Source organism: Streptomyces sp. NPDC046909, assembly GCF_040644695.1.
Classification (GTDB): Bacteria; Actinomycetota; Actinomycetes; order Streptomycetales; family Streptomycetaceae; genus Streptomyces.
Map to the genome: position 1 here is coordinate 173,014 of NZ_JBEYXC010000006.1, position 55,022 is coordinate 228,035.

The window sequence follows — 55,022 nt, forward strand, 5'->3', positions numbered from 1 at the left end:
TAGATGTTGAAGTACAGCGGATACGTCACGCCGAGTGCGACCAGCGCGATCTTCGGGGTCTCCTCGATGCCGAACCAGACGATGAACAGCGGGATCAGGCCCACCCACGGGATCGCCCGGAACATGCCCATCGAGGAGTCGATGACGTCCTCGCCGAGCCGGAACAGTCCGGCCAGCAGGGACAGGGTGAGGGCGACGGTGGCGCCGATCAGGAACCCGGTGGCGGCGCGGCGGCCCGACGCGGCGATGGCGCTGGGGAGTTCACCGTTCTTGGTGAGCTCGACCGCCTGCTTGAGCACGTCGACGGGGGAGGCCAGGACGGACTCCGGGAGGAGTCCGGTGGCCGAGGTCAGGAACCACAGGAGCACCAGGCCCACGGGGCCCGCGGCCCGGCGTACGGAACGCGGGACGGAGAGGCCGCTGCCCTTCTTGGCCGCTGTGCCTCGGATGGTGACACGGGTGGGCGTCTGCTTGGTCAGGACCGCCGCGTCGAGCGAGGTCGTCATGGCTGGTCTCCCTTCGCGGCCGGGCGGGACGGGTCCGAGGACCAGGCGGACCAGGAGCCCGGGAAGAGGACGGCTTCGAAGCCGGCGATCTCCAGCGCGGCGATCTGGTGGGCGGCGGTGACGCCGGAGCCGCAGTAGACGCCGATCCGCTTCGCCGACCCGGCGCCCTTCTCCTCGAACCGTTTGCGCAGCACATCGGCCGGAAGGAACGTCCCGTCCGCCGCGAGGTTCTCGCCGGTCGGCGCCGACACCGCCCCCGGGATGTGGCCCGCCCGGGGATCGACGGGCTCCACCTCGCCCCGGTACCGCTCGGCGGCCCGCGCGTCCAACAGCAGCCCGGAGGCGGCGAGTTCGGCGGCGCCGTCGGCGTCCGTGATCCCGAGTCCGCCGTCCGTCAGGACGATGTCCCCGGGCTCCGGCTCGGGAGGGAGCCCCGGCTCCAGCGGCAGCCCGGCCGCGCGCCAGGCGCCGAGCGCCCCGTCGAGCAGCGTCACCTCGGTGACACCGGCGTGGCGCAGCAGCCACCAGGCCCGAGCGGCGGCGGTGTTGCCCAAGTCGTCGTGGACGACGACCGGTTGGCCCTCATGGATACCCCACCTGCGGGCCGCGGCTTGCAGATCGTCGAGCGACGGCAGTGGATGCCGACCGCCTTCCGCGCTCGGCGGTGCGGCCAACTCGCGGTCCAGGTCGACGTAGACCGCACCGGGGATGTGCCCCTCGGCGTAGTGCTCGCGGCCGTGCGGATCGCCCAGCGCCCAGCGGACGTCGAGCACGACCGGCGGACGGTCCGAGTCCAGCAGGTCACGCAGCTCGCTCACCGTGGTCGTGACGCTCATGCCGGCTCCTCCGCGATCACGGGCAGCGACGGGGACAGCCGCAGCCGCTCCAGGAAGAGCACGACCGTGGCGGCGGCCGTGCGGTGCAGGGCGTCGTTGAGGACGTCGTGGCGGCCGCCGTCGAAGGTGACCAGCCGTACGTCCGAGCCGGCGTAGGCCTCGCGCGCCGCCTCCAGCGGGCTCACCGTGTCGTCGGTCCCGTGCAGGGCCAGCACCGGGACGTTCACCTGGTCGAGGCGCAGGGCGGGCAGGGCCGGGGCCGAGTTCAGCGCGCCGCGCCGGAAGTCCGGGTCGGCGGTGAGGCGGCCCTGGTGGGTGGGGCAGGCGGTGCGGGCCTCGATCTCCTCCTCCCAACTCCCGGACGTCCAGGGGGAGGTGGGCAGGCCCACGAGGATCAGCGCGTCGGCGTCCTCGGCCAGGTGGGCCGCGTACCGGGCGCCGGTGTCCGAGCCGACCAGCACCTTCGGGCCGGGCAGCGACTCGTCGGCGAGGAGCTTGGCCGCCTCGTCGAGCACCGACGGATCGGCGGCCGGATCGCCGAGGGCACGGACCCGGTAGGCGTCGAAGGCGAGCCGGCGGCCGAACCGCTCGTACACACCACCGTGCTCACCGCGCCCGGCCAGCACGATCAACGTGCCGCGCGCGGCCAGACCTTCGGGTTCGTCCCAGGAGAAGGAAGAGGGCATGAGGGGGTAACTCCCGTTTCAGGGCAGCGGAAAGCCAGGGAAAAGGACAAGCCGGAACGGCTGTCACGTGTCAGTCAGATTGAAGCCGCGGACGACCCGGAGCGAGGGGCGGCAGAGGTCAGCGACAGCGCGCGCTGCACGCCACGCCGAAGTCGATGACTCGGCGCTGCGTCAGAAGGGCAGCGGAAGCGGTCGTGTGCAGCATGCGCCCATCATGACCGCCGGTGAGCGACCGCGTCCAACGATGATTCCGCATCGAAACCGATCAGGGATCGCGATCGATCGCGTCGAGCGGTTACTGTCGCGGCATGTCCCGAACCGTCCTCGACATCGTGGCCCTGCGCAGCCTGACCGCGGTGGCCGACTGCGGCGGCTTCCACCGTGCCGCGCAGGCCCTCTCCCTCAGCCAGTCCGCGGTCAGCCAGCATGTCCGCAGGCTGGAGAAGGCGTTGGGGCGCCCGGTGGTCGAACGGGAGGGACGCGGCACCCGGTTCACCACCGAGGGGCGGCTGCTGCTGGAACAGGCGCGCCGGATCCTCGCCGTCCACGACGAGGCCGTACGCACCCTGCTCGGCCCGGACGGCGACACCGTCACCGTGGGCTCCACCGAGCACGCCGCCGACCAGTTCCTGCCCCGGCTCACCGCCGCCGTCCAGCAGGTGCGCCCCGGCTGCCGGGTCCGCTTCCGCATCGACCGTTCCGCCCGTCTCGTCGAGGCCGTGGAACGCGGCAGCGTCGATGTCGCGGTGTACGTCACCGAGGCCGCCGCCACCGAGGGCACTCCGGTCGGCGGACTCCCGCTGACCTGGCACGCGGTCCCCGGCTGGGAGCCGCCGGTCGCGCCCGCTCCCGTCCCGCTGGTCGCCATCGAGGACCCGTGCGCGATCCGCCGCCGGGCCATCGCGACCCTCGCCGCGCACGGCGTGCCCGCCTCGGTCGTGGGTGACGCCGGCTATCTCGCGGGCGTCCTGGACATCGCCCGCACCGGCCAGGGCGTCGCGCTCCTCGCCGCGGTCGGCCCCGCCCCCGACGGACTGACCCCGTACGGGGGGCTGCCCTCGGTGCCCCCGATCCCGATGAGCGCCCTGGCCCGCCCGGGCGCGGACCCGGCGACGGCGGAGGCCGCCTTCAGCGCCGTACGGGAGTTGCTGCGGCAGTGATGCCGTAGTCCCGCATCCCGCCTTCAAGGAGCGAGAACGCCTCGGTGGCGAGCCGGCGTACGTCGGCGGCGAGCGAGGCGGGGTCGTCGTCCGCCAGGATCCGGTGGCGTACGAGCTCGATCAGGGCGCGGTGCACGCCGAACAGCGCGTCCGCCACCACCCGGGCGCCGATGTCCCCGCCGAGCGTCTCGGCGAGCGCGTCGGCGCAGGTGGCGAGGGCGCGCTGCTCTCGGGCCCGCAGGGCGGGGCTGTCGGCGATCAGCCGGTTGACCGCGCGGAGCTGGACGAGCGCGTCGGCGTCCCCCGCCTCGACCAGGGCGAGCAGCCCGCCGGATTCCAGAAGGCGCCTCCGGAAGGCGGCCAGCGCGGACTCGCCGGGCGGACGGGTGCGCACGGCCTCGACGAGTCCCTCCCCGAACGCCTCGAAGCGGGAGGAGAAGAGGTCCTCCTTGGCCGGGAAGTAGTTGAAGACCGTGGCCTCGGAGACCTGCGCGGCACGGGCGACCTCGACGACCGTGACCCGGTCGAAGCCACGCTCGGTGAACAGCCGCCACGCGGTCTCGGCGATCCGCTCGCGCGTCTGCCGCTTCTTCAGCTCCCGGAGGCTCAAAACCCACTCCTGTATGGGGCGACCCTAAATTTAGAGCTACCCTAGCATTCTGCGATCGTCCGACAGGCCATGACCAGGGGGTCATCCATGGCGGCACAGACAGCAGTACTCGACAAGCAGTGGCTGGAGCGGTTCCGCAAGGGCCTGGAGAACCACGAGTTCACGGTGGAGGATCCGCGGGTGCGCGAGTACGGCGGCGCCGCGGTCGTCGTCGGGGTCCTCGCCCAGGAGACCAGCCTCAACGGAGAGGACAAGTCCGGGCGCTTCCGTGTCACGCTCGTCGCGGTGCGACCGGCGGACCGCTGGCAGCTCGCGCACCTGCACATCGGCGTCCTCCAGGAGGTGATGAGCCGATGACGTCGCGTACCTACCTCAAGCCACCCTGGATGCAGCGCAACATCGGCAACCGCCTTGCCCCGATCTTCGGCAGGTCGGTCGTGTCGCGGCTGTCGGTGCGCGGACGCCGGAGCGGACAGTGGCGGACGGTGCCCGTCGCGGTCCTGGAGTACGAGGGTGAGCGCTACCTCGTCTCCTACCGCGGCCTCAGTGACTGGGCCCTCAATCTGCGGGCGGCGCCCGAGGGGAGGCTGACCGTCCGGGGGCGTACCGAGGAGATCGAGGTGGACGAGGTCCCCGAGGCCGAGCGCCCGGCCCTGATGGCGGCCTACCGCGACAAGTACGGCGGGATGCCGACGGTCTCCGGGGTGCTCACCGCGCTTCCAGACCCCGCCGACCACCCCGTCTTCCTTATCCGCGCCAAGAAGTGACGGACGGGATCCGCGCCGGCAAGGGGGACGCTCAGTCGCCCAGCATCCGCTCCAGCGCGTCCCGCTGCACCGGCAGCACCTCCGCGTGCAGCTCGCGCCCCTTGCGGGTGAGCGTCACCCACACCCCGCGCCGGTCCTCCACGCACACCGAGCGCTCCACGAGGCCGTCCTTCTCCAGCCGGCCGATGAGCCGGGAGAGCGCGCTTTGACTGAGATGGACCCGGCCGACCAGGTTCTGCACCCGGCACAGATCGCCCTCCGCGGGCGCCTCGGCGGCGAGGAGGTCGAGCACCTCGAAGTCGCTCGCGCCCAGCCCGTGCGGGTGCAGCACCCGGTCGATCTCGCACATCGTGCGGGCGTGGACCGAGAGGATGTCCCGCCACTGTTCTTCGAGCCGGGCGCCGGCCGCGTTCACTGCCATACCTGAATGTTAATGCGCGTGCATCGACATCCGGTCGTCGGGAGCGGATGCTCAGCTGTCCTGGGTGATTCCGACCAGATTGCCGTCCGCGTCCTTCACGGAGGCGATCAGCTTGCCGCCACCGACGTCCGTGACGTCCTGGAGCAGCTCGGCACCCGCGTCGAGCAGCGCGGCGAGACGGGCCCGGATGTCGGTGACGTGCCAGTAGGGGACCGGCCCGGTCATGCCCCGGGAGTGGCCGTTCGGGTCGAGGCCCACGTCCTGGCCGGCGTCCTTGAAGCCGACGTAGTAGGGCTCGTCCGCGTACGGCTCGGTCTCCAGCAGCGCGCTGAACAGGGCCTTTGCCCGGGCGATGTCCTTGACGGGGTAGATGATGGTCTTCAGTCCGGCGGTCATCGGGGTCTCCTCCGTGGGTTCCGGTGTCGGTGGTTTCACCGTAGGCCGGGGGAGCGGGGCGGGGCTTCTCCGATCCTGACCACTCGCTGCGCGGCCACCGGGTCGGCGTACGGCGAAGGGCGCACCGCCGGCCGGTGGCCGAGCGGGGCGCCCCTGAGAAGAGCCGTCTCGTTACGTCGACTCGCGCTTGACCAGCTCCGTCGGGAGGATCACCGCGGCCGGGTCCTCGCCGCCTATCTGGGCCAGGAGCACGCGGACCATCTCGGTGCTGATGCGGTCCCAGGGCTGGCGGATGGTGGTGAGTTCGGGCCGGGCGGCCAGCGCGGCGGGGGAGTCGTCGAAACCGCCGACCGCGACGTCCTGCGGCACCCGCCGTCCCGCTCGCTCCAGTGCCGACAGCACACCCTGCGCCATCAGGTCGGAGGCGACGAACACCGCGTCCATGTCCGGGGACTGCGCGAGCAGCCGCTCGGCGCCGGCCTCACCGCTGGCGCGGCTGTAGTCACCGGAGACGACGAGCTGCTCGTCGTATGCGATGCCCGCCTCGAAGAGCACCTCCCGGTAACCCGCGAGCCGCTCCACACCACCCGGGGTGTCCAGCGGACCGGTCACCACACCGACCCGGCGGCGGCCCAGCGACAGCAGATGGCGCACCATGTCCCGGGCGCCGTCCCGGTCGTCGGCCGCCACGTAACTCACCTTGGAGCCAAGGCCGATCGGTTTGCCGCACGCGACGAGCGGCACACCCGCCTCGCGCAGTTCCTCGGCGACCGGATCCCCGGAGTGGCTGGAGACCAGCAGCACCCCGTCGACATGGCCGGCGGTGATGTACCGCGTTATGCGCCGCCGTTCGTCCTGGGTGCCCGCCAGCATCAGCAGCAGCGGGATGTCGTGCGCGGCCAGCGCCTGGGTGCAGCCCCGCAGCAGGACATTGAAGTTGGGGTCCTCGAAGAACCGCTCCTGAGGCTCCGTCAGCAGGAAGCCGATGGAGTCCGAACGGCCGGTGATCAGTGAGCGGGCGTGCCGGTTGACGACGTAACCCGTCTTCTTGATCGCGGCGTTGACCGCGTCCTGGGCCGCCGGGCTGACGTAGTGCCCGCCGTTGAGGACCCGTGAGACCGTGCCGCGCGAGACTCCGGCCTCACGCGCCACGTCGTGGATCGTCGGCGGTTTCCGTCGGCCCCCCGTATTGCTCATGGTCATGACTTTACGGCTCCGGAGAGCAGATCGAGGCTCCAGAACCGCTGGATGACCAGGAAGAGCGCGATCAGCGGGAACACCGCGAGGAAGGCGCCGGTGATCACCAGGGTGTACAGGGCCGGGGTGTTGGCGCCCTGTTCGAGGAGTGTGTACAGACCGAGCGTGATCGGGAACTTCTCGTCGTCGCTCAGCATGATGTACGGGAGAAGGAAGTTGTTCCAGATCGCCACGAACTGGAAGAGGAACACCGTCACCATGCCGGGCACCATCATCGGCAGCGCGACCCGGGTGAAGATCCGCCACTCGCTCGCGCCGTCCATCCGGCCGGCCTCCACCACGTCGGCGGGCACGGCGGCCTGGGCGTAGATACGGGCGAGGTAGACGCCGTACGGCGAGAGGATCTGCGGGAGCAGCACCGACAGGTAGGAGTCCGTGAGGTCCGCCTGGGCCAGCAGCAGGTACTGCGGGACGGCGAGGATGATCGGCGGCATCAGCACGCCCGCGAGCAGGATGTTGAACATCGTCTCGCGGCCGCGGAAGCGGTAGATCGCCAGCGCGTAACCGCTGAACGCCGACACGATCGTCGACAGCAGGGCGCCCACACCGGCGTAGAAGGCCGAGTTGCCCATCCACTCCCAGTAGACGCCGTCGCGGTAGGCGTTGAGGTCCTTGAGGTTGTCGGCGAAGCCCGTGCCCGGCAGGAAGGTGAAGGTGGAGAACAGCTCCGTGCCGGACTTGGTGGACGCGACCACCACCCACGCCACCGGAAGCAGCGTGTACAGGGCGCCGATCAGCAGCGTCACCGTCGGGACGAGCCCGAAGCGGCGGCGGCGCGGCGGGCCCTGGGCGGTGCCCGGCGTGGTGCCCGCGGCCGGGCCGGTCTTGCGGACGGCAAGAGTACTCATCGTGCTGCCTCCTGCTTCTGGCGACGGTTCGCGGCCCGCAGGAACCCGAAGGACAGCAGCAGTGTGGCGAGCGCGATGATCACGGCCTGGGCGGCCGCCGCGTAGATGTCGTTGGTGCCGAACGCGTCCCGGTACACCTTCATCAACGGGCTCCACGTCGTGGACACCGAGTTGGTGAGCGGCTTGAGGGTGGTCGGCTCGTTGTACACCTGGAGCGTGGCGATGATCGAGAAGAAGAAGGTCAGCACCAGCGAGGGCGCCACCATCGGGATCTTGATCCTCAGGGCGATCTGCGTCGGGGTCGCGCCGTCCAGCTTCGCCGCCTCGTACACCTCGACCGGGATGGCCTGGAGCGAGGTGTAGATGACGATCATGTTGAAGCCGGTGCCGCCCCAGACCGCGATGTTCGACAGGGCGAGATACAGCGGACCGCCGTCCAGCAGGTCCGGCTGCGGCAGGCCCAGCTTCTCCAGCACGTAGTAGAAGGGGCTGACGTCCGGCAGGTACAGGAAGCCCCACAGCATGGCCGCCACGACGCCGGGGATGGCGTACGGCAGGAAGATCGCGAGCCGGGTGAACGAGGTGAAGCGCACCTTGTCCGAGTCGAGCATCAGCGCGAACAGCAGGGCGAGGCCCAGCATCACCGGGACGACGATGCAGCCGTACCCGAGGACCCGCAGCGCGCCGTGGATCAGCTCGCTGTCGGTGAGGGCGTCGGTGTAGTTCGACAGGCCGGCCCAGACCTCCTCGCGGGCGCCCTTGCCCAGGCCGAGCCCGGAGACGTGCACCTTGCGGAAACTGAGCCAGACCGCGTACCCGATGGGCAGCGCGAAGAAGAGCGAGAAGAGGACGGTGGCGGGGATGAGGAAGGCGTACGGGGCCCCCTTGACCCCGTACGACTTCCGGCGTGCGCTCGTCACTCGGAGACCCCGAAGCCCTGCTTCTTGAGGTCGGCGACGGTGGCGTCCTGCATCTTGTCCAGGGCGGCGCCGAAGTCCGACTTGTTCTTGGCGGCGGCGCCGAACGCGTCGTTGAAGGCCGTGTAGGCGACGTTCACGTTCGGGCCCCAGGCGGAGGGCGCCGTGGTCTTCGCGATCTCGGCGGCCTTGGTGTAGAAGTCCGCCTGGTTCGAGAAGTAGTCGGGCGAGGTGGCGAAGGCACCCGAGGTCTGGGCGTTGGTGGCGGCCGGGTAGATGCCGCTCTCCTTGGCCAGTGCCGTCAGGGCCGCGTCGTCCGTGTTCAGCCAGGCGGCGAACTTGGCGGCGGCCTCCTGGTGCTTGGAGTCCGTGGTGACGGCGGTGGAGGAGCCGCCCCAGCTGCCGGTCTTGTTCTCGCCCGCGGTCCACTGGGGGAGCGGGGCCATGGCCCACTTGCCCTTGGTGTCCGGCGCGGCCGTGGTCAGCGTGCCCGGCGCCCACACGGCGGAGACCCAGGCGATTTGCTTGCCGGTGTTGAGCGCCTTGTTCCAGGCCGGGGTGTACATCGGCTGGTTGTCGACGGCGCCCTCCTTGACGAGGCCGCCCCAGAAGTCGGCGACCTTCTTGGTGGCCGCGTCGTTGATGCCGACCTTCCACTTGTCGCCGGAGGTGGTCCACCACTGGGCGCCGGCCTGCTGGGCCAGGCCCGCGAAGAGGCCGGAGTCGTTGGCGGAGAAGGTGGTGAGGTCCGTTTCGGGGGACTTCTTCTTCAGCGCGCGGGCCGTCTCGGCGAACTCGTCCCAGGTGGTGGGGACGGTCAGGCCGTACTTCTTGAAGAGGTCCTCGCGGTAGTAGAACATCATCGGGCCGATGTCCTGCGGGACCGCGTAGACGGCGTCGGTGCCCAGCGAGGTCTGCTGCCAGACACCCTCGGCGAACTTGCTCTTCGCGTCGCCCACCTTGTCCGCGATGTCGGCGAGGGCGTCATTGCTGACCAGCGTAGGCAGCGCCTGGTACTCGGCCTGGACCAGGTCGGGCGCCTTGCCGGCCTTGTGCGCGGTCAGGATCTTGGTGACCAGCGTGTCGCCGGAGGCCTGCTTCTTCACCGTGACGGTGATCTGGTCCTTCTTGCCCTGGCCCTTGTTCCAGAGGTCGACGACCTTGTCCATGCCCGGCGTCCAGGTCCAGTACGTGAGCGAGACGGGACCGGAATCGGCCTCGCTGTCCCCGTCGGACGAGCCGCAAGCGGCGAGTGCGGTGGCGCCGAGGGCAACGGCGATGGTGGAAGCTGCCACTCGACTGAGCCTGCTGCGCTTCGTGATGGGCATGGATCTCTCCCCTGACCTGGGCCCCCGCCTGCTGCGGAAGGCCTGCCATGCGTCTGTGAGCGTTCACAGTAGAGAAACATCCCGGACACTTGTCAATGGTTGTTGCCGTGCGGTTATCTTGGCCTCGCACCGCTGATCGGCTGTGTGCACGTTCCCAACCGATCCACCACAACGGGAGAAATCCATGCCGGAAGCCACCCCCACGGGCCTCACCAGGCTCGCCTTCGGCGGGGACTACAACCCCGAGCAGTGGCCGGAAAGCGTCTGGCAGGAAGACGTCCGGCTGATGCGCGAGGCCGGCGTCACCATGGTGAGTGTCGGGATCTTCTCCTGGGCACTCCTGGAGCCTTCATCCGGAGTGTACGATTTCGGTTGGCTCGACCGTCTGTTCGACCTCTTGCACGAGAACGGCATCCGCGTCGACCTCGGCACCCCCACCGTGGTGCCGCCGGTCTGGTTCTACCGGGCCCACCCCGACGCGCTGCCCGTCTCGCAGGAGGGCGTGCGCTACGAGTTCGGCTCACGCGGCGCCATCTGTCACAGCAACGCCGACTACCGCGCCGCCGCCGCCAACATCACCACCCGGCTCGCCGAGCGCTACGGCGACCACCCGGCACTGGCGATGTGGCACGTGCACAACGAGTACGGCGTCCCTGTGTCCCAGTGCTACTGCGACTCCTGCGCCGCCCACTTCCGGCGCTGGCTGGAGTCGGAGTACGAGACGGTCGAAGGCGTCAACGAGGCCTGGGGCACCGCCTTCTGGGGCCAGCGCTACGCGGCCTTCGACGACATCAACCCGCCCCGCCTGACCCCCACGGTCGGCAACCCCGGCCAGGCGCTGGACTACAAGCGGTTCGCCGACGCCACCATGCGCGAGAACTTCGTCATGGAGCGGGACATCCTGCACCGCCTGGCGCCCGGGATCCCGGTGACGACCAACTTCATGACCGCCCTCAGCCAGTGCGACTCCGTCGACTACTGGGCCTGGGGCCGCGAGGTCGACATCGTCACCAACGACCACTACCTGATCACCGACGGCCGCCGCACCCATGTGAACCTGGCGATGGCCGCCGACCTCACCCGCTCGGTCGGCGGGGGAGCGCCCTGGATCCTCCTGGAGCACTCCACCTCGGGCGTCAACTGGCAGGCCCGCAACCCCGCGAAGGCCCCCGGCCAGATGGCCCGCAACTCCCTCGCCCACGTGGCCCGCGGCTCCGAGGGCGCCATGTTCTTCCAGTGGCGGCAGTCCCGGCGCGGCGCCGAGAAGTTCCACTCGGCGATGCTCCCGCACGGCGGCACCGACACGCGCGTGTGGCGCGAGGTCGTCGAACTCGGCGCGTCCCTCGACTCGTTGAGCACGATCCGCGGCACCCGTACCGAGGCCGACGTGGCCGTGCTGTGGGACTGGCACTCGTGGTGGGCGCAGAACCTCGCCTGGCGCCCCAGCGAGGACCACGACCCGCGCGAGCGCGCCGACGCGTTCTACGAGGCGCTGTACGACCGGCACCTCACGGTCGACTTCGCGCACCCCGAGAGCGACCTGTCGAAGTACCCCCTTGTCGTCGTGCCCGCCCTCTACCTGATGACCGAGGCGGCCGGGAACAACCTCAAGGAGTACGTGGAGAACGGCGGCACCGTCGTCGTCTCCTTCTTCTCCGGGATCGTCGACGAGCACGACGCCGTGCACGAGGGCGCCTACCCGGGCGCGCTGCGGGACGTACTCGGCCTGACCGTCGAGGAGTTCTCGCCGCTGCTCCAGGGCGAGAACGTGCGCATCACCGGCCCCGACGGCTCCGAGCTCAACGGCGACGTGTGGACCGAGTTCGTCGTCCCGCGCGGCGCCGAGACCGTGTGGACCTACGCCGACGGTCTGACCGCGGGCCACCCGGCGGTCACCCGGCACCGGCTCGGCGAGGGCACCGCGTGGTACGTCTCCACGCGCCTCGGCGCTGAGGGTCTGGACGCGCTGCTCGGCTGGGCGATCGAGGACGCGCAGGTCGCGCCGCGTGTCGACCTGCCGCGTGATGTCGAGGTCGTCCGCCGGACCGGCGAGTCCGGCACCTTCCTCTTCGCCATCAACCACACCGCCGGTGACGCCAAGGTGGCGCTGGAGACCGCCGGCACCGAGTTGCTGACCGGCGAGCGAGCCGCGGGGCACCTCGAACTCCCCGCGGGCGCCGTGCGGGTCGTACGACTCGACGGCTGAGCCGAGGCCCCGCGTGCGGGGCCCACCCGACTCCCCTCCGCCCGTGCGAGCCGCGAGCCGCGGGTGGAGGGGCTCCTTCGTCGTCCCCGGCGAAGGCACCCCCAACCCATTTGTCGAAGGGACGACGGACGAAGATGTTCCATCCCAGACGCACCCTGCGAGCCCTGCTCCTTCCGCTCATCGCGGGGCTCTCCCTGACCGCCCTGCCCGCGCAGACCGCCCAGGCGGCCAGCACGCTCACCAACGGCGGTTTCGAATCGGACGGCGCCGGCTCGGCTGCCCCCACCGGCTGGTCCGAGTACGGCACGACCGCCGCCTCGTACACCGAGTCCGGTGGCCACAGCGGCAGTTACCGCCTCAGCCACTACTCGTCCGCCGCCTACAAGGTGGAGACGTACCAGTACCTGTCCGGGCTGACCAACGGGAACTACACCCTCACCGCCTGGGTCCGCTCCGGCGGCGGCCAGAACTCCGCGTACATCTCCCTGAAGAACTGCGGCAGTTCCGAGCAGCGCACCGACCTGCCGGTCTCCGCCAGCGGCTGGATACGCATCGTCACCTCCATCGCGGTGACGAACAACCAGTGCACGATCAGCATCAACTCCGATGCCAACGCGGGCAACTGGATCAACGTCGACGACCTGACCTTCGCGTCGGGCTCGACGAGCACGTCCATCAAGGGCTCCGACGTCTCCTCGCTCGCCAAGAGCGAGGCCAAGGGCGGCACCTACAAGACCAGTTCGGGCACGACCGGCGACGCGCTCGCGATCCTCAAGTCCGCCGGACAGAACTACGCGCGCGTCAAGGTCTGGGTCAACGCGGCCGACGGCTACAACGGCAAGACGCAGGTCCTGGCGATGGCCAAGCGCATCAAGGCGCAGGGCATGAAGCTGCTGGTCGACTTCCACTACTCCGACACGTGGGCCGACCCGGGTGCGCAGACCGTGCCGTCCGCATGGTCCGGCCACACCTACAGTCAGTTGAAGACGGACGTCTACAACCACACGTACGACGTCCTCAACGCGCTGAAGGCGCAGGGCACCACGGCCGACATGGTCCAGGTCGGCAACGAGATCAACGCCGGCATGCTGTGGTCGGCGGGCTCCACCGACAACTGGTCCCAGCTCGCCGGTCTGCTCAACTCCGGCTACAGCGCGGTGAAGGCGGTCAGCTCCTCGACCCAGGTGGCGCTGCACCTCGCCAAGGGCGGTGACCTGACGGGCACCCGCTGGTGGTTCGACAACGCGGTCGCGAACGGCGTGAACTTCGACGTCATCGGCCTGTCCTACTACGGCTACTGGCACGGTTCGCTCGCCGACTTCCAGACGACCCTGGACGACGCGGCCTCCCGCTACAGCAAGCCGGTGTTCGTCGCCGAGACGGCGTACCCCTTCCGTCTGGACAGCGACGACTCCTACGAGAACATCATCGACCTCTCCAGCGAGCTGGTCTCCGGCTACCCCGCCACCACGGCCGGCCAGACCCGCTGGATGAACGACGTCGCGAGCATCGTGGAGGCCGTCCCGAACGGCCGCGGCCTCGGCGTCTTCTACTGGGAGTCGACCTGGACCGCGGTCACCGGCAACGGCTGGGACCCGACCGACTCGTCCTCCGGCAACGGCTGGGAGAACCAGGCCCTGTTCGACTACGACAACAAGGCGCAGCCGGCGATGGCGTGGTTCAGCCACCGCTAGTCCGGTAGTCCCGCCTGTGCCGAGGGGCCCGGCCGCGTTCGCGCGGCCGGGCCCCTCGTGCGTCGTACGGGGTCAGGCGAAGGAGATGGCCCCGGTGAGCGGGGCGAAGGCGAGTGGATCCGCCGCGGCGCGGTGGTCACCGGCTGGCGGTCACTCGGCCCTCAGCTCCGGGAACAGGGCACGGGTCCGGTCCGGATCGGGCGTGACGAAGACGGCCTCCGCAGTGACCACGGTGTCCTCCTCGGTGCTGATCGAGCCCTCCAGGAATATCTTGCGGCCCTCGGTGCCGGTGACCCGGGCATGCACCCGCAGGGGTGTCTCCAGCGGCACGGGTCGCCGATACCGCACCTGAAGCGAGACCGTCATGCCGGGGAGCCCGGCCCCGGCACAGGCCCACCCCATCACCTCGTCCAGCAGCATCGCGCTCATGCCGCCGTGCCCATAGCCGGGCGGACCCTCGTGGGCGATGCCCAGGGTGCAGCGGCCGATCATCCCGCCGTCGCCGGGTGTCACCCGCATCGGCGGGGCGAGCGGGCTGCCGGGCCCGGTGACGGGGCTGTACATCCGGACCCCGCCGGGGAACTCGTCGACGGCCGGGATCTCCGCCCGTACGCGTCGGTGACCGGTCAACTGCCCGGTGAGCAACCGGACTTCGTCGGTGACGAGGCGCAGCACGTCGGGCGGGGTCTCGGTGCGCACGACGGCGTCCACCAAGGCCCGTAGCTCATCGCCGAGTTCGGTGATCGCGGCGCGCTGGTCGTCCAGTCGCTCTCCTGCCGGTGGTGCGGGAACGGGGTGGGTGGGGGTTGCGGTGGGTGTCGCGTTCATCGGGTTTCTCGGTCGGGGCGTGCTCAGGCGTCGGTGCGCACGAAGACGGGCTTGAGGTGCTTCTCGGGGAGGGCGTCCGGGAGTTGCTCCCAGTCGAAGACGTCGGAGACGACGCGTGCCGGGTCCACGTTCCCTGAGCGGGCGAGGGCGAGGGCGTCGGGGATGTGGTTGCGGACGTTGTCGCGGGCGATGCGCAGGGTGACGCCGGTGAGGTACATGTCGAGCAGGGGCAGTTCGCCGGGGCGGAAGTGGTTGCCCGCGGACTCGCACATTCCTTCCGGGGCCAGGGACTTGACGGCGAGGGCGAGCTGGTCGACGCGGCCGGTGGCCTCGACGGCGAGGTCGAAGCCGTGCCGGACGGGCTCGATCGCCTCGGCCGTGCGGGCGCCGTAGCTCTCGGCGAGCGCGCGGTGCTCCGGGTCGGGATCGACGTAGAGGACGTCGGAGGCCCCCAGCGCGCGGGCGATGTCGCAGACGTACAGGCCGATGCTGCCGCGCGCGACCACCAGCACACGGGCGCCTGGCCTCGCCTTGAGGTGGGGTGCGACCAGGCGCCAGGACAGGGACCAGTTGTCGCTGGCCGAGGCCATGGCGACGGGGTCCAGATCGCCGGGCAGGGGCACGAGCATGGCGTCCGCCCAGGGGACGCGGACCAGGTCGGAGAAGAGGCCGCCCCAGTCGCCGCCGATCGGGGCGCCGTACATGGCCATGTGCGGTACGGCCGAGCAGTGGGCGGTGAGACCGGCCCGACAGCTGTCGCAGGAACCGCAGTTGATGGACCACGGGACGACCACCAGATCGCCGGGGGACATCGACGTCACCGCGTCCCCGGTCTCGACGACCCGGGCCACGCACTCGTGCCCGAGGGCGAACGGCGGGTCGATGAAGCCGTGCCCGGCGAGGATCGCGGAGTCGACGTCACACGAAGTGGCGGCCACCGGAGCGACGATCGCCTCCTGGCCGGACCGGAGCTTGGGGTCGGGCGCCTCCCGCCATTCGACGGTGCGCCGGGCGACGTAGGTCAGTTCACGCATCGGCCCGCTGCCCCTTCGCGAGCGCCACCAGGTCGGCGTAGCGGATGACGGAGCCGCCCGCGCCCCAGGTGCCGTCGGCCTGCTCGTGCACCAGCACCCACACCCGCAGGGCGTCGTCGTCGGTGAGCCCGGCGGCGTCGAGCACCGTCTTGGTGGCGTCCTGGACCAGCCCGGCCTTGCGCCGCTCGGACACCGCGCCCTGCGGGACCGTCACCTCCACGAGGAACCGGGGTGCGTCGTCCTCGGCGGTGGTCTGCGCGCCCTCGGGCAGCTCGACGAGGTAGCTCCACGCCTGGGCGCGGAAGAACGCGGTGTCGGGCGCCCCTTCCCAGCGCAGCAGGACGGCGGCCAGGTCGCGCTGGACGGTCTTGCGGCCCTCCTCGGTGAGGGAGCCGGACGGGGCGGTGAGCCGGATCATCGGCATGCGGAACTCCTCGGGCGGTCGAGATGCATGATCTATGACGAGTGTTATAACGCAAGCTCACGCTAGACTATGACGAGCGTTATATCCAGAGTGGTTCAGAGCGGCTCAGGGTGATTCGGAGCGGTTCGGAGTGGTTCAGCGTGTTCGAGAGGGGAGTGCGGCCTTGGCCAAACCCAGCGCGCCGTCGCGTGAGCGCATCGTGGCCGGTGCGGCCGATCTGATCAGCAGGCGTGGTCTCAACGCCGCGAGCATCAGGGAGCTGGCCAAACACGCCAAGGCGCCGCTCGGCTCGACCTACCACTACTTCCCCGAGGGCAAGCAGCAGGTCGCGACCGAGGCGGTGCGGTACGCGGGCGGAGCGGTCGCGCGCGTGCTGCGCAAGGAACTGGAGGCGGGCCCGGTCGCCGGACTGCGCGCCTTCCTCGCCCTGTGGCGCGGCATCGTCGTCGACAGCGACTTCCGCGCCGGGTGCCCCGTGCTGGCCGTCGCCGTGGAGGAGCCGCCGGTCGACGAGGCCTCGCCGGCGCTGGCGGCCGCCGCCGAGGCGTTCGAGGACTGGGAGCGGCTGCTCGCCGACGCGCTGCGGGCGGAGGGGGTCTCGCCGGAGCAGGCGGCGGGGCTGGCGACTCTCGCCGTGGCCGCCGTGGAAGGCGCGACCGCCATGTGCCGGGCCCGGCGCAGCGCCGAACCCCTCGACCGGGTCGGAGAGCAGCTGGAAGCGGCGATCGAGGGCGCGCTGGGCCGTACGGCCTGAGGTCTCAGACGGTCGCCCGGCACCGGCACCGGCTCTGTCGCCGCCGCTGGCCATGTGCGATCGTCCGCAGAAGTACACAGACGTTCTCCGCATGTCCGTTCGGTATCGGACAAGCCATGTGAAGTCCGTACACGGTGGCCTCAACTGCGGGACAGTGGGAACACGCGGTACGAGGAGGTCGACCGGAGGGGGACGACAATGCTGAGGACTCCTGTCAGTGAGCGACGGCTGGACATCCTGGAGTGGCTGAAGGATCCGGTCGCGCACTTCCCGTCGCACCGTCGCGGGGACCTCACCGAGGACGGCGTCACCGCGGAGGCCGTGGCCGCCAAGCTCGGGGTATGCCGCCAGGTCGCCGACACCCACCTCGAACTCCTCGCGGACATCGGCCTGTTGCGCGCCAAGCGGATCCGGCGGCACACGTACTACCGGCGTGACGAAGTCCGCATAGCCGAAGTGGCGCGGATGTTCGAGAAGGGCTGGTAAGAACTTCCGGGGTCGTTGACGGACCCTCAGGCGACGAAGGGCGGATGTCTCCGTGGAGCGTGCACAGGTGCTGGTCCCGCGCAGATACGTCGCGATCGGCGCCCGAGGACCGGAGGACGTCGTCGCCGACAGCCGGGGCCGTGTCCTGACCGGGGTGGAGGACGGCCGCATCCTCCGCCTCGACGGACTGGCCGACCCGGCCGCGGCCCGTGTCGAGGTCCTCGCCGAGACCGGTGGCCGCCCGCTCGGCCTCGAACTCCTCGCCGACGACACCCTGTTGGTGTGCGACGCCGAACTCGGGCTGCTGCGCGTCGACTTGACCACCGGAGTCGTCCGCATCCTCGCCGACTCGGTGGCGGGGGAGCGGCTGCGGTTCTGCAGCAACACGGTCGCCCTCTCCGACGGCAGCGTGTACTTCACCGTCTCCAGCCGCCGTTACCCCCTCGACCAGTGGATCGGCGACCTCGTCGAACACACCGGTACGGGCCGCCTGTTGCGCCTCGCCCCCGGCAGCGAGACACCCGAAGTCCTCCTGGACGGACTCCAGTTCGCCAACGGCCTCGCCCCGAGCGGCGACGAGTCCTTCCTGGTCGTGGCCGAGACCGGCGCGTACCGCCTCACCCGCCATTGGCTCACCGGCCCGAAGGCGGGCCGCTCCGAGCCCTTCGTCGAGAACCTCCCCGGCATGCCCGACAACATCTGGCGCGCCCGCCCCGACGGACCGATCTGGGTGTCCCTGGCCGGCCCCCGCGTCCCCCCGCTCGACCTCCTGCACCGCGCCGCCCCCGCCGTCCGCCGTGCCGCCGCCCAGGCGGCCGTGCACGCGCCCTTCCGCCCCACCGGCACGATCGGCGTCCTGGCTGTCGACGACCACGGCGCCACCGTCCACCACCTCGCCCGCCGCCGCTCCGGCTTCCGCATGGTCACCAGCGTCTGCGAGGCCGCCGGTCACCTGGTCCTGGGGAGCCTGTGGGAGCGGGGCGTGGCCCTGTGCGAGCCGCCCGCCCCCAAGTGACCCCGGCGTTACCCTGTTGACGGCCGTGATCAGGCCGTCCAGGCAGGAGACGTACGACCATGACAGCCCCGGAGACCGACACCCTCCGCGTCACCACCCCCCGGCGGTCGGTCCTGCGCGGCCAAGGCCCTGTCGTCGCCGTGGTCGCGCTCGGCGGCGCTCTCGGGGCCACCGCCCGTTACGCGCTCTCCCTCTGGTGGCCCCTCCAGCCCGGCGGATTCCCCTGGGCGACCTTCTGGACCAACGTCGTCGGCTGCGCGGTCATAGGCGTGTTCATGGTGCTCATCACCGACGCGTGGGCCGCCCACCGCCTGGTCCGCCCCTTCTTCGGCACCGGCGTCCTCGGCGGCTTCACCACCTTCTCGACCTACGCCGTCGACATCCAGAAACTCATCGACTCCGGCCACCCCGGCACGGGCCTGGCCTATCTCGCCGCGACCCTGTTCGCGGCCCTCACCGCGGTGTGGCTCGCCGCCACGGCGACCCGCCGCGCCCTGAAGCGGAGGCGGCCATGACGAGGCTGACCGGCGGCGCCCTGCGGGTGACCGTGTTCATCGGCGAGAACGACACCTGGCATCACAAGCCCCTGTACAGCGAGATCGTGCACCGCGCCCACCGGGCGGGCCTCGCCGGCGCCAGCGTCTTCCGGGGCGTCGAGGGCTTCGGCGCCTCCTCCCGGATCCACACCTCCCGGCTGCTGTCCCTGAGCGAGGACCTGCCGGTCGCGATCATCATCGTCGACACCGAGGAGCGCGTACGGGCGTTCCTGCCGCAGCTCGACGAACTCGTCACCGAAGGCCTGGTCATCCTCGACGACTGCGAGGTCATCAGGTACGTCGGCCGCGACGGGAAATCCGGCGAATCGGACACGAAAGGTAAGAGCTCGTTGTGAACTGGCTGCTGGTCGTCACGGGCGCCATGGTCGGCGCCCCGCTCCGCTATCTCACCGACCGCGCGATCCAGTCCCGCCACGACTCGGTCTTCCCCTGGGGCACCTTCGCCGTCAACGTCACCGGGTGTCTCATCCTCGGCCTGCTGACCGGCGCCGCCGGTTCCCACCACCTCCAGCTCCTGCTGGGCACCGGACTGTGCGGCGCCCTGACCACGTACTCGACCTTCTCGTACGAGACCCTGCGGCTGACCGAGACAGGAGCCGGGCTGTACGCCCTCGCCAATGTCGGCGCGAGCCTGGTCGCCGGTCTGGGGGCGGCGTTCGTGGGCGTGGAGCTTGCCCAGGCGGTGTAGAACTGTGCCCGCCGTGTCCCGCCCGCCCCGCCGGAAGAACTGGAACCCATGAGCGCCATCAGCGTCGGTCAGGCCGTCGTCCTCGGAGCCGTCGAGGGGGTGACCGAGTTCCTGCCCGTCTCCTCCACCGGCCATCTGAAGATCGCCGAGGGGCTCATGAACATCCCCGTCGACGACGACGCCGTCGTCGGATTCTCGGCCGTCATCCAGGTCGGCGCGATCGCCGCCGTGCTCGTGTACTTCTTCAAGGACATCGTGCGGATCGTCTCCGCGTGGGGGCGTGGACTGCGTGACAAGGAGGAGCGGTACCACCACGACTACAAGTTCGCCTGGTGGGTGATCTACGCGACCATCCCGATCGTCGCCGTGGGCCTCGCCGCGAAGCCCCTCATCGAGGGCCCGCTCGCTTCCCTGTGGGTGGTCGCGGGCTCCCTGATCGTCGGCAGCGGTGTGATGTGGGCGGCGGACCAGATGGGCCGGCACAAGCGAGGGGAGGACGACACCACGCTCAAGGACGCGATGCTCGTGGGCAGCTCCCAGATCCTCGCCCTGCTCTTCCCCGGCTTCTCCCGCTCCGGTGCCACCATGTCGACGGCGCTGATGCTCGACCTCGACCGCGTCGCCGCCACCCGTCTGTCGTTCTTCCTCGGCATCCCCGCCCTGACCGGCGCCGGCATCTACGAACTCAAGGACGCCCTCGGCAGCGGCGCGGGCGTGGCCCCGCTGGCCGTCGGCACGGCCGTGTCCTTCGTCGTGGCCTACGCCTCCATCGCCTGGCTGCTGAAGTTCGTGGCCAAGCACTCCTTCAACGCGTTCGTGATCTACCGGATCGTCGTGGGCGTGCTGCTGTTCGGCTTGCTGGCCACGGGCGCGCTGAGCGGCTGACCCGGCCCGCCGGGGGTGTGAGGCGGCTTTCATGTCTCACACCCCGTGAAAATCTCCATTCGCATGCCTTGACAGGGGCCTCCCGCCGCCCGGAGTATCTCTCCCGTGAACCTGTCAGACAGCCGGACAGCCGGACAGCCCCCGCGTCGGGTCAGCGCCATGGAAGCGGTGCTGGCCTACCTGCGAGGCGCCATCGAGAGTGGGGAGTACGCCATCGGCGAGAAGCTCCCCTCCGAGGCCGAGCTCTGCCGCACCCTGGAGGTCAGCCGGCCCGTCCTGCGCGAGGCCCTCAGGGCGCTCCAGACCATGGGCCTGACCGTCTCCAAGACCGGCAAGGGCACCTTCGTCGTCGCCAACGCGGTGGAGGACCCCACCTTCGGCGACTACGCGGCCAGCGACCTGCTGGAAGTCCGCCGCCACGTCGAGATCCCCGTCGCCGGGTACGCGGCCCTGCGCCGCACCCCGGAGAACCTCGACCACCTGGCCCATCTCCTGGACCGCATGGAGCGGGAGACGGACACCACCGCGTGGGTCGCGATGGACACCCTCTTCCATCTCGCCGTGGCCGAGGCCGCCCAGAACCCGGTGTTCCGCCGGGTCATCGAGGAGATCCGTGACGCACTGGCGCGTCAGTCGGCGTTCCTCAACGAACTGGGCGGCCGCCGGGAGCAGTCCAACCGGGAGCACCGGGAGATCGTCGAGGCGCTGATCGACGGTTCCGAACTCGACGCGGTGGAGGCCATGTCCCACCACCTCGACCGCGTCGAGACCACCCTCACCGACATCGTGCGTTCCCCGGGCCATGGTGGCCATGGCAACAGTCATGATCATGGCAAGGCCCCGGGCACGGACACCCCCACGGAAGGCGAACCCCAGGCGTGAGCGAGCAGAGCCTGCACGACGGCGTGCAGAAACGTTCCGGCCATGTCGACGCCGGAGACGAGGGCTACAGCAAGTCGCTGAAGTCCCGGCACGTCAACATGATCGCCATCGGCGGCGCCATCGGCACCGGCCTCTTCCTCGGCGCGGGCGGCCGCCTCGCCGACGCCGGCCCCTCGTTGTTCCTCGCCTACGCGGTCTGCGGCGTCTTCGCCTTCCTGGTGGTCCGCGCCCTCGGCGAGCTCGTCCTGTACCGCCCGTCCTCCGGCGCCTTCGTGTCGTACGCCCGGGAGTTCCTCGGCGAGAAGGGCGCGTACGTAGCGGGCTGGATGTACTTCCTCAACTGGGCCACCACCGGCATCGCCGACATCACCGCGGTGGCCGTCTACACCCACTACTGGGGCATGTTCTCCGACATCCCGCAGTGGGTGATCGCGCTCATCGCGCTCGCCGTCGTCCTCACCGTGAACCTCATCTCGGTGAAGATGTTCGGCGAGCTGGAGTTCTGGTTCGCCATCATCAAGGTGGGCGCGCTCGTGGCGTTCATGCTGATCGGCATCTTCCTGCTGGCCACCCAGCACGAGGTCGGCGACACCACCCCGGGCCCGGCCCTGATCACCGACAACGGCGGCATCTTCCCCAACGGCCTGCTGCCCATGCTGCTGATCCTCCAGGGCGTCGTCTTCGCCTACGCCTCGGTGGAGCTGGTGGGCGTCGCGGCCGGTGAGACCGAGAACCCCGAGAAGATCCTGCCGAAGGCGATCAACTCGATCATGTGGCGCGTCGGCCTCTTCTACGTCGGCTCGGTCGTCCTGCTCTCCATGCTGCTGCCCTGGAACAAGTACACCGGCGGCCAGAGCCCCTTCGTGACCGTCCTCTCCAACATCGGCATTCCGGCGGCCGGCGGCGTCATGAACCTCGTCGTCCTCACCGCGGCCATGTCCTCGCTCAACTCCGGCCTGTACTCCACCGGCCGCATCCTGCGCTCCATGGCCAAGTCCGGCTCCGCGCCGAAGTTCACCGGCGTCATGAGCCGCAGCCAGGTCCCGTACGGCGGCATTCTGCTCACGAGCGGTATCTGTGTCCTCGGCGTCGGCCTCAACTTCGTGGTCCCCGCCGACGCGTTCGAGATCGTGCTCAACTTCGCCGCGATCGGGATCCTGTCCACCTGGGGCATGATCATGATCTGTCACCTGGTCTTCTGGCAGAAGACCGAGAAGGGCGAACTGACCCGCCCCGGTTACCGCCTCCCGGGCTCCCCCTGGACCGAACTCGTGACGCTGGCCTTCCTCGCCTCCGTCCTGGTCCTCATGTACGCCGACGGCGGCGTCGGACGCACCACCGTGCTGTGTCTGCCGCTGATCGTGGGGGCGCTCGTCGGCGGCTGGTACGCCGTCCGCGGCCGGGTCGCCCGCGCCGCCGCCTCATCCTCGACCGAATCCACCGCCGCCGACGCGTGATCCGCGTGGCGCACCTCTAGAAACAGGACGTGATGTACAGCAGTCCCGTCGCGGACCCACCCCTGATCCGCGAGCCCCTCCACGCTCCCGTCGCCCACCTCATACGCGGCGGGGTCGTGGAGGGCATCCACTACGGTTCCGTCGTCGTGCTCGGTTCGGACGGACGGGTCCAGTTCCAGCTCGGTGACATCGAGGCGGCGTTCTATCCGCGCTCTGCGCTGAAGCCGGTGCAGGCGGTCGCCATGGTGCGGGCGGGGCTGCCGCTCGACGGGGAACTGCTCTCGCTGGCTGCCGCGAGCCATTCCGGCGAGGAACGGCACCTCGCCGGGACGCGGCGGATTCTCGAACTGGCCGGGGTCTCCGAGGACGCCCTGCGCAACGTTCCCGACATGCCGTTCGACCCTGCCGTGCGGGACGAGTGGGTGCGGGCGGGACGTGGGCCCTCGCGGCTCGCCCAGAACTGCTCCGGCAAGCACGCGGCGATGCTCTACACATGCGTGCTGAACGGGTGGCCGCTCGAGGGGTACCTCGATCCGTCGCACCCGCTTCAGCAGGCGATCGCCGAGATCGTCGAGGACCTCACGGGGCAGCGGATCGCGCGGGTGACCGTGGACGGGTGCGGGGCGCCCTTGTTCTCCGTGTCCTTGAACGGGCTCGCCCGTGCCGTCTCGCGGATCGCCTCCGCGGTGCCCGGTACGCCGGAGGCGCGGGTCGCCGAGGCGATGCGTGAGTTTCCGGAGATGGCGTCCGGGGCGAGGCGGGATGTCGCCGCGCTGATGCGGGCCGTGCCGGGGTTGCTGTCCAAGGACGGGTTCGAGGGGGTTCAGGTTGCCGCGCTTCCGGATGGTCGGGCCGTTGCCGTGAAGATCGCGGATGGGGCCAATCGGGCGCGGATTCCTGTGGCCGCGGCTGCGCTTGCTCGGGCGGGCGTCGACGAGGGGTTGCTCGCGGAGTTCGCCGGTGAGGCGTTGCTCGGGGGTGGCGTGCCGGTCGGTGCGGTTCGGCCTGTTCGGTCGCTGGAGCCTGTTGTTGTCTCGGCCTGCGCCTAAGGATGTGCCGCGCTCGATGAATTGCGACTGCGGACCGGTTGTGGCTGGTCGCGCAGTTCCCCGCGCCCCTAACAGCATTCACCTCGCCCCCATCTGAAAGAGGCACCGAAACCCATGACCACCGTCGTCACCCGTCGTGAGCATGATCTGCTTGGTGACCGGGATGTTCCCGTCGACGCCTACTGGGGTGTTCACACCCTGCGTGCCGTCGAGAACTTTCCCATCACCGGGACTCCCATCTCCGCCTATCCCCACCTCATCGACGCTCTTGCCGCCGTGAAGGAGGCCGCCGCTCTCGCCAATGAGGAGCTCGGGCTGCTGGAGCCGCGGAAGGCCGCCGCCATTGTCGAGGCCTGCCGGGAGATCCGGGACGGGAAGCTGCACGATCAGTTCGTGGTCGATGTCATTCAGGGTGGGGCCGGTACCTCGACCAACATGAATGCCAACGAGGTTGTCGCGAACCGGGCGTTGGAGCTGCTGGGGTACGCCAAGGGGGAGTATCAGCACCTGCACCCCAATGAGGACGTCAACTTGGGGCAGTCCACCAATGACGTCTACCCGACCGCGGTCAAGGTGGCGACGGTCTTCGCGGTGCGTGGACTGCTCAAGGCGATGGCTGTACTGCAGGACTCGTTCGGCCGTAAGGCGGTCGAGTTCCGTGATGTGCTCAAGATGGGCCGTACACAGTTGCAGGACGCGGTGCCGATGACGCTCGGTCAAGAGTTCTCGGCGTTCGCCGTCATGATTGACGAGGATCGCAACCGTCTTGACGAGGCCGTGCAGTTGATCCATGAGATCAACCTGGGTGCCACGGCCATCGGGACCGGGCTCAACGCTCCCGTCGGGTATGCCGAGGCGGCTCGTCGTCATCTCGCCGAGATCACCGGGCTGCCGCTGGTCACCGCCGCCAACCTGGTGGAGGCCACGCAGGACTGCGGGGCGTTCGTCCAGATGTCGGGTGTGCTCAAGCGGGTCGCCGTGAAGCTCAGCAAGAGCTGCAATGATCTGCGGCTGCTGTCGTCCGGGCCGCGTGCGGGGCTCGGGGAGATCAACCTGCCGCCTGTACAGGCCGGTTCGTCGATCATGCCGGGCAAGGTGAACCCGGTGATCCCCGAGGTGGTCAACCAGGTCGCCTTCGAAGTCATCGGCAATGACGTGACGATCACGATGGCGGCGGAGGCGGGGCAGCTTCAGCTCAACGCGTTCGAGCCGATCATCCTGCACTCCCTGTCGGAGTCCCTCACGCATCTGCGCGCCGCCTGCCTCACGCTCGCCGAGCGCTGCGTGGACGGCATCACCGCCAACACCGAGGTGCTGCGCGCGACCGTCGAGAACTCCATCGGCCTGGTGACCGCCCTCAACCCGCACATCGGGTACACGGCCGCCACCGACATCGCCAAGGAGGCCCTCGTCACCGGCCGCGGTGTCGCCGAACTCGTCCTGGAGAAGGGGCTGCTGCCCGCCGAGACCCTCGCCGACCTGCTGCGGCCCGAGGTCGTCGCGGGCACCGGCCAGGCGCTCGCCTGACCCGCCCCACTTGCCGACCTGATCCGCTGATGCGCGTCCCGACCGGCCCGGAGGCACAATGGTGATCATGAGTTCGTCCATGACCTTCGAGCCGGTCCTGGCACGCATCGCCGAGGAGATCGAGCGCACCCCGGGGCGTGGCCGGCCCGCCGACTACATCCCGGCGCTCGCCGCCTGCGACCCGCGCCGCTTCGGCATGGCTGTCGCGGAGCTGGACGGCACGGTGTACGGCGTGGGGGACTGGCGGCAGCCGTTCTCCACCCAGTCCATCACCAAGGTCTTCACCCTCGCCCTCGACCTGGCCCGCGAGGGCGACGCGCTCTGGGAGCACGTGGGCCGCGAACCCTCCGGCAACCCCTTCAACTCCCTGGTCCAGCTGGAGTACGAGAGCGGCATCCCGCGCAACCCGTTCATCAACGCGGGCGCGCTCGTCGTCACCGACCGCCTCCAGACCCGTACCGGAGACGCGGCCGGAGAACTGCTCTCCTTCCTGCGCGTCGAGAGCGGCAATCTCTCTCTGGACTTCGACAAGGAGGTCGCCGCCTCCGAGTCCGCCCACGGCGACCGCAACGCCGCCCTCGCCCATTTCATGGCGTCCTACGGCAACATCGACAACCCGGTCCCGGTCCTCCTCGACCAGTACTTCCGCCAGTGCTCCCTCCTGGCCTCCTGCGCCGACCTGGCCCTCGCCACCTCCTTCCTCGCCCGCCACGGCATCCGCGCCGACGGCACCCGCCTCCTCACCCGCAGCCAGGCCAAGCAGGTCAACGCGGTGATGCTGACCTGCGGGACGTACGACGCGGCCGGGGACTTCGCCTACCGGGTCGGTCTCCCGGGCAAGAGCGGGGTGGGCGGCGGGATCATCGCGGTGGTGCCGGGGCGGTGCACGCTGTGCGTGTGGAGCCCCGGGCTCGACGAACGCGGCAACTCGGTGGCGGGCGTGGCGGCGCTGGACCGGTTCACGACGCTGACGGGGCTGTCGGTCTTCTGAGGCGTTGATCTCACCGCTCGGTCACACGTCGGCTTCCCACCGGAGGGCCCCGCGTCGATTTCCCGCCACCCGGCGTTGACACGCTTCCCGAGTGTTGGCCATGGCTTTCCCCGTCGATCTCCGCCGCTGTCAGGTTCTCGGCCTGGCCGGAACCGCCGTCCTGGCGCTGGGCGGTGACACCGCCGGCGCCCTGCCCGTCCGCGAACTCCTGGCCCCCGCCAATGTCCGCGTCGCGCTGGGCCTGGTAGGGGTCTACTTCGGTGTCGTCCTTCTCATAGCCGCCTGGCTGCTTCTGGGACGGCTCGTCCGCAGTACCGAACCGCCGAGCCCACGCGCCCTGCTGGGGGTTCTCGTCATCTGGGCGGCCCCCCTCCTGCTCGCCCCGCCCCTCTTCAGCCGCGACGTCTACAGCTACCTCGCCCAGGGCGCCATGGTCGACGCCCACATCGACGTGTACGCGCACGGCCCCGCCCAGCTCGGAGGCCCGCTCGCCGACGAGGTCGCCCCCCTCTGGCGGCACACGGCGGCCCCGTACGGCCCGGTCTTCCTCGCCGTCGCCTCCGCGCTGGCCGGACTCACCCGCGGTGAACTCCCCGCCGGGCTCTTCGGCATGCGTCTGATCGCCCTGTTCGGGGTGGCCCTGATGGCGGCCGCACTGCCCCGGCTCGCCCGGCACAGCGGCGCCGACCCGGCCGCCGCGCTCTGGCTCGGCGCCCTCAATCCGCTCGTGCTGCTGCACCTGGTCGCCGGGGCCCACAACGACGCCATCATGCTCGGGCTGCTCGGCGTCGGACTGGTCGCGGCGCTGGGCCGGTGGCCCGCTCTGGGCGCCGTACTCGTCATGCTCGCCGCGCTGGTCAAGGCGCCCGCCGTGCTCGGACTCGCGGCGGTGGTCGTCCTTCAGGTGCGGGGCGGGTACCGGGCCGCCAAGGCCGTGCTGACCACCGTGCTCGCCGCCGCTGCCACCACGGTCGCCGCGACCGCCGTCGCCGGGACGGGATACGGCTGGATAGGCGCCCTCAACACCCCCGTCTCCCCGCAGAACTGGGCCCTCACCAGCCTCCTCGGCCGTGCCACGGGTGCCCTTCTCGAACGGCTCGGCAGCGATCTCGCGCCCCTGGCCGTGCCCGCCTGGCATCTGCTCGGCCTCGCGCTCACCTCGGCCCTGATCGCGGCCATATGGTGGCGGCTGCGCCCACGCCCCGTGTACGCGCTCGGACTCAGTCTCGCCGCCGTGGCCGCGTTCGGACCGGCGATCCGTCCCTGGTACGCCCTGTGGGGACTGTTCCTCATAGCGGCGGCCGCCCCCACCGCCTCGGTACGGCACCGGGTGGCGGCCGTGACGGGCGTCCTCGCGCTCGCCACCCTGCCCAGCGGCGGCCCCGCGGACACCGGGCAGCTGGTCCTGGCCGTCTCCGGCGGGGTGCTGGCGGTCGTCGTCCTCTGGCAGGCCCACCAGGCCGCGCAGGCACCGGCGTGGGGGCACACGGCATGAACCCGCCCCGCACCGACCGCGGCCGGCTCCTGCTGGTCCTGGCGCTCGCCGCCGCCGTCACCGCCTTCACAGCCACCGTGCCGCTGCTGCGCGACTGGTTCGACCTGCGCGTCTACTACGGCAGTGTCGACAGCTGGGTCCACCACGGCGGACGCGTCTACGACTACCGGGTGCCCGGCACGACGTACGGCTTCACCTACCCGCCCTTCGCCGCCCTCGCCATGCTGCCGATGGCCCTGGTCTCGCTGCCCGTCGCGATCGGCGCCGCCCTGCTGCTGAACCTGGCCGCCCTTGCGGTGATCGTGCGCCTGCTGACCGGACGGGCCTGGCGGCGGCACGGCTGGTACGGCTGTGCGCTGGGCGCCTGCGCGCTCGCCCTGTTCGAGCCGCTGCGGGACACGTTCAGCTTCGGCCAGGTCAACCTTCTGCTGCTGGCATCGGTGTTGACCGACGGCTGGCTGCTCGCGACGGGGCGGGGGCGCCGGGCGGGGGTGGGGATCGGGCTGGCGGCGGCGATCAAACTCACGCCGGCGCTGTTCATCGTGCTGCTGCTGATCGCCGGGAGACGGCGGGCGGCCGCCGTCGCCACGTCGGTGGCCGTGGGCGCGACCGTACTGGCCGCCCTGGTGGACCCCGACGCCTCGCGCTTCTACTGGACCGAGGCGCTGTGGGACACGACGCGGGTGGGACGCCTGGACTATGTCTCGAACCAGTCGCTGCAAGGGATCCTGGCCCGTCTCGGCGAGCCGGACCGCTCGCTGTGGGCGGCCCTGGTGCTGCTGGTGCTGGCCGTCTGGGCCGTACGGGCCCGCCGGGCCACGGCGGCGGGGGACTGGCCGGCCGCGTTCGCCCTGACCGGGCTGACCGCGTGCCTGGTCAGCCCGATCACCTGGGTGCACCACCTGGTGTGGCTGCTGCCCGCCTTCGCCGTGCTGGTCCGCGCCGGGCACGCGCGCGTGGCGGGCGCCCTGTACGCGGTGCTGTGCACGAGCGTGGTGTGGCTGTGGTTCCACGACGCGTCCGGCGTCGACGGATTCCTCGGCAGCAACACGTACACCTGGATCACCCTCGGTCTGCTGCTGTGGCTGCCGGCCGGTCAACCCCGGGGCGGCCGCCCCGTCTTGGCCCGCAGGACCAGGGCGACGGCCCCCGCACCGAGCCCGGCGGCACCGACGATCGCCCCCGTCACCGCCCAGCCGGACCCGGAGCCGGCGTCACCGGTAGCGGGGGCGGCGACCGGCACCGCGTCGGGCCCCGGCCTCGGCTTCACGCGCAACGCGTCCAGCGAACCCACCGGATCCACCCGCCCCGCCGCGCCGAACCCCCAGTCCAGCAGCTCCCGCGCCTCCTCGTACACGGCGAAACCACCGCTCGCCTGAGGGTTCATCACGGTGACGACGAGCTTGCGGCCACCCCGCTCGGCGGCGGCGACGAGCGTGTTGCCCGCGTTGCTGGTGTAGCCGTTTTTGACCCCGATCAGCCCGTCGTACGGCTCCACGCCGTCGGCGCCGGTGAGCAGCCGGTTGGTGTTCTGGATGTCGTACGACCATCCGCCGCCACCGGGGAACTTCGCCTCGACCGTGCCGCAGTACCGCGCGAAGTCGGGATTGCGCAGCCCCGCCCACCCGAACACGGCGAGGTCGTACGCGGAGGAGACCTGACCCGGTGTGTCGTATCCGTCGGGGGACCGGACGTGGGTGTCGAGCGCGCCCAGCGAGCGGGCCTTGGCCTGCATCCGCGTGGCCGTGAACCGCCAGCCGCCGCTGAGCCGGGCCAGGACGTGCACGGCGTCGTTCCCGGAGTTGAGGAAGACCCCGCGCCACAGGTCGGCGACCCGGTACGTGCGTTCCTCCCGGACTCCGACGAGGCTGCTCCCGGCGCCGACGTCGGCCAGCTCGTCGTCGCCGACCCGGTGCCGGATGCCTCCGGGCAGCAGGGGCAGCACGGTCAGCGCGAACAGGGTCTTGAGGGTGCTGGCGGGCGGCAGTTTGCGATGTGCGTCGTGCGCCGCGAGCACCTCCCCGCTCGCCGCGTCGGCCACGACCCAGGACAGCGCGGAGACGTCCGGGACCCCGGGGGTGCCCCTGTGCGGCCGTACCTGGGTGCCGGATCGGTACAGCAGCGCGGGGCGTGGTGCCGAGGCGTGCGGGCCGCCGGGTGCGTCGGGGTCGGAGGCCGGGTGCGCGGCCGCGGCGACGGGGGCGAGCGCCAGCAAGCCCGCCGTGCACAGGGCGCAGGTCGACACGGCGGCCCGGGAGGTAAATCCGATGGTCATACCGCAAACGTAGGAACGGACCCGCCCTCAGCCGCGCTGCCCCGGCCGAGGGGTGGGCGCGAGCACCCGGATGCCGTAAGGGACCGGCCTCCGCGTCAGGGGGTCCTTCCGCCCAGGTCGGAGCTGAGGGTGCGGGTGGCCGACAGGAGCAGGGCGCCCAGTTCGGGCAGGCGCTCACGGGTGACGCGGGCCGCGGGGCCCGAGATGCTGACGGCCGTGGTCACCGCGCCGCCGTGGTCGTGGACGGGGGCGGCCACACACCGGATGTCCTGCTCGTTCTCCACGTCGTCCACGGCGTAGCCGCGGCCGCGGATGAGATCGAGCTCGGCGCGCAGCCGGTCGGGGGAGGTGATGGTCGCCGGAGTGCGGGCCGGCAGCCCCGAGGCGATCACGCTCTCGACGACGTCGTCCCCCGAGTGGGCGAGGAACACCTTGCCGGTGGCCGTGCAGTACGCCGGGAGGCGGCCGCCGATCCGGGAGTGCATGCGCACCGCCCGCGGGCTCTCGACCTTGTCGATGTAGACGATCTCCGGCGGATCGAAGGTCACCAGATGGACCGTCTCGCCGCTCTCCTCGGCGAGCCGGTGCAGCACCGGGGAGGCGATCTGCCGGGTGTCGCGCCGCTCCAGATAGGCCTGGCCGAGCAGGGCGTTCTGCGGCCCCAGGCGGTAGCGGCCCGACTCGGGATCCTGGTCGACCAGCCGTACGTCCTTGAGCGGGGCGACCAGCCGCAGCACGGTGCTCTTGCTCAGGTCGAGGCCGGTGGAGAGGTCGGTGAGCGTGACGCCGTGCGGATGGCCGCGGTCCTCGGCGAGGTGCATCAGGATGCCGAGGGCGCGACGCAGGGAGGACGAGGCGTTGCGGCGGGACGCGGAGTCGTCGGCGGTGGTCATGCGCGCATCCTAGCGTGCTGCATTGCAAAACGCAGTGTCACATATTGAAATCGACCGTTGACGGCTGTCGGGAGCCGGGGCTAGCTTCTGCGCAACGCATCGCATTACGAAACGTTGTTTTGCAATGCAGAACCTCATGCAGAACCCATGGTCTGTGATCGACGGCGATCGCCTGTCTCCCCTCCTTCTCCCTCTCCTCGCCTCTCCCTGTGCGTCCCCGAAGGGTGCTCCACCATGAGATTCCGTCACCGTACCCGCTCATTGATGGTGATTTGTGCCAGTGTGACCGCCGCCGCATCCCTGGCCGCGTGCAGCTCCGCCAGTGGTACGTCCGCCACCGGTACCTCGCAGTCCTCGACACTCCAGCAGGTCATCAAGCGCGGCACGCTCAACGTCGCCAGCTGTCTGACGTTCCCGCCCTTCGGATCGACGAGCAAGGACAACAAGCCCCAGGGCTTCGACGTCGATGTCGCCACCGCCATGGCCACGGCCCTCGGCGTCAAGGTGAAGATCGTCGACACGACCTCCGCCAACCGCATCCCGAACCTTCAGACCAAGAAGGTCGACGCGGTGGTCTGCAACTTCACCACCACCGCCGAGCGGGCCAAGCAGGTCTCCTTCAGCGACCCCTACATCGTCGCGGGCGAGGTGCTGCTGGTGAAGAAGTCCAGCGGCATCTCGACCCTCAAGGACCTCACCGGCAAGACGGTCGCCGTCACCAAGGGCTCCACCAACGGCGACGCGGTCAAGGCCGGCAACCCGCAGGCGAAGATCCAGGAGTACGACACCTCCTCCGCGGCCGTCCTCGCGGTCAAGCAGGGCCAGGCCGACGCCATGGTCGAGGACTCCAACTTCCTCAACTACCAGGCGAAGCTGGACCCTTCGCTGAAGGTCACCAAGGACTCCGTCGTACCGCTGGAGTACAACGGCATCGGCGTCCCGCTCGGTGACTCCACCTGGCTCCAGTGGGTCGACACCTGGCTGCGCGAGTTCAACACCTCGGGCCAGGCCGACGCCCTCTACAAGAAGTGGTTCGGCACGAGCCGCACCTTCCCGCTCAACCCCTCGTACTGAACGCCCCGTTGAGGAGTACCCATGCTCACCGACTGGACGTACGCCCTGAGGGACTGGACCACCTACGTCGACGCGGCCTGGCTGACGCTGCGCCTGTCGCTGGCCGCCTTCGTCCTGGCATGCGCCCTCGGCCTGCTCGGTGCCCTCGCCCGCGGATCGCGTCACGCGGTCCTGCGGGCGCCGGCCGCCGTCTACGTCGAGGTCATCCGCAGCACCCCCGTCCTGCTCCAGATGTTCGTCGCTTACTTCGCCCTGCCGTCCGCCGGCCTCCGGCTGAGCCCGGTCCAGGCGGGCGTCTTCGCCCTCGGCGTCAACGTGGGCGCCTACCTCACCGAGATCTTCCGCGCGGGCATCCAGGCCGTACCGCGCGGACAGCGCGAGGCGGCCCGCGTCCTGGCCCTGAGCCCGGGACGCGCCTTCGCCCACGTGGTGCTCCCGCAGGCGCTGCGCAACGTCTACCCGGCCGTGGTCAACCAGCTCGTCCAGATCATCCTGGGCTCCTCGCTGCTGTCGGCGATCTCGGTGCCCGAGCTGACCGGCACGGCCATGGTCATCAACTCCCGAACCCTGCTGACCGTCCAGGTCTTCGGCATCGCCGCGGTGCTCTATCTGATCCTGACCAACCTGGTCGTGCTCGCGGCCGGGCTCGTCGGACGGGTCGCCTTCAAACCGCCGCTGCGCCCCACCGCCGTACGACCCCGGCCCCTGGACGCCGTACGACGGCTGCTGCCGGCCCTTCCCCGCCGTAAGGAGGCCTGATGGACTGGTCGGTCCTCTCGGACAACCGCGACCTGTACCTCTCCGGGCTGTGGGCGACGGTCCTGCTGTCCTTCGCGGCCATCGCCACCGGCACCCTGGCGGGGCTGCTCGTGGCGGCCGTGCGCACCAGCCGGATCCCTGTCCTGGCCCAGCTCGCCCGCGCTTACCTGGAGGTGTTCCGGGGCACCCCGCTGCTGATCCAGATGCTCTTCATCTACTTCGGCGCGGCCTATCTGACCGGGTTCGACATCAGCGTCTTCGGCGCCGCCCTGCTCGCCCTCACCCTCTACCAGGGCGCCTACATCGCGGAGATCTTCCGGGCCGGCATCGAGGCCGTGCCGCGCGGCCAGTGGGAGGCCTCGCGCGTGCTGGGGCTGGGCCGGGTGCGGACCTTCACCGCGGTGATCCTGCCGCAGACCCGGGCGATCGTGCTGCCCCCGCTGGTCGGCCAGTACCTCTCCCTGATCAAGGACACCTCGATCGCCGTCGTCATCGGCTACGTCGAACTCCTCCGCCAGGGACAGGCCGTCATCGACCGCGTCGGCGACCCGGCGACCTCGTATCTCGCCGTCGCCGTCCTCTACTTCGTCATCTGTTACCCGCTGTCGGTCCTGGTACGGCGGATGGAGCGAAAGGCTGTTCCCGTATGACCAGCACCCTCACCGACCGGCGGACCGCGAGCGTCTCCCTGACCGGCGTGCACAAGCGCTTCGGGGACCTGGAGGTCCTCAAGGGCGTCGACATCGACGTGGCACCCGGCGAGGTCGTCGTCCTCATCGGCGCCAGCGGCTCCGGCAAGTCCACGCTGCTGCGCATCATGTGCGACCTGGAGCGCGCCGACAGTGGAGAGGTGTGGGTGAACGACGTCCCCCTGCACGACCGCAAGCGCGCACCCGAGATCTTCGGGCATGTCGGCATGGTCTTCCAGCAGTTCAACCTCTTCCCGCACAAGACCGCGCTCGGCAACGTCACTCTGGCGCTGCTGAAAGTACGGGGGCTGGGCAAGGCGGAGGCGGAGAAGCGCGGACGCGAGGTGCTGGCCAGGGTCGGACTCGCCGACAAGGCGGACTCCTACCCGGCGCAGCTCTCCGGCGGTCAGCAGCAGCGCGTCGCCATCGCCCGGGCCCTCGCCATGGACCCGGCGATCATGTTCTTCGACGAGCCGACGTCCGCGCTCGACCCGGAGCTGGTCGGCGAGGTCACCGGTGTCATGCGCTCGCTCGCCGAGGAGGGCATGACGATGGTCGTGGTGACGCATGAGATGCGCTTCGCGCGCGACACCGCCGACCGGGTCGTCTTCATGGACGGCGGGGTCGTCCTCGAACAGGGCCCGCCGGAGCAGGTGTTCGGCGCTCCGGCCGAGGCGCGTACCCAGCAGTTCCTGCACCGGGTGCTGGACACGTGAGGGATGCCGAGGTCGTCTGCGTCGGGGAGTCCATGGCCGTCCTGGTCCCGCCTGACGAGGAGCCCCTGGAACGTCAGCACTCGCTGCGCCTGGAGGTGGGCGGCGCCGAGTCCAACGTGGCCTGCGGGCTCGCCTCCCTCGGGCACCGCGCGGCGTGGGTGAGCCGCGTCGGGGACGACCCGCTGGGCCGCCGCGTCCTGGCCGAACTCAGGGGCCGGGGCGTCGACATCGGCGGTGTCGAGACCGACCCCGACCGGCCCACCGGCGTGTACTTCAAGGACACCGGCCCGGCGGGAACCGGCACCTACTACTACCGCAGGGGCTCGGCGGCCACCCGCATGGGACCGGACCTCGCGCAGGTGTGCCGGGCCCGGCTGCTGCACGTCAGCGGTATCACGGCGGCCCTGTCGGACAGTTGCGCGGAACTGGTCGCGGAGCTCGTCGTCCGCCGCGCTGTCCCCGGCGCGACCGTCTCCTTCGACGTCAACCACCGGCCGGCCCTGTGGCGCCACCGGGACCCGGCGACCGCCCTGCTGGAACCGGCCCGGCGCGCCGACATCGTCTTCGTCGGCCGGGACGAGGCGGAGACCCTCTGGGGCACCGCCAAACCGGAGGAGATCCGCGATCTGCTGGCACCCGCCCCCATCATCGTCGTGAAGGACGCCGAGCACGGGGCGACGGCGTACACCGCCGACGGTGGGGATGTGTTCGTGGCCGCACCCGACTCGCGGATCGTCGAACGCGTGGGCGCGGGCGACGCGTTCGCGGCCGGATATCTCGCGGCCCATCTCGAAGGCAGGGACACGGCGGTCGCGCTGCGCCTGGGCCATCTGATGGCCGCCGCGGCCCTCGCGACCGGCGGCGACATGCCCACGGCACCCGATCGGGCCGAACTCGACCGCCTGCTCACCCTCGACGAGGAGGAGTGGTCGACGCTGCGGCTCGGCTAGCCGGCGGGCAGCGTCGGCTGGATCCGGCGCAGGAACGTCGCGTTGTCCGGGGTCTCGCGCATGCGCTGGAGGAGGGTCTCCAGGTTGCTCTGGCTGTCGCCGTTCTGAAGAGCGCGGCGCAGGCCTCGTACGGCGGTCAACTCGGCCGGGGTCAGCAGGAGTTCCTCGCGGCGGGTGCCCGAGGGGGTGATGGCGACGGCCGGGAAGACGCGGCGGGAGGCGAGTTCGCGGTCGAGGCGGAGCTCCATGTTGCCGGTGCTCTTGAGCTCCTCGAAGAAGAAGTCGTCGGCCCGGGAACCGGTCTCCACCAGGGCGGTGGCGAGGATGGTGAGCGAGCCGCCCTCCTCGGCCAGCCGGGCGGCGCCGAAGAAGCGCTTGGGGCCGATGAGCGCGGTCGCGTCCACGCCGCCGCTCAGGGTGCGGCCACCGGCGGCGGCCGCGTTGTTGTGGGCCCGGCACAGCCGGGTCAGGGAGTCGAGCAGGATCACGACGTCCTCGCCGGCCTCGACGAGCCGCTTGGCCCGTTCGATCACGAGGTCCGCGAGCGCGATGTGCTGCTTGGGCGTGCGGTCGAACGTGGAGGCGTACACCTCGCCGCGCACGGAGCGCCGCATCTCGGTGACCTCCTCGGGGCGCTCGTCGAGCAGCACCACCATCAGCCGGGCCTCGGGATGGTTCCCGGCGACGGCCGCCGCGATCTGCTGGAGGAGGACCGTCTTGCCGGTCTTGGGCGGGGCGACGATCAGACCGCGCTGCCCCTTGCCCACGGGGGCGATGAGATCGGCGACGCGGCCGGTCAGACCGGACGCCGGGTGTTCCAGGCGGATCCGCTCACGCGGGTGCAGCGGTGTCAGGTCGCGGAAGTGACGGCGGCCGCGCAGTTCGTCGGGGGTGCGGCCGTTGACCCGGGCGACCTCGGTGAGGGCGCGCTGGGTGCCGCGTACGCCGTCGACGACGTCGCCCTTGCGCAGACCGTACGTGCGGATCAGCGCGGGGGAGACCTGGAGGTCGGACGGCAGGGGCAGCATGCTCTCGGCGCGCAGCAGGCCCTTCCCGCCCGCGTCGATGTCGAGGACACCGGTGGCCGCGCGGACCGGGAGCTGCTGCTGGACGGGGGGTTCGAGTGTGGTGGTCATGGTGGTGGGTCCTTTCGAGGACACAAGGCATGGGACATGCGGAAGGAAGGGGATGGCCGCGAAGATCGGGAAGGCGCTCAGAAGGCCTTCGCGCGGCGGGAGACAACACCTCGGGTACGGCGACGAACACCGACGGCGAGGTGATGAGAGAGCCGGTACGACGACCGGCGATCCGAAGATGAACTGGCACCGGCGCCCAGGACTGGGCGTACACAGGTGCTAACGGGACGGTACCACGGTCGTTCAGCGTGTGGCGAGGAGTCCGTAGAGAAGCGGGATCCGCGGCTCGGGGAGCCGCCACCAGCCGGACGCCGTGCGGACCATCTGCGGCCAGCGCGGCCAGGGGAGCTCGTCGCTCTCCCGGAGCCGCCGGGTGGCCAGTCCTGCCCCCGTCGACGCGTTGATGACCTCGTCTATTCCGTGCATCCACTCGTAACTGTCGGTGGCGTCCTCGACGGCCGGCCCGTCGGTGTACGTGTGCGTCGCGTCACGGTGCACCGGGCCGCCCCCACCGAGGTAGTCATGCCGGAGGAGCAGTTCCGGACCCTCGCCCGGAGCGGGCTTCGGGCCCAGTGAGTTGAGCAGCGGATGGAACTCGACGAGGTAGAACCGCCCGCCCGGCCGCAGGAGTTGGGCGACCACACCCGCCCACCGCTCCAGATCGGGCAGGTAGCACAGTGCGCCCTTCCCGGTGTAGACGACGTCGAACTGCCGCCCGCCGAGCGCCTCTACGGCGTCGTAGACATTGGCCTGTACGTAGTCGACGTCCAGGTCCGCCTTCGCCGCGATGTCCCGCGCGGCCGCCACCGAGGCCGCGGAGAAGTCGAGGCCGGTCGCCCGGGCCCCGCGCCGGGCGAAGGCGATCTTCTCGGTGCCCAGATGGCACTGGAGGTGGAGCACATCGCGGCCGGTCAGCTCGCCCAGGTCCTCCCACTCGAAGCCGGCGAACCAGCGGGCGGGGTCGAGATCCTGGTCGAGACCGTAGAAGCGGCTGGCGAGGTGGACGGGGGTGCGGGCGTCCCAGTTCGCCTGGTTGGCCCGCATGAACCGCGCGTGCTCGTCGGTGGTCATGACGTCATCCAACCCTGAACGGGCGCGGAGCGGGGGGAAGAAGTCCGGATCGGCCGGGGTTTGCGTCGGCGTGCGACCGATGGCGAAGCGTTCCGACGCTGACGAGAGGGGCAAGCGATGCGTGCACTGATCGTGGACCAGGAGGTACCCGGACGACTGCGTCCGGGCGACGCGCCCGACCCGGAACCCGGGCCGGGCCAGGTGCTCGTGGAGGTGCGGCATACCTCCCTCAACGCCGCCGAGCTGTACTTCGCCGAGCACGGCGCACCCGGGCAGGTGATCGGCTTCGACTCGGCCGGGGTCGTGGTGCGGGCCGCGGCGAACGGCGCGGGGCCCGAAGCGGGAAGCCGGGTCGTGGGGTTCGGGGAGGGCGGTGGCTTCGCCGCGCTGCGCGCCCTGGACGTGGCCGACCTGGCCGTGGTCCCGGACGGCGTCGACCTGGGCGAGGCCGCCACCCTCCCCGTCGCCGCGGGCACCGCCCTGCGCGCGCTGGAGCAGGCGGGACCGCTCCTCGGCCGCCGGGTCCTGGTGACCGGGGCGTCCGGCGGGGTGGGCGGCTTCGCGGTGCAACTCGCGGCGCTCGGTGGGGCGTACGTCATCGGGGTGGCCGGTTCCGCGGACGGGCGCCGATGGGTGGGGGAGCTCGGGGCCGACGAGGTGGTGGCCGGCCCGCAGGAGGTGACCGACCCGGTCGACATCGTCATCGACAACGTGGGCGGTACCCAACTCGTCGCCGCCTACCGCCTGTTGACGTCCGGGGGCAACCTCCAGAGCGTCGGCTGGGCATCGGGCGGGGACGCGGTGCTGCCGGTCGGCTCCACCTTGGGCAGCCCGGCGCCCCGGTCGGTCGTCTCGGTCTACAACGGCGGCGGACTCACCGACCGCCGCGCCCAGCTGGACCGACTGCTCGCCCTGGTCGCCGCCGGGAAGCTGAGGGTGCCGGTCGGCTGGCGGGGGCCGTGGGACAAGGTCGCGGACGCCGTGGCGGCGCTGAGCGAGCGCCGGCTGTGGGGGAAGGCCGTGCTCGACGTGGGGTGACCCGTCCGGTCACCGGCGCGGCCGACCGGCCGGCCGGCCGCGCCGCATACCAGCCATACGAACCCCCGATGGCGATTCGCCGACGCATTTCTTGTTCTGGCCAAAACCCCTCCCTACGCTGCCACCACCGCACTTCGGCGGGACGGAACAAGGGGCTTGGACAATCATGGGTCGACTGGCGGGGAAAATCGCCTTCATCAGTGGGACGGGAGCCGGAATCGGCCGCTCGGCCGCCCAGGTATTCGCGGCCGATGGCGCGCTGGTATTCGGCTGTGACATTGACGAGGACAGCGCTGCCGAAACCGTGGAAATGGTCGAGAAGGCCGGCGGAGTCATGCGTTCCCTCGCGCCCGTCGACCTCTCCACCGAGGCCGGCGCACGGGAGTGGATCGACGCCGGGATCGAGGCCTTCGGCGGGATCGACATCCTCTACAACAACGCCTCCGCGCTGCGGAACGGGCCGTTCGAGACCATGCCCGCCGAGGACTGGTACTTCACCATCAAGAACGAGCTCGACATCCCCTATTTCTGCACCCAGGCAGCTTGGCCGCACCTGATCGCACGGGGCGGCGGCGCCGTCCTCAACGTCGCCTCCGTGGCCGCGGTGCGCGGCGCCCCCTTCATGCCGATGGTGCCGCACGGCGCCGCCAAGGGCGGGGTGCTGGCGATGAGCAAGCACCTGTGCGCGGCGGGCGCCCCGCACCGCATCCGCGTCAACACCATCGCCCCGGGCATGACCCGGACCTCGGCCACCGCATCCTTCCTCGACGACCCGGACGGCCCGAAAGCCCAGCTGGAGGCACGGATCCCGGTCGGACGGGTCGGCGAGCCCGAGGACATCGCGCGGGCCGCGGCCTTCCTCTGCTCCGACGAGGCCGCCTTCGTCAACGGCGCCAACCTCATGGTCGACGGCGGCGACAGCGCGATGGCGGGCTGAGCGCCGGTGGCCACACGATTCGACCACGTCGGCGTCAACGTACGGGATCTGCCGTCCCAAACCGCCTGGTACAAGGCCGCGTTCGGACTCAAGACCGTCTTCGAGTTCCGACTCGACGGCCCCGGACTCACCGGCGTCATCCTGGAGCATCCGGACGGATGGCGCATCGAACTGCTCGCCCGCCTCGGCTCCGCGCCAGGGCTGCGCGCCCCCGACCCGCTGACCGCCGCCCTCACCGAGGGATACGGCCACTTCGCGGTCACCACACCTGAACTCGACCCCCTCCACGCGGCCCTGGTGGCCCTCGGAGCGGGCGAGGCCGTCGCACCCGGACCGTCCCCCGAACCCGGTGTGCGCATGGCCTGGGTCACCGACCCAGAGGGCAATCTCATCGAACTCATAGAGCGACGGAGTACGGAATGACAAGCGTGCTGAAAAGACTCGACAGGGGAACACTCATAGCCTGCTGTCTGGCCGTTGCCGCCGCGCAGCTGTGTATTACCGTGCCCTCTCCCATCAACGGGGAAATACAGGCCGCATTCGGGGCCTCCGGCTCCCAGGTCGCCTGGGTCACTTCCGCGTTCATTCTGCCCACCGCCATTCTTGAGCTGAATTTCGGTGTGGTCGGCGACCTCTTCGGGCGCAAGCGGCTTCTGGTCCTCGGCGGATTCGTCCTTGCCCTCGGTGAGCTCATCAACGCGCTCTCCCAGAACATCGAGATGCTGTGGATCGGCCAGGCCCTGGCCGGCATCGGCGCCGCGGCGCTCTTCCCGAGCTCCCTGGCCGTCATCGCGGCCGCCACGCCGGAGGAGAAGGACCGCGCGAAGGCCGTGTCCACGTGGGCGCTGAGCATCTCCCTCGCCTCGGCCGTCGGACCGCTGTCCTCCGGTGTGCTGGCCACCGTCGCCGACTTCCGCTGGGCGTTCGTGCCGCCGGTAATCCTGGGCCTCGTCGTCGGTGTCTCCAGCATGGTGCTGGTCACCGACTCCAAGGCGCCCGAGGGCCGCACCCTGGACTGGCCCGGCCAGATCACCATCGCCGTCGGCCTCACGGCCCTGCTGTGGGGCATCATCGAGGGCGGCGAGCGCGGCTGGAGCAGCCCGGCGATCGTCGGCACCCTGTCCCTCGCGGCGATCGCCCTGGTCGCCTTCGTCATCGCGGAGAAGCGCGCCGCGTCGCCGATGTTCAACCTCGACCTGCTGAGGATCCCGTCGTTCGCCGCGGCGGCCGTCGTCGCGCTGGCCGGCATGTTCGGCTTCATCGGCACCGCGTACTGCGTCTCGATCCGCCTCGGCGCCGTGATGCACCTCAGCGCCCTCAAGGCGGGCATGCCGTTCGTGATCCTCCAGCTGATCCCGCTGCTGCTGGCACCCGTCCTCAGCAAGATGCTCACCCGCGTGGAGCCGCGCTGGCTGCTGGTCGGCGGCCTGCTCCCGATGGCCGCGGGACAGTTCTGGATCGCCGCCCTGCCCATCACCACCACGTCGCTGTCCGCCTTCATCGGCCCGGTGCTGCTGCTCGGCGTCGGCTTCATCTGCGTGGTGTCCTCGCTGACCTCCGCCGCCGTCAACGCCGTACCGATCAACATGACCGGCATGGCGAGCGGTGCCACCAGCCTGGTCCGTGAATTCGGCCAGGGTCTCGGCCCGGCCGTGATCAGCACGGTCGCGATGAGCCTCGCCTCCTCGGCGCTGGTCGGCAAGCTCAGCGGCGCGGACGCCGGGATGGAGGCGGCGGCCGGTCCCCTCGCCGTCGTCAACGCCGGCAGCGACAGCGCCCGGGCCGCCGCCCAGGACGCCCTCGCCCACGGCATGGCCGTCGGCGTGGTGATCTGCGGCTGCGCCTCCCTGCTGGGCGCCGTGGTCACCCTGCTGCTGGTCCGCAAGAACACCGCCCGCTCGACGGTCGAGGCGGTGGCGGAGCCGGCAACGGCATAGTCGACGGACACCGCACACCACGGAGGCCGGGACCTGAGAAAGGTCCCGGCCTTCGCCGTTCTCCGGCTAGCGCGGAGCGTCGAGCGCGTTGGTGATCGCCTTCACCCCGCCGTGTGCCGCGTACCCGCCGTCCACCGTGATCTCGGCGCCGTTCACGTACGACGACTCCTCGGACAGCAGGTACACCACCAGCGGAGCGACCTCGTCGACCGTGCCCGCCCGGCCCTGGGGTGTCAGCGACACATGGGCCTGGACGAACACCGGGTTCGCGGTCGCCATCAGAGGCGTCTCGATGTACCCGGGGTGGACCACGTTCGTGCGGATGCCGAGCGGGGCCAGCTCCATCGCCGCCACCTTCGACAGGCCGCGCAGCGCCCACTTGCTGGCCGTGTAGGCGACGGCGTGATGGGCGGTGAGGCCCGCGACCGAGCCCACGTTGACGATGGCGGAGCCCTGCGGCATCAGCGGGGTCAGGGCCTGGATGCCGAGCAGCGCGCCGGTCGTGTTGACCGCGAACGCCCGCTCCCAGTCGGCGAGTTCGACCTCGCACAGCCGGGCCCGCATCGGGATGCCGGCGTTGTTGACGAGCCCGTGCACGACCTCCAGGTCGCCCGCCAGCGCGGCCCAGTCGTCAGGGGAGGACACGTCCAGGTGCCGGTAGCGCACGTCGAGGCCGTCGGCCCGCAGGGCCGCGGCCAGCTTCTCGCCCGGCTCGTCCAGGACGTCGGTCGCCACCACCGACGCGCCTTCGCGGGCGGCGAACGCGACCTCCGCGGCTCCCTGGCCCTGCGCGGCTCCGGTGACGACGACGGTACGGCCCGCCAGACGCGTACGGCTCACGGCTCCTCCACTCGGTACGGGGATGTCTCCCCGCCCACGCTAGGAAGCCGCGCTCAGCTCCGGAAACGGTTGTTCGGCATGGCTGTCATCCGCGTCGGCGATCTCCTGCCCGAGGGCGGTGCCGACCTTCCGTACCGTCTCCCGCAGCCACCGGTGCGCGGGGTCGGAGTGCCGGTTGTGGTGCCAGTACATGGCCTCCACCAGCGGCACGTCCGGGAAGGGTGCCTCGACGACGGCACAGCGCGCGAAGCCCTCGTACCGGCGGGCGAGCCGTTCGGGCACGAGGGCCACCAGGTCGGTGCCGCTCACCAGGAACGGCAGGACGCTGAACCCCGGGGTGCTGACCTGCACCTTCGGGGTGATGCCGAGGGTCTCCAGCTGGAGGTCGGCGGGGGTGTGCTTGCCGATCGCGCAGGCCGCGTGCGGCATCTCCGCCAGATCCTGGAGCGTGAGGCGGCCGTCGGTCAGGCGCGGGTTGTCCGGGTCGACCAGGCAGACGAAGCGGTCGTGCATGACGGCCTCGCTCACCCCCGGCAGCTGATAGCCGAGCGGCACGATCATCAGGTCCTGGCAGCGCAGATGCGTCTCCGTCTCCAGCTGCCCGATCACGATCGGGTGGAAGTCGATCCGGACGCCCGGCGCCTCCTCGGCGATGACCCGCAGCAGCGGCTCCACCAGGACCGTCATGACGTAGTCGGACATCACGACGGAGAACCGCTGCCGACTGCGGGCCGGATCGAAGTGCCGGGTCAGCGACAGGGCCTCCTCCGCCTTGTGCAGGGAGGCCTGCACCACGGGCAGCAGCCGCTCGGCCAGCGGGGTCAGCTCGTACTCCCGGCCCACGCGGACCAGCAGCTCGTCGTTGAAGTGCCGCCTGAGCCTCGCGAGCGAGCCGCTCATGGCGGACTGGCTGGTGGACAGCCGCACACCCGCATGGGTGACGTTCTTCTCCTCCAGAAGTGCTTCCAGCGCCACCAGAAGATTGAGATCGATCGCTCCGAGACCCACGAGTGTCCCCTTTCCGGCCGCGTCTTTGAAGCTCGGTGAAACCGGAGCGTAACGACCGCTTTCCGGCGGAGGAAGAGCCCGGGGGTGAACTCACAGGGATCCGATAACAGTCATCCGACCGACCGATACCGGCAGCTCAGGGGCGTGGTGTCCGACCGCGCTTCCGGGCCCGCGGCAGATAGGCGTCCGTGCGCCCCGAGATGATCCGGTTGCTGAGCGTGCCCAGGCGCTCCACACTCAGGGTCACCTCGTCGCCGGGCTTCAGGGGCGGCGGTGTGCGCTCCCCGAGCCGTCCCCAGAACTCCGCGAGCGCGCCCCAGCCGCAGGTGCCCGAGCCGAGGACGTCCCCGGGGCGTACCCAGGTGTCACGGGCGGCGTAGGCGACCATCTCGTCGAACGTCCAGGACATGTTGGCGAGGGTGTCCCGGCCGATGAGCTCCCCGTTGAGGGTGACCGTCATCTCCAGGTCGAGGAAGCCGTCCGCGTCCCGTCGGTCCTCCACCTCGTCGGCGGTGACCAGGTAGGGGCCGAGCGTGTTGGCGAAGTCCTTGCCCTTGGAGAAGCCGAGCCCGAGGTTCTTCTCCGGCTTCTGCAGATCCCGCGCCGACCAGTCGTTGAAGACGAGGTAGCCGACGATGTGCTGCCGGGCCTGCTCCGGGGTGAGGTCCCGGCCGCCGCGGCCGATCACCGCCCCGACCTCGCACTCGAAGTCGAGCACCGAGCAGCCCGCCGGGACCGGTACGTCGTCATGGGCGCCGTAGGCGGCGTGCGGGTTGGTGAAGTAGAAGTTGGGCGCCCGGTACCACTCCTCGGGCACCTGCTCCAGACCGTCCAGCGACTTGGCCACGCCCTCGATGTGCGCCTCGAAGCCGACGAAGTCCCGGATCGACGGCGGCTTGAGCGGAGGCAGCAGCCTGACCTGATCTACCGTCAACTCGCTGGGCCGCTCCAGGGCTTCCGCTCCTACGGTGTGCAGCGACTCTTCCTCGATGAGCTCCAGCACGCTCACGGGCAGCGGATGCACGATCCCGTCCCGCACCACTCCGGCGCGCTCCACGCCCTCGAACTCGTATGTCGCGAAACGCATCTCTCACTGCTCCCAGTGGTTGGTGTTGGTGACGGTCCCCGCGCTCAGATAGCCCGCGAAGAGCCCCTTCGGGTCGCGTACGGCCCGGATCCCCTGGAGCCGCCGCCACTGCTCGTCGCCCATGAACCGCAGCTGCCGCACGGTGAAGTCGGAGTCGCCCAGGTACTGGCCCGCGGTCACCGGCCGCATGGCCGCCATCGCCCCGTCGAGCCAGGCGCGCAACTCGGCGTCGCGCGACGGATCGTCGTGCACGACGTACGTGGCGCAGTAGATCTCCGACTGCAACGAGAAGGCCATGTCCGGGAGTTCGCGCAGCGGCGCCATGGAGAACCAGATCGTGAAGGTCTGCCGGGTGGGGTGCCCGGTGAACGCCTCGCGGATCGCCGGGACGACCTGTTCGGCGGGTCCGGTCAGCCAGGCGTTGTCGACCAGATAGCGGTGGCCCTCCGGGTTGGCGGTGCGCTGGTTGGCCAACTGCTCGGCGAGCGTGGTCGGTTGCGCCTCGACACGGAAGAGCGCCTGGTCGGCGTACGGGTTGGCGTGCAGGGGCGCGAGCGCCTCGGCCGCCTGCTCCGGGGTGTCCGTCATCGACACACCGGTGACCAGGAGGACGGGTTCGTCGAGGCCGGGCGGTGTCTGGGTGAGGGCGACGATCTCCACCAGGTCCGAGACCGTGTGGTGCATGCCGTGCAGCCAGGTCATGACCTCGTCGAAGAGTGCGAGGGGATAGGCGTGCACGGTGTGGCCGAGGTGCCTGGGCAGGGGGCGGGTGCGCAGGTGGAAGCGGGTGACGACACCGAAGAAGCCCGGCCCCGCGCCCCGCGCCGCCCAGTACAGGTCGCTGTTGTGTGTCTCGTCCGCGCGCACCAGCTCGCCCTCGGCGGTGACGACGTCGATCGCGACGATGTTCTCCGCCGCCCAGCCCCAGCCGCGCGCGTTCCAGCCCTGACCGCCCTGGAGCAGAAAGCCGCCGATACCGACGGAGGGGCAGTGCCCGCCGTTGAAGAAGCGCCCGAACTCACCGAGATACGGGTTGAGTTCGTCACCCCCCTTGACGCTGGGTGTCGCCGTCACGAGCCCGGTCGTCTCGTCGTACGCCATCTCGCGGAAGCCCCCGAGATCGATCAGCAGGGCGTCCTCGCGCACCGACCAGGCGGCCCAGCTGTGCCCGCCGGAGCGCACGGCGACCTGCCAGCCGCGCTCCAGGGCCAGGCGTACGCCCTCGACGACGTCCTGTTCGCACACCGCCTCCAGTACGGCGGCCGGCGTACGGTCCGAGGGGCGGCGGGCGTTGAAGACGCGGCCGAAGCAGGCCTCCTCGAAGCCGGGGTCGCCGGGGTGGCGGAGTGTGCCGGTGAACACGGGCGTCCTCACTTCACTGCGATCGGGTTGACGGGCGCGCCCACCGCCCCGGTGACCGGGAGCGGGGCCGCGACCAGCAGGAACTCATAGACTCCGTCGGCCGCGCAGTCCTCGGCCAGCGACTCCAGGTCCCACATCTCGCCCAGCGGGAGGCCCATGTTGGGGATCGCGATCTGGTGCAGCGGGGACATCGCCGGCTCGGCGAACTCGTACGGGCGGACCTCAAGACCCCAGGTGTCGGAGGCGATCGCGGCGATCTCGGTGCGGTGCAGCCAGCCGAGGGTCGTGAAGGACAGTCCGGGCGCGTCACCGGCGGCGTACGTGCCCCAGCCGCCCTGGCGCCGGACCCGGCCGATCTGACCGGTGCGCACGAGCACCATGTCGCCGCGCCGGACCGTCGAGGTGGCGCCCTGCGCCTCGATCGTGGCGCGCAGATGCTCCTCCAGGATGGGGAAGCCGTCGGGGAGTTCGCCGTTCTCGTCGCCGACCGCGCGGCCCACGTCGAGCAGCACCCCGCGCCCGGTGAAGGAGTCCCGCATGTGCTCGATACCGGTGACGGAGTCGCCGTCGCCGTTGACGATCGTGCACGAACGGCCGTTCCAGGCCTGCTTGTTGTCGTAGATGTGCCCCAACCCGTCCCACTGCGTGGAGGCTTGGAGCGGCATCACGATGTGGTCGTCCGCGCCGCCGAAGCCGTGCGGGAAGCCCTGGGTGCCCGCCGCCGCGTCGGAACCGGTGTCCTTCATGTAGTGCACCGGGTTGATCCGGCCGCGGAAACCGCGCTGCGGACCGTCCTCGTTGAACTCCAGCGCGAGGGAGAAGGACCGCCCGCGCCGGACCAGGCCGGCCGCGTGGGCCCGTATCGCGTCGTCGAGGTAGTTGAGCGTGCCGAGCACGTCGTCCTCGCCCCAGCGCCCCCAGTTCCGGTAGGCGGCACGGGCCTTGGCCAGCTCTTCCTCGATGGGCCCCAGGGTCATCGCGTACGTCCTTTCAGCAGCAGGTCGAGGGCGTTGCCCCCGGCGACGGCGGCACGGTCGGCCGGGGAGAGCCCGGCGGCGTCCAGACGGGCCACCGGGTCGTCGACGCCCATGTCGAAGGGGTGGTCGGTGCCGAGGACCACCCGGTCGGCGCCCACCTCCTCGACGAGGTGGCGCAGGGCGCGCGGGGTGTACACCAGCGCGTCGAACCACATCCGGCGCAGATACGCGCTCGGCGGCTCGGCACAGCCGCGCGCGTCCGGCCGTACCCGCCACGCGTGATCGGAGCGGCCGATGTAGGTCGGCAGATAGCCGCCGCCGTGCGCGGCCACCAGCTTCAGCCGGGGGAAGCGGTCCAGGACACCGGTGAAGATGAGGTGCGAGAGGGCGACCGTCGTCTCGACCGGCTGGCCGACCGTGTTGCCCAGGTAGTGGGTCGCGAGCCGGTCGCCGAGCGAGCAGCCCCACGGGTGCACGAAGACGACCGCGCCCAGTTCCTCGGCCTTGTGCCACACCGCGTCGTGCGCGGGGTCGGCGAGTTCACGGCCGTCGACGGTGGTGGAGACGCTGATGCCGTACAGGCCGTGTTCGGTTACCGCCCGGTCCAGGAGGGCGACCGCGAGATCGGGGTGCTGGAGCGGGACCGTGCCGAGTCCGTACAGCCGGTCGGGGGCCTCGGCGCAGTGCGCGGCGACGGCCTCGTTGACCGTGCGGGCCAGGCGGAGGGCGAGGTCGGGGTCGGCCCAGTAGTGGTGCATGGGCATCGGGCCGACGACCTGGATGTCGACGCCCATCGCGTCGAGGTCGGCGAGGCGTGCCCGGACGTCCGTCAACTTCGGTGCGAGTCGCTGGAGTTGGGATCGATTGAGCGCCAGGGACTCGGGGGAGTGGGAGCGCTGTTCCGCCGCCAGCTCCTCGGCCAGACCGGGGTGGCCGTGGATCAGCGCGTCGGCGGCCGGGACGGCGAGATGCCCGTGGAAGTCGACGACGGGGGCGCTCATGCGGCCGCCGTGAGCGACTGGAGCGTCTCCGACATGATCCGCGCTGGGTCGGCGCCCGGGGTGCCCGGGTGGATCTCCCACTCGGCCAGCCGGAGGGAGTTCTCCAGCACCATCCGCACGCGCGGCAGCCGCCGGGACATGAAGTGCTCCAGCGCCTTCTCCACCGGCTCGTCCCCGGTGACCAGCTCCGCCAGCAGCACCGCGTCCTCCATGCACATCGCGGCGCCCTGGGCGATCAGCGGCGGACAGGCGTGCGCCGCGTCGCCGATGACCATGGCGCGGCCCCGGTGCCAGGGCTCGTCGACCAGGACCGCCTCGATCCAGCGGTAGTCCACCGCCGTGTCGTCCGGCAGCGCGGCGATGACCTTGCCCCAGGTGCCGCCGTAGCCCGCGCCGCGCTCGCGCATCAGGGCCAGCGAGGCGCGCGGGCCGATGAGGGAGGCGTCGAGGTTCTCGTCCAGGAGGTAGGCGTAGCACTGGTCGGGGGAGATCGGGCTGTAGCCGGCCTTGAAGCGGGGGCCGCCGTAGTAGACCTCGGCGCAGTCCATCTCGGCGGGGCGCTCGGCCACCACCCGGAAGATCGACATGCCCACGGGCCGGGGCCTGGTCCCGATGCCTATCAGGCCCCGCGTGTGGCTGTTGATGCCGTCCGCGCCCACCACCAGGTCGTAGCGGCCGGTGGAACCGTCGGAGAAGGTGACGTCCACCTGCTCGGACGTCTGGTCCAGACGATCGACGGTGAGCCCCAGGCGTACGGACACCCCGTGCGCGTAGACCGCGTCGCACAGCGCGCCCTGGAGATCGGCGCGCAGCGCACCGGCCGTCGAGGGCAGGTCGGGGCCACCGGTGTGCGGGGTGTCCAGCTGGACGATCAGTCCGCCGTCGGCGTGCCGCAGCCGCATGATGTCGAACGGCACCGCCCGCTCCAGCACCCGCTCCAGCACCCCCACCGAGCGCAGCGCCTTGAGCGCGTTGCCCTGGAGGGTGATGCCATGGCCCACCCCGAACCACTGGGGGGAGATCTCGACGAGCTCGACGTCGGCGCCGCGCTGGGCGAGCGCGAGCGACAGCACGCTTCCGGTGATGCCGCCGCCGACGACGAGCACCTTGTGTACGGGCATGGGGATCCTTGCGAACGTAGGAAAGGGCGGGGTCAGCGCGGACCGACTTCGTGGTAGTGCTCGACGTCCGGCGGCGCCGCGAAGAACGGGCCGACCAGCGCGCGCCACCGCTGGAACCGCTCGGACTCCCGGAAGCCCACCGTGTGGGCCTCGACGGACTCCCAGCCGACCAGCAGCACGAACGCCTGCGGCCGCTCCTCGCAGCGCAGCAGTTCGGCCCACCGGAACCCGTCGGCCTCGGCCAGCACCTGCCGCGCCGTGCCGAAGACCTCCTGGAACTCCGTCTCCCGGCCGGCCGCGACCGTCAGCCGGGCATGCTCGACCACCACGTCGGTCTCCTCGCTTGGGGGTGCTCCGAGCCTGGTCGGAGGCGGTGGCGCGGTCAACGGATCGAGGCATCGGCAAGGGGGACGTCATGCATCCCGTACGGCGATGGAGGCGTGCTCACGCGCGGCGGGGCCCGGCGATGGCAGGCATCGCGGATGGCCATTTCCGCCCGGCGTCCGCGCTGCCTAGCGTCGAAGGCGAGCCGCCCCCGCCCCTGTGAGGAGAGCGGCCGCCCCACCCCCGCGAGGAGAGCACCCGTGCCCGACACCGTCCCCACCCACGCCGGACCCTTCGCGCTCGGCACGTTCCGGCACGACTCCGGGCCCTTCCCCGGACTGGTCACCGGGACCCGGGTGCGCGACCTCTCCGACCAAGTCCCGTCCGTACGGGCCCTGGTGGAGGCCTGGGACCACTGGCTGCCCCGGCTCGGCACCCTGCGCGACGGCACCTGGCACGACCTGGCCGGCCTGGAGGTCCTCGCGCCCGTCGAGCCGGGCCAGATCCTCCAGAGCGGCGCCAACTACCGCAAGCACGTGGTCGATCTGGTCGCCGCCGAGAAGGAGAGCGTGCACGGCGCGACCCCCGAGGAGGCCCGCGCCGACGCCGAGCGGATGATGGACGAACGGATCCGCGGCGGAGTGCCGTACGTCTTCCTCGGCTCGGCGCGCGCGATGTGCGGCCCCTACGACGACATCGTGCTCCCCGAACTCGGCGAGCAGCACGACTGGGAGCTCGAACTCGCCCTGGTCATAGGGAAGTCGGGGCGGAACATCCCGGCGGACGAGGCCATGTCGTACGTCGCCGGCTACACGATCTGCAACGACCTCACCACCCGCGACCGCCTCTACCGGCCCGACCTGAAGGCCATCGGCACCGACTGGTTCACCGCCAAGAACGCCGACACCTTCCTGCCGACCGGCCCCTTCCTCGTCCCGGCGCCCTTCGTCGGCGACCCGGACGACCTGCGGATCACCCTGCGCCACAACGGAGTCGTCCGGCAGGACGAGTCGACCAAGGACATGATCTTCGACATCCCGCGGCTCATCGCGTACGTCTCCACGACCACCACCCTGCGCCCCGGCGACCTGCTGCTCACCGGCTCCCCGGCCGGCAACGGCGCGCACTGGGGCGTCTTCCTCAAGCCGGGCGACGTCGTCGAGGCGGAGATCACCGGCCTCGGCCACCAGCGCAACACCGTCAGGAGCCACGCATGAGCTTCCAGCCCATCACCCATCTGCGCCATGTCGACCTGGCCGTACCGGACTTCGAGCGACAGCGCGCCTTCTACGGCACCACCTGGGGACTGACCGAGGTCGCCAACGACAGCGGCCTCGCCTTCTTCGCCGCCGAGGGCAGCCCCGAGCAGTACATCGTCCGGATCCGCCAGGACGAGCGGAAGCGGATGGACCTGGTCGCCTTCGGGGCCGTGTCGCCCGCGGCGGTGGACGAACTGGCGGTGCGGCTCGGCCGGTCCGGGGTCCAACTCGTCCATGAACCCCGGGTGTTGGACACGCCGGGCGGTGGGTACGGCCTTCGCTTCTTCGACCCGGACGGGCGGGTCGTCGAGGTGTCCGCCGACGTGGAGACCCGCGTCCACCGCAGGATCGAGGAGCGGGAGGCCATCCCCGTACGGCTCTCGCACTGCGTGGTCAACTCCCAGGACCCGGAAGGGCTGCGGGACTTCTACGTCCACCACCTCGGCTTCCGGCTCACCGACACCCTCTACTCCACGCACATGGGCGACCTCATGTACTTCCTTCGGTGCAGCCCGCTCCACCACTCCTTCGCCATCGCGCGCGGCCCCCATGTCTCCCTGCACCACGCCTCGTTCGAGATGCGGGGCGTCGAGGAGTACATGCGCGGCACCGGCCGGGCGCTGCGTGCCGGGACCCGGCTGACCTGGGGGCCTGGCCGGCATCTCGCGGGCGACAACACCTTCGCCTACTTCCATGACCCGCACGGCAACACGGTCGAGTACACGACCGAACTGGCCGTCCTCGAAGAGGACCTGTGGCACCCCGGGCGCCATGACGTCGACGACCCGATCACCCAGGACCAGTGGGGCACCGCCGACCCGATGAGCGAGTCGGTCGCCAAGGAGCAGTTCAACGACCCCGACGTGCTGTTCGTGGCGCCCCCCGTCTGAACCTCCGCTCTCCGAAGAACTCCCGTGAGAAAGGCCGCAGTTGTGGCAGAGATCCTGAAGCACGCCGTACCCAGGGCCGAGGTGACCGCCTCCCTCGGTCAGGTGCGCGAGACCGTGACCGGTGTCATCGCGGACATCCGCGAGCGCGGCGACGCGGCCGTGCGTGCGTACTCCGAGAAGTTCGACAACTGGAGCCCCGCCTCCTTCCGGCTCTCCGACGAGGAGGTCGAGAAGATCGTCGCGTCGGTGCCGCACCAGGTCATCGACGACATCCGGTTCGTCCAGGAGCAGGTGCGGTACTTCGCCCGTCAACAGCTCGACTCCCTGGGGGAGTTCGAGGTCGAGACCCTGCCGGGGGCCCGGCTCGGACAGAAGCACATTCCCGTGCAGGCCGCGGGCGCCTACATCCCCGGCGGACGCTATCCGCTGACCGCCTCCGCCCACATGACCATCGTCACCGCCAAGGTCGCGGGCGTGCCGCGCGTGGTCGCCTGCACGCCGCCGATCCACGGGGAGATCCCGGCCGCGACGGTCGCCGCCATGCACCTCGCGGGCGCCGACGAGATCTGGCTGCTGGGCGGTGTCCAGGCGGTCGCCGCGATGGCCGTCGGCACGGACGCGATGCGGCCCGTGAACCTGATCGCCGGGCCCGGCAACGCCTATGTCGCCGAGGCCAAGCGTCAGCTGTTCGGCGAGATCGGCATCGACCTGTTCGCCGGGCCGACCGAGATCCTCGTCCTGGCCGACGACGACGCCGATCCGTTCGTCTGCGCGGTCGACCTGCTCTCCCAGGCCGAGCACGGCCCCGACTCCCCGGCCGTCCTGATCACGACCTCCCGCGAGGTCGCCGAGAAGACGATCGCCGAGGTCGAGCGCCTGCTGCCCGGCATGCCTACGCGTGACTTCGCCGAACCCGCCTGGCGGGACCACGGACAGGTGCACGTCGTCGACTCCCTCGACGAGATGTACGCCCTCGCCGACGAGTTCGCCTTCGAGCACGTCGAGGTGCTGACCGCCGAGCCGCGCCTCGCCCTGGAGAAGATGACCCAGTACGGCGCCCTGTTCCTCGGCGAGGGCACCTGCGTCTCCTTCGGGGACAAGGTGATCGGCACCAACCATGTGCTGCCCACGCGCGGCGCCGCCCGCTACACCGGCGGCCTCTGGGTGGGGAAGTACCTCAAGACGGTGACGTACCAGGAGGTCACCGACACCGCGTCGCAGGCCCTGCTGGGCCGGCTGTGCGGGCGGGCCTCCCGGGTCGAGCTGTTCGAGGGACACGCGCGCTCCGGCGACGTACGGGCCGCGAAGGCCGCCGGTGACGAGCTGCCCTGGAACACCGCGTGAGCCTGCGCGGGCGCACGGCCCTCGTCACGGGCGGGGGAGGACCGCTGGGGCGGGCGTTCGCGCTCGCCCTCGCGGACTCCGGGGCCCGGGTCGTCCTGGTCGGGCGTGACCAGCGGGCGCTCGCGGACGCGGCGGCACGGGTGGTCAAGGAGGGCGGGGAGGCCCGTACGGGCGTCTGCGATGTCTCGGACCCGGAGTCCGTGCGCTCGCTGGCCGCCGAACTCGCAGACGAGGACGTGTCGTTGCTCGTCAACAACGCGGGGGTCGCGGGCCCGGTCAAGCCGCTCACCGACATCGAACCGGACGAGTGGGACGACGTGTTCGCCGCCAATGTGCGCGGGGTCTACCTCATGTGCCGGGCCTTCCTGCCGCCGATGACCGCGGCGGGCCGGGGCGATGTCGTCAACGTGGCCTCGGTGAGCGGGAAACGGCCGTTGCTCCACCGCACCCCGTACACCGCCTCCAAGATGGCACTGCTCGGCCTCACCAGGACCCTCGCGGGCGAGGTCGGCCCCCTCGGTGTCGCGGTCAACTCCCTTTCCCCGGGCCCGGTCCGGGGGCCGCGCATGGACCGCAACTTCCGTCTCACGGCCGAACTCACGGGCTGCACCGTCGAGGAGGCCGAGCGGGACTTCGCCTCCCGGGCCGCCCTCGGCAGGCTCGTCGAGGAGCACGAGGTGGCCCGGGCGCTGGTGGCGATGCTGGCCATGCCGGGGCTGTGCGGAGCGGACATCGACCTGTCGGCGGGCATGATCGCGCCCGCGTAGCCAGGGCCCGCACAGCCCACGTGGCCGCATGACCGATGGCTGTCACCACCCTGTGTGACCGCCATGAAGTGGGCCGTGCGATCCGAGGCATCGGGTTCCGAAATGCCTCCGCACGGCCCCTATTGCCTGGTGGACACGGCTGATTCACTCCTCGTGCGCACCGGAAGGTGCCCGAAGCCCCGGCCGTCGTGAGGTGTCTCCGACGGCGGGCCGCTCACACTGCGCGACGGCGCACTCCACCCCTGGGAAGGCACGCAATGACGCTGATGACCCGACGCTCGGTCCTGATCGCCGGAACCGCCACGGCCGGCGCCGTCCTGCTGCCGGCCGCCACCGCCACCGCCGGCACCACGACCTCCGGCAAGCGGATCACGGTCGGCTCCGGAGAGACGTACGAGCTCACCGAGACCACCCGCCTGAGCGAGCTGTCGATCGCCGAGGGCGGCACCATCGCCGCCCCCGACGGCTACAGCCTCTCCCTCACCGTGGGCGGTGTGGAGACCGGCCAGCTCCTCACCGAGACGGGCGGTACCGCCACGCTGATCCAGGCCGGCACCTACCGGGGTGATGTCGTACTGACGGTCGCCGAGGCCAACGCGGTGACCTACGAGACGCTCACCTTCCCCTTCCGGCAGGCGCTGTACGTGGACGCCGACGGCGTCGACCGGGACAAGTCCGTACTGACCGCTGTACGCGGCGGCAAGGTCACCGACGCCGCCGCCCGCAACGTCGCGATCACCTCCACCGGCGAGTGCTTCGACGGCGTGTTCGTCCAGGACGCCACGTACACGCTGGAGAACCCCGCCATCTCCCTGACGGGGAACGGGCGTTGCGACTTCGCCGGGTACGGCGCCGCGGTCGTCGGGGACGGCTCGGCGACCAAGCTCGTGCTGGACGGCGCCCGGATCGGCACCAAGGGCGTGGTCCGCACGGCCGTCATCGCCAACGACGGTGCCAATGTCGTCGTCAAGAACTCCGTACTGCGCGCCCGCAACGGCGTCCTGCCCTCCGACTACGTCGCCACCGTCGAGACCCCGTACATGCAGTCCGTGCCGTGGATGCTCGGCCTCGACGGCAACGTCCGCGCCACCAACCTCATCGGCAAGAGCAGCAGGGCCACCTATCTGAACTCGACCGTGTTCTCGGAGACTTGGGGCGCCCTGTCGGTGGAGGGCGGCAGCGGGCTCAAGCTGACCGCGGTCAACAGCCACGTCGGGAACACGGGGGAGTACGGCTACGGGACGTACGCCATCGGGGACGCCGTCGTCCGAGTCCTCGGCTCCCGCTTCGACGTCGGCAGCTACGCGACCATCATCGCGGGACCGGCCGCCGTCGTGCACTACGGCGCCAGCACCCGGGAGGCTGTGGCCGCGCTGAACACCGAACTCGAACTCGGGCTGACCGACGCCGAGTTGAAGGCCCTGCCGGTCCGCAGCACGGTCGTGAACTCCGGGCACTTCGGCTACATGTTCTTCGGCGCCGGCACGCTCACCCTCGACGGCGGCACCGTCGTCAACTCCGAGCGGGCCACCTTCCTCAACAAGGGCCAGCAGACCGCCATCTCGGTCGACGGCTCGGGCGGCACCCGGCTCAACCCGGGCGACGGGATCATCCTCCAGATGATCGAGCTGGACGACCCGGGCCCGGTGCGCGTCGACGGCAAGATGCTCAACCAGGGTGTCTACACCGAGCCCACGGGCGACCCGACGAAGGACTCCGCCTTCGACGTCACCGCCGCCCACACCGCCGACGGGGCCGCGACCTTCACCTCCATCAAGCTGAAGGGGGACTTCTACAACGGCATGCGCAAGGGCAAGAACATGGTCCTCACCTTCGCGGACTCCTCGGTCGAGGGCGTCATCA

At 70.8% G+C, this 55,022-nt stretch carries 57 protein-coding genes and 1 pseudogene (2 of these 58 only partly in view); 33 read left to right on the forward strand and 25 right to left on the reverse strand.

Annotated features, from left to right (window positions below; translation table 11 throughout):
* The 3 genes in view from ABZ928_RS21450 to ABZ928_RS21460 are tightly spaced (each overlapping or abutting the next) and all read right to left on the reverse strand, a layout consistent with a single transcriptional unit that may run on beyond the window.
* Window positions 1–506, reverse strand: partial view of an ABC transporter permease gene (locus ABZ928_RS21450; protein WP_361521096.1) — the 5' portion only. The gene continues 352 nt to the left of window position 1, outside the view; 506 of the gene's 858 nt are visible here — the first part of the coding sequence; it begins with the start codon at window positions 504–506; its stop codon lies beyond the left edge, outside the window.
* A complete protein-coding gene (locus ABZ928_RS21455) occupies window positions 503–1,342 on the reverse strand; it encodes a sulfurtransferase (protein WP_361521099.1) in 840 nt (279 codons plus the stop codon). The genes ABZ928_RS21450 and ABZ928_RS21455 overlap by 4 nt, the downstream gene beginning before the upstream one ends.
* On the reverse strand, window positions 1,339–2,028 hold the full coding sequence (locus ABZ928_RS21460) for a lysophospholipase (protein ID WP_361521102.1): 690 nt from the start codon (window positions 2,026–2,028) through the stop codon (window positions 1,339–1,341). Before ABZ928_RS21460 ends, ABZ928_RS21455 begins: the two co-directional genes overlap by 4 nt.
* Window positions 2,029–2,336: 308 nt before the next feature.
* On the opposite strand from ABZ928_RS21460, the gene ABZ928_RS21465 reads away from it, so the two are divergent.
* Complete coding sequence (locus ABZ928_RS21465) at window positions 2,337–3,188, forward strand: LysR family transcriptional regulator (RefSeq protein ID WP_361521105.1); 852 nt, start codon at window positions 2,337–2,339, stop codon at window positions 3,186–3,188.
* Here ABZ928_RS21465 and ABZ928_RS21470 read toward each other — a convergent pair.
* A complete protein-coding gene (locus tag ABZ928_RS21470; RefSeq protein ID WP_361521107.1) occupies window positions 3,157–3,798 on the reverse strand; it encodes a TetR family transcriptional regulator in 642 nt (213 codons plus the stop codon). The two genes, ABZ928_RS21465 and ABZ928_RS21470, sit on opposite strands and share 32 nt — an antisense overlap.
* Window positions 3,799–3,885: 87 nt before the next feature.
* On the opposite strand from ABZ928_RS21470, the gene ABZ928_RS21475 reads away from it, so the two are divergent.
* Together ABZ928_RS21475 and ABZ928_RS21480 are read left to right on the forward strand one after the other, a co-directional pair.
* Entirely contained in the window at window positions 3,886–4,155 is a 270-nt protein-coding gene (locus ABZ928_RS21475; protein ID WP_361521110.1) for a nuclear transport factor 2 family protein, read from the forward strand.
* A complete protein-coding gene (locus ABZ928_RS21480; RefSeq protein WP_361521113.1) occupies window positions 4,152–4,565 on the forward strand; it encodes a nitroreductase family deazaflavin-dependent oxidoreductase in 414 nt (137 codons plus the stop codon). Before ABZ928_RS21475 ends, ABZ928_RS21480 begins: the two co-directional genes overlap by 4 nt.
* A 31-nt stretch (window positions 4,566–4,596) precedes the next feature.
* Here ABZ928_RS21480 and ABZ928_RS21485 read toward each other — a convergent pair whose 3' ends face one another.
* From ABZ928_RS21485 to ABZ928_RS21510, 6 genes are all read right to left on the reverse strand, one after another.
* Complete coding sequence (locus tag ABZ928_RS21485; protein WP_361521116.1) at window positions 4,597–4,986, reverse strand: MarR family transcriptional regulator; 390 nt, start codon at window positions 4,984–4,986, stop codon at window positions 4,597–4,599.
* A gap of 51 nt (window positions 4,987–5,037) precedes the next feature.
* On the reverse strand, window positions 5,038–5,382 hold the full coding sequence (locus tag ABZ928_RS21490; RefSeq protein WP_361521119.1) for a VOC family protein: 345 nt from the start codon (window positions 5,380–5,382) through the stop codon (window positions 5,038–5,040).
* A 171-nt stretch (window positions 5,383–5,553) separates the two neighbouring features.
* Window positions 5,554–6,585, reverse strand: coding sequence for a LacI family DNA-binding transcriptional regulator (locus ABZ928_RS21495; RefSeq protein WP_361521122.1), 1,032 nt, complete (start codon window positions 6,583–6,585; stop codon window positions 5,554–5,556).
* Complete coding sequence (locus ABZ928_RS21500; RefSeq protein ID WP_361521125.1) at window positions 6,582–7,487, reverse strand: carbohydrate ABC transporter permease; 906 nt, start codon at window positions 7,485–7,487, stop codon at window positions 6,582–6,584. Before ABZ928_RS21500 ends, ABZ928_RS21495 begins: the two co-directional genes overlap by 4 nt.
* Window positions 7,484–8,407, reverse strand: coding sequence for a sugar ABC transporter permease (locus ABZ928_RS21505; RefSeq protein WP_361521127.1), 924 nt, complete (start codon window positions 8,405–8,407; stop codon window positions 7,484–7,486). The genes ABZ928_RS21500 and ABZ928_RS21505 overlap by 4 nt, the downstream gene beginning before the upstream one ends.
* Entirely contained in the window at window positions 8,404–9,732 is a 1,329-nt protein-coding gene (locus tag ABZ928_RS21510) for an extracellular solute-binding protein (RefSeq protein ID WP_361521130.1), read from the reverse strand. The genes ABZ928_RS21505 and ABZ928_RS21510 overlap by 4 nt, the downstream gene beginning before the upstream one ends.
* A gap of 184 nt (window positions 9,733–9,916) precedes the next feature.
* Here ABZ928_RS21510 and ABZ928_RS21515 point away from each other — a divergent pair, with 184 nt between their 5' ends.
* The gene (locus ABZ928_RS21515; RefSeq protein ID WP_361521133.1) at window positions 9,917–11,938 is read left to right on the forward strand and encodes a beta-galactosidase; all 2,022 of its coding nucleotides are present in this window, start codon (window positions 9,917–9,919) and stop codon (window positions 11,936–11,938) included.
* Between the two features lie 134 nt (window positions 11,939–12,072).
* Complete coding sequence (locus ABZ928_RS21520; protein ID WP_361521136.1) at window positions 12,073–13,632, forward strand: glycosyl hydrolase 53 family protein; 1,560 nt, start codon at window positions 12,073–12,075, stop codon at window positions 13,630–13,632.
* A 150-nt stretch (window positions 13,633–13,782) separates the two neighbouring features.
* Here the strand turns inward: ABZ928_RS21520 and ABZ928_RS21525 are convergent, their stop codons facing one another.
* From ABZ928_RS21525 to ABZ928_RS21535, 3 genes are read right to left on the reverse strand one after another with little or no spacing between them, the layout of a single operon-like run.
* Window positions 13,783–14,460 carry a hotdog domain-containing protein gene (locus ABZ928_RS21525; protein WP_361521138.1) on the reverse strand — a complete coding sequence of 226 codons (678 nt, stop codon included), beginning with the start codon at window positions 14,458–14,460 and terminating at the stop codon, window positions 13,783–13,785.
* A gap of 23 nt (window positions 14,461–14,483) precedes the next feature.
* A complete protein-coding gene (locus ABZ928_RS21530) occupies window positions 14,484–15,494 on the reverse strand; it encodes an alcohol dehydrogenase catalytic domain-containing protein (RefSeq protein WP_361521141.1) in 1,011 nt (336 codons plus the stop codon).
* On the reverse strand, window positions 15,487–15,918 hold the full coding sequence (locus ABZ928_RS21535; RefSeq protein ID WP_361521144.1) for a tautomerase family protein: 432 nt from the start codon (window positions 15,916–15,918) through the stop codon (window positions 15,487–15,489). The genes ABZ928_RS21530 and ABZ928_RS21535 overlap by 8 nt, the downstream gene beginning before the upstream one ends.
* Window positions 15,919–16,081: 163 nt before the next feature.
* On the opposite strand from ABZ928_RS21535, the gene ABZ928_RS21540 reads away from it, so the two are divergent.
* The 14 genes from ABZ928_RS21540 (at window position 16,082) to ABZ928_RS21605 (ending at window position 29,083) form a co-directional block, all read left to right on the forward strand.
* Window positions 16,082–16,672: a TetR/AcrR family transcriptional regulator gene (locus ABZ928_RS21540; protein WP_361521146.1), complete on the forward strand. Its 591-nt coding sequence runs from the start codon at window positions 16,082–16,084 to the stop codon at window positions 16,670–16,672.
* A 198-nt stretch (window positions 16,673–16,870) separates the two neighbouring features.
* Window positions 16,871–17,158 carry a helix-turn-helix domain-containing protein gene (locus tag ABZ928_RS21545; protein WP_361521149.1) on the forward strand — a complete coding sequence of 96 codons (288 nt, stop codon included), beginning with the start codon at window positions 16,871–16,873 and terminating at the stop codon, window positions 17,156–17,158.
* Between the two features lie 52 nt (window positions 17,159–17,210).
* Window positions 17,211–18,173: an SMP-30/gluconolactonase/LRE family protein gene (locus ABZ928_RS21550; protein WP_361521152.1), complete on the forward strand. Its 963-nt coding sequence runs from the start codon at window positions 17,211–17,213 to the stop codon at window positions 18,171–18,173.
* A 59-nt stretch (window positions 18,174–18,232) separates the two neighbouring features.
* On the forward strand, window positions 18,233–18,688 hold the full coding sequence (crcB, locus tag ABZ928_RS21555) for a fluoride efflux transporter CrcB (RefSeq protein ID WP_361521155.1): 456 nt from the start codon (window positions 18,233–18,235) through the stop codon (window positions 18,686–18,688).
* Complete coding sequence (locus tag ABZ928_RS21560) at window positions 18,685–19,065, forward strand: DUF190 domain-containing protein (protein WP_361521158.1); 381 nt, start codon at window positions 18,685–18,687, stop codon at window positions 19,063–19,065. Before crcB (ABZ928_RS21555) ends, ABZ928_RS21560 begins: the two co-directional genes overlap by 4 nt.
* Window positions 19,062–19,418, forward strand: coding sequence for a fluoride efflux transporter CrcB (crcB, locus tag ABZ928_RS21565; RefSeq protein WP_361521160.1), 357 nt, complete (start codon window positions 19,062–19,064; stop codon window positions 19,416–19,418). The genes ABZ928_RS21560 and crcB (ABZ928_RS21565) overlap by 4 nt, the downstream gene beginning before the upstream one ends.
* 48 nt (window positions 19,419–19,466) lie before the next feature.
* On the forward strand, window positions 19,467–20,303 hold the full coding sequence (locus ABZ928_RS21570) for an undecaprenyl-diphosphate phosphatase (RefSeq protein ID WP_361521162.1): 837 nt from the start codon (window positions 19,467–19,469) through the stop codon (window positions 20,301–20,303).
* A gap of 159 nt (window positions 20,304–20,462) precedes the next feature.
* A complete protein-coding gene (locus ABZ928_RS21575) occupies window positions 20,463–21,185 on the forward strand; it encodes a FadR/GntR family transcriptional regulator (RefSeq protein WP_361521165.1) in 723 nt (240 codons plus the stop codon).
* On the forward strand, window positions 21,182–22,642 hold the full coding sequence (locus ABZ928_RS21580) for an amino acid permease (protein WP_361521168.1): 1,461 nt from the start codon (window positions 21,182–21,184) through the stop codon (window positions 22,640–22,642). Before ABZ928_RS21575 ends, ABZ928_RS21580 begins: the two co-directional genes overlap by 4 nt.
* A gap of 32 nt (window positions 22,643–22,674) precedes the next feature.
* Entirely contained in the window at window positions 22,675–23,691 is a 1,017-nt protein-coding gene (locus ABZ928_RS21585; RefSeq protein ID WP_361522237.1) for an asparaginase, read from the forward strand.
* 114 nt (window positions 23,692–23,805) lie between these two features.
* Window positions 23,806–25,218 carry an aspartate ammonia-lyase gene (aspA, locus tag ABZ928_RS21590; RefSeq protein ID WP_361521171.1) on the forward strand — a complete coding sequence of 471 codons (1,413 nt, stop codon included), beginning with the start codon at window positions 23,806–23,808 and terminating at the stop codon, window positions 25,216–25,218.
* Window positions 25,219–25,276: 58 nt separating this feature from the next.
* Window positions 25,277–26,209, forward strand: a complete 933-nt coding sequence (locus ABZ928_RS21595; RefSeq protein WP_361521174.1) for a glutaminase — start codon at window positions 25,277–25,279, stop codon at window positions 26,207–26,209.
* Between the two features lie 100 nt (window positions 26,210–26,309).
* The gene (mptB, locus tag ABZ928_RS21600) at window positions 26,310–27,704 is read left to right on the forward strand and encodes a polyprenol phosphomannose-dependent alpha 1,6 mannosyltransferase MptB (protein ID WP_361521177.1); all 1,395 of its coding nucleotides are present in this window, start codon (window positions 26,310–26,312) and stop codon (window positions 27,702–27,704) included.
* Window positions 27,701–29,083: a glycosyltransferase 87 family protein gene (locus ABZ928_RS21605; RefSeq protein ID WP_361521180.1), complete on the forward strand. Its 1,383-nt coding sequence runs from the start codon at window positions 27,701–27,703 to the stop codon at window positions 29,081–29,083. The genes mptB and ABZ928_RS21605 overlap by 4 nt, the downstream gene beginning before the upstream one ends.
* 11 nt (window positions 29,084–29,094) lie before the next feature.
* Here the strand turns inward: ABZ928_RS21605 and ABZ928_RS21610 are convergent.
* Both ABZ928_RS21610 and ABZ928_RS21615 read right to left on the reverse strand, forming a co-directional pair.
* A pseudogene (locus ABZ928_RS21610) lies at window positions 29,095–29,979 on the reverse strand (serine hydrolase); the annotation flags it as partial.
* A gap of 95 nt (window positions 29,980–30,074) precedes the next feature.
* Complete coding sequence (locus ABZ928_RS21615) at window positions 30,075–30,872, reverse strand: IclR family transcriptional regulator (RefSeq protein ID WP_361521183.1); 798 nt, start codon at window positions 30,870–30,872, stop codon at window positions 30,075–30,077.
* A gap of 282 nt (window positions 30,873–31,154) precedes the next feature.
* Here ABZ928_RS21615 and ABZ928_RS21620 point away from each other — a divergent pair, with 282 nt between their 5' ends.
* Genes ABZ928_RS21620 through ABZ928_RS21640 form a run of 5 tightly spaced genes read left to right on the forward strand, consistent with a single transcriptional unit; the run spans window position 31,155 to window position 35,060 of the window.
* A complete protein-coding gene (locus ABZ928_RS21620; protein WP_361521186.1) occupies window positions 31,155–31,946 on the forward strand; it encodes a transporter substrate-binding domain-containing protein in 792 nt (263 codons plus the stop codon).
* A gap of 21 nt (window positions 31,947–31,967) precedes the next feature.
* Entirely contained in the window at window positions 31,968–32,705 is a 738-nt protein-coding gene (locus ABZ928_RS21625; RefSeq protein ID WP_361521188.1) for an amino acid ABC transporter permease, read from the forward strand.
* Window positions 32,705–33,355: an amino acid ABC transporter permease gene (locus ABZ928_RS21630; RefSeq protein WP_361521191.1), complete on the forward strand. Its 651-nt coding sequence runs from the start codon at window positions 32,705–32,707 to the stop codon at window positions 33,353–33,355. The genes ABZ928_RS21625 and ABZ928_RS21630 overlap by 1 nt, the downstream gene beginning before the upstream one ends.
* Window positions 33,352–34,110, forward strand: a complete 759-nt coding sequence (locus ABZ928_RS21635) for an amino acid ABC transporter ATP-binding protein (RefSeq protein ID WP_361521194.1) — start codon at window positions 33,352–33,354, stop codon at window positions 34,108–34,110. Before ABZ928_RS21630 ends, ABZ928_RS21635 begins: the two co-directional genes overlap by 4 nt.
* Window positions 34,107–35,060: a sugar kinase gene (locus ABZ928_RS21640; RefSeq protein ID WP_361521197.1), complete on the forward strand. Its 954-nt coding sequence runs from the start codon at window positions 34,107–34,109 to the stop codon at window positions 35,058–35,060. Before ABZ928_RS21635 ends, ABZ928_RS21640 begins: the two co-directional genes overlap by 4 nt.
* Here ABZ928_RS21640 and rho read toward each other — a convergent pair.
* A complete protein-coding gene (gene rho / locus ABZ928_RS21645) occupies window positions 35,057–36,196 on the reverse strand; it encodes a transcription termination factor Rho (RefSeq protein WP_361521200.1) in 1,140 nt (379 codons plus the stop codon). The genes ABZ928_RS21640 and rho overlap by 4 nt on opposite strands.
* Before the next feature lie 243 nt (window positions 36,197–36,439).
* Window positions 36,440–37,267 (reverse strand): class I SAM-dependent methyltransferase, encoded by an 828-nt coding sequence (locus ABZ928_RS21650; RefSeq protein WP_361521203.1) that lies wholly within the window; start codon window positions 37,265–37,267, stop codon window positions 36,440–36,442.
* A gap of 117 nt (window positions 37,268–37,384) precedes the next feature.
* On the opposite strand from ABZ928_RS21650, the gene ABZ928_RS21655 reads away from it, so the two are divergent.
* The 4 genes from ABZ928_RS21655 (at window position 37,385) to ABZ928_RS21670 (ending at window position 41,179) form a co-directional block, all read left to right on the forward strand.
* Entirely contained in the window at window positions 37,385–38,305 is a 921-nt protein-coding gene (locus tag ABZ928_RS21655) for a zinc-binding dehydrogenase (RefSeq protein WP_361521206.1), read from the forward strand.
* 166 nt (window positions 38,306–38,471) lie between these two features.
* The gene (locus ABZ928_RS21660; RefSeq protein ID WP_361521208.1) at window positions 38,472–39,242 is read left to right on the forward strand and encodes an SDR family NAD(P)-dependent oxidoreductase; all 771 of its coding nucleotides are present in this window, start codon (window positions 38,472–38,474) and stop codon (window positions 39,240–39,242) included.
* Window positions 39,243–39,248: 6 nt separating this feature from the next.
* A complete protein-coding gene (locus ABZ928_RS21665; protein WP_361521210.1) occupies window positions 39,249–39,665 on the forward strand; it encodes a VOC family protein in 417 nt (138 codons plus the stop codon).
* Complete coding sequence (locus ABZ928_RS21670; protein WP_361521213.1) at window positions 39,662–41,179, forward strand: MFS transporter; 1,518 nt, start codon at window positions 39,662–39,664, stop codon at window positions 41,177–41,179. Before ABZ928_RS21665 ends, ABZ928_RS21670 begins: the two co-directional genes overlap by 4 nt.
* Window positions 41,180–41,245: 66 nt before the next feature.
* Here ABZ928_RS21670 and ABZ928_RS21675 read toward each other — a convergent pair whose 3' ends face one another.
* From ABZ928_RS21675 to ABZ928_RS21710, 8 genes are all read right to left on the reverse strand, one after another.
* Entirely contained in the window at window positions 41,246–42,019 is a 774-nt protein-coding gene (locus ABZ928_RS21675; protein WP_361521216.1) for an SDR family oxidoreductase, read from the reverse strand.
* A 39-nt stretch (window positions 42,020–42,058) separates the two neighbouring features.
* Window positions 42,059–43,027 (reverse strand): LysR family transcriptional regulator, encoded by a 969-nt coding sequence (locus tag ABZ928_RS21680; protein WP_361521219.1) that lies wholly within the window; start codon window positions 43,025–43,027, stop codon window positions 42,059–42,061.
* A gap of 136 nt (window positions 43,028–43,163) precedes the next feature.
* On the reverse strand, window positions 43,164–44,114 hold the full coding sequence (locus ABZ928_RS21685; RefSeq protein ID WP_361521222.1) for a fumarylacetoacetate hydrolase family protein: 951 nt from the start codon (window positions 44,112–44,114) through the stop codon (window positions 43,164–43,166).
* A gap of 3 nt (window positions 44,115–44,117) precedes the next feature.
* The gene (locus ABZ928_RS21690) at window positions 44,118–45,476 is read right to left on the reverse strand and encodes an FAD-binding oxidoreductase (RefSeq protein WP_361521225.1); all 1,359 of its coding nucleotides are present in this window, start codon (window positions 45,474–45,476) and stop codon (window positions 44,118–44,120) included.
* Window positions 45,477–45,484: 8 nt separating this feature from the next.
* Window positions 45,485–46,453 (reverse strand): cyclase family protein, encoded by a 969-nt coding sequence (locus ABZ928_RS21695; protein WP_361521227.1) that lies wholly within the window; start codon window positions 46,451–46,453, stop codon window positions 45,485–45,487.
* The gene (locus ABZ928_RS21700) at window positions 46,450–47,454 is read right to left on the reverse strand and encodes an amidohydrolase family protein (protein ID WP_361521230.1); all 1,005 of its coding nucleotides are present in this window, start codon (window positions 47,452–47,454) and stop codon (window positions 46,450–46,452) included. The genes ABZ928_RS21695 and ABZ928_RS21700 overlap by 4 nt, the downstream gene beginning before the upstream one ends.
* Window positions 47,451–48,575 (reverse strand): FAD-dependent monooxygenase, encoded by a 1,125-nt coding sequence (locus ABZ928_RS21705; RefSeq protein WP_361521233.1) that lies wholly within the window; start codon window positions 48,573–48,575, stop codon window positions 47,451–47,453. The genes ABZ928_RS21700 and ABZ928_RS21705 overlap by 4 nt, the downstream gene beginning before the upstream one ends.
* Before the next feature lie 32 nt (window positions 48,576–48,607).
* Window positions 48,608–48,904 (reverse strand): antibiotic biosynthesis monooxygenase, encoded by a 297-nt coding sequence (locus ABZ928_RS21710; RefSeq protein WP_361521236.1) that lies wholly within the window; start codon window positions 48,902–48,904, stop codon window positions 48,608–48,610.
* A 255-nt stretch (window positions 48,905–49,159) separates the two neighbouring features.
* On the opposite strand from ABZ928_RS21710, the gene ABZ928_RS21715 reads away from it, so the two are divergent.
* From ABZ928_RS21715 to ABZ928_RS21735, 5 genes are all read left to right on the forward strand, one after another.
* On the forward strand, window positions 49,160–50,116 hold the full coding sequence (locus tag ABZ928_RS21715) for a fumarylacetoacetate hydrolase family protein (RefSeq protein ID WP_361521239.1): 957 nt from the start codon (window positions 49,160–49,162) through the stop codon (window positions 50,114–50,116).
* Entirely contained in the window at window positions 50,113–51,048 is a 936-nt protein-coding gene (locus ABZ928_RS21720) for a VOC family protein (protein ID WP_361521242.1), read from the forward strand. The genes ABZ928_RS21715 and ABZ928_RS21720 overlap by 4 nt, the downstream gene beginning before the upstream one ends.
* Window positions 51,049–51,090: 42 nt before the next feature.
* Window positions 51,091–52,392, forward strand: a complete 1,302-nt coding sequence (gene hisD, locus ABZ928_RS21725; protein ID WP_361521245.1) for a histidinol dehydrogenase — start codon at window positions 51,091–51,093, stop codon at window positions 52,390–52,392.
* On the forward strand, window positions 52,389–53,159 hold the full coding sequence (locus ABZ928_RS21730; RefSeq protein ID WP_361521247.1) for an SDR family NAD(P)-dependent oxidoreductase: 771 nt from the start codon (window positions 52,389–52,391) through the stop codon (window positions 53,157–53,159). Before hisD ends, ABZ928_RS21730 begins: the two co-directional genes overlap by 4 nt.
* Window positions 53,160–53,425: 266 nt before the next feature.
* A protein-coding gene (locus ABZ928_RS21735) for a hypothetical protein (RefSeq protein ID WP_361521249.1) crosses the window boundary here: on the forward strand, window positions 53,426–55,022 show its 5' portion. Its footprint extends 296 nt past the window's final position; 1,597 of the gene's 1,893 nt are visible here — the first part of the coding sequence; it begins with the start codon at window positions 53,426–53,428; its stop codon lies beyond the right edge, outside the window.

Excerpts from the sequence above, each read along its gene's own strand:
- ABZ928_RS21455 (WP_361521099.1), bottom strand. The coding sequence starts at position 1,342 with ATGAGCGTCACGACCACGGTGAGCGAGCTGCGTGACCTGCTGGACTCG.
- ABZ928_RS21460 (WP_361521102.1), bottom strand. The coding sequence starts at position 2,028 with ATGCCCTCTTCCTTCTCCTGGGACGAACCCGAAGGTCTGGCCGCGCGC.
- ABZ928_RS21465 (WP_361521105.1), top strand. The coding sequence starts at position 2,337 with ATGTCCCGAACCGTCCTCGACATCGTGGCCCTGCGCAGCCTGACCGCG.
- ABZ928_RS21475 (WP_361521110.1), top strand. The coding sequence starts at position 3,886 with ATGGCGGCACAGACAGCAGTACTCGACAAGCAGTGGCTGGAGCGGTTC.
- ABZ928_RS21480 (WP_361521113.1), top strand. The coding sequence starts at position 4,152 with ATGACGTCGCGTACCTACCTCAAGCCACCCTGGATGCAGCGCAACATC.
- ABZ928_RS21485 (WP_361521116.1), bottom strand. The coding sequence starts at position 4,986 with ATGGCAGTGAACGCGGCCGGCGCCCGGCTCGAAGAACAGTGGCGGGAC.
- ABZ928_RS21490 (WP_361521119.1), bottom strand. The coding sequence starts at position 5,382 with ATGACCGCCGGACTGAAGACCATCATCTACCCCGTCAAGGACATCGCC.
- ABZ928_RS21495 (WP_361521122.1), bottom strand. The coding sequence starts at position 6,585 with ATGACCATGAGCAATACGGGGGGCCGACGGAAACCGCCGACGATCCAC.
- ABZ928_RS21500 (WP_361521125.1), bottom strand. The coding sequence starts at position 7,487 with ATGAGTACTCTTGCCGTCCGCAAGACCGGCCCGGCCGCGGGCACCACG.
- ABZ928_RS21510 (WP_361521130.1), bottom strand. The coding sequence starts at position 9,732 with ATGCCCATCACGAAGCGCAGCAGGCTCAGTCGAGTGGCAGCTTCCACC.
- ABZ928_RS21515 (WP_361521133.1), top strand. The coding sequence starts at position 9,917 with ATGCCGGAAGCCACCCCCACGGGCCTCACCAGGCTCGCCTTCGGCGGG.
- ABZ928_RS21520 (WP_361521136.1), top strand. The coding sequence starts at position 12,073 with ATGTTCCATCCCAGACGCACCCTGCGAGCCCTGCTCCTTCCGCTCATC.
- ABZ928_RS21525 (WP_361521138.1), bottom strand. The coding sequence starts at position 14,460 with ATGAACGCGACACCCACCGCAACCCCCACCCACCCCGTTCCCGCACCA.
- ABZ928_RS21530 (WP_361521141.1), bottom strand. The coding sequence starts at position 15,494 with ATGCGTGAACTGACCTACGTCGCCCGGCGCACCGTCGAATGGCGGGAG.
- ABZ928_RS21535 (WP_361521144.1), bottom strand. The coding sequence starts at position 15,918 with ATGCCGATGATCCGGCTCACCGCCCCGTCCGGCTCCCTCACCGAGGAG.
- ABZ928_RS21545 (WP_361521149.1), top strand. The coding sequence starts at position 16,871 with ATGCTGAGGACTCCTGTCAGTGAGCGACGGCTGGACATCCTGGAGTGG.
- crcB (WP_361521155.1), top strand. The coding sequence starts at position 18,233 with ATGACAGCCCCGGAGACCGACACCCTCCGCGTCACCACCCCCCGGCGG.
- ABZ928_RS21560 (WP_361521158.1), top strand. The coding sequence starts at position 18,685 with ATGACGAGGCTGACCGGCGGCGCCCTGCGGGTGACCGTGTTCATCGGC.
- ABZ928_RS21570 (WP_361521162.1), top strand. The coding sequence starts at position 19,467 with ATGAGCGCCATCAGCGTCGGTCAGGCCGTCGTCCTCGGAGCCGTCGAG.
- ABZ928_RS21575 (WP_361521165.1), top strand. The coding sequence starts at position 20,463 with ATGGAAGCGGTGCTGGCCTACCTGCGAGGCGCCATCGAGAGTGGGGAG.
- ABZ928_RS21585 (WP_361522237.1), top strand. The coding sequence starts at position 22,675 with ATGTACAGCAGTCCCGTCGCGGACCCACCCCTGATCCGCGAGCCCCTC.
- aspA (WP_361521171.1), top strand. The coding sequence starts at position 23,806 with ATGACCACCGTCGTCACCCGTCGTGAGCATGATCTGCTTGGTGACCGG.
- ABZ928_RS21595 (WP_361521174.1), top strand. The coding sequence starts at position 25,277 with ATGGTGATCATGAGTTCGTCCATGACCTTCGAGCCGGTCCTGGCACGC.
- mptB (WP_361521177.1), top strand. The coding sequence starts at position 26,310 with ATGGCTTTCCCCGTCGATCTCCGCCGCTGTCAGGTTCTCGGCCTGGCC.
- ABZ928_RS21605 (WP_361521180.1), top strand. The coding sequence starts at position 27,701 with ATGAACCCGCCCCGCACCGACCGCGGCCGGCTCCTGCTGGTCCTGGCG.
- ABZ928_RS21615 (WP_361521183.1), bottom strand. The coding sequence starts at position 30,872 with ATGACCACCGCCGACGACTCCGCGTCCCGCCGCAACGCCTCGTCCTCC.
- ABZ928_RS21625 (WP_361521188.1), top strand. The coding sequence starts at position 31,968 with ATGCTCACCGACTGGACGTACGCCCTGAGGGACTGGACCACCTACGTC.
- ABZ928_RS21630 (WP_361521191.1), top strand. The coding sequence starts at position 32,705 with ATGGACTGGTCGGTCCTCTCGGACAACCGCGACCTGTACCTCTCCGGG.
- ABZ928_RS21635 (WP_361521194.1), top strand. The coding sequence starts at position 33,352 with ATGACCAGCACCCTCACCGACCGGCGGACCGCGAGCGTCTCCCTGACC.
- rho (WP_361521200.1), bottom strand. The coding sequence starts at position 36,196 with ATGACCACCACACTCGAACCCCCCGTCCAGCAGCAGCTCCCGGTCCGC.
- ABZ928_RS21650 (WP_361521203.1), bottom strand. The coding sequence starts at position 37,267 with ATGACCACCGACGAGCACGCGCGGTTCATGCGGGCCAACCAGGCGAAC.
- ABZ928_RS21655 (WP_361521206.1), top strand. The coding sequence starts at position 37,385 with ATGCGTGCACTGATCGTGGACCAGGAGGTACCCGGACGACTGCGTCCG.
- ABZ928_RS21660 (WP_361521208.1), top strand. The coding sequence starts at position 38,472 with ATGGGTCGACTGGCGGGGAAAATCGCCTTCATCAGTGGGACGGGAGCC.
- ABZ928_RS21670 (WP_361521213.1), top strand. The coding sequence starts at position 39,662 with ATGACAAGCGTGCTGAAAAGACTCGACAGGGGAACACTCATAGCCTGC.
- ABZ928_RS21685 (WP_361521222.1), bottom strand. The coding sequence starts at position 44,114 with ATGCGTTTCGCGACATACGAGTTCGAGGGCGTGGAGCGCGCCGGAGTG.
- ABZ928_RS21695 (WP_361521227.1), bottom strand. The coding sequence starts at position 46,453 with ATGACCCTGGGGCCCATCGAGGAAGAGCTGGCCAAGGCCCGTGCCGCC.
- ABZ928_RS21700 (WP_361521230.1), bottom strand. The coding sequence starts at position 47,454 with ATGAGCGCCCCCGTCGTCGACTTCCACGGGCATCTCGCCGTCCCGGCC.
- ABZ928_RS21705 (WP_361521233.1), bottom strand. The coding sequence starts at position 48,575 with ATGCCCGTACACAAGGTGCTCGTCGTCGGCGGCGGCATCACCGGAAGC.
- ABZ928_RS21720 (WP_361521242.1), top strand. The coding sequence starts at position 50,113 with ATGAGCTTCCAGCCCATCACCCATCTGCGCCATGTCGACCTGGCCGTA.